This is a genomic window from Wolbachia endosymbiont of Chironomus riparius (assembly GCF_918315375.1).
The window spans coordinates 261,851-316,533 of sequence record NZ_OU906733.1; the positions used below are offsets into that span (position 1 = coordinate 261,851).

The 54,683-nt window shown below is 30.3% G+C and carries 43 protein-coding genes, 1 tRNA gene and 4 pseudogenes; 30 read left to right on the top strand and 18 right to left on the bottom strand.

Annotation, left to right across the window (positions count from 1 at the left end):
* Together NL275_RS01360 and NL275_RS02695 are read left to right on the top strand one after the other, a co-directional pair.
* Positions 1 to 1,386 (top strand): hypothetical protein (locus NL275_RS01360; RefSeq protein ID WP_253300201.1); only part of this gene is annotated, 1,386 nt, incomplete at its 5' end.
* 113 nt (positions 1,387 to 1,499) lie between these two features.
* Positions 1,500 to 1,649 (top strand): annotated as a pseudogene (locus tag NL275_RS02695) (proline dehydrogenase family protein); the annotation flags it as partial.
* Between the two features lie 293 nt (positions 1,650 to 1,942).
* On the opposite strand, the gene terL reads toward NL275_RS02695, so the two are convergent.
* Positions 1,943 to 3,313, bottom strand: coding sequence for a phage terminase large subunit (gene terL, locus NL275_RS01365; protein ID WP_253300202.1), 1,371 nt, complete (start codon positions 3,311 to 3,313; stop codon positions 1,943 to 1,945).
* Positions 3,314 to 3,373: 60 nt separating this feature from the next.
* Here terL and NL275_RS01370 point away from each other — a divergent pair.
* The 9 genes and pseudogenes from NL275_RS01370 to NL275_RS01410 form a co-directional block, all read left to right on the top strand.
* Positions 3,374 to 4,326, top strand: a pseudogene (locus NL275_RS01370) (alpha/beta hydrolase family protein); the annotation flags it as partial.
* A gap of 879 nt (positions 4,327 to 5,205) precedes the next feature.
* Entirely contained in the window at positions 5,206 to 6,138 is a 933-nt protein-coding gene (gene gshB / locus NL275_RS01375) for a glutathione synthase (protein ID WP_253300204.1), read from the top strand.
* Positions 6,139 to 6,243: 105 nt separating this feature from the next.
* Positions 6,244 to 8,139 carry an ankyrin repeat domain-containing protein gene (locus tag NL275_RS01380; protein WP_253300205.1) on the top strand — a complete coding sequence of 632 codons (1,896 nt, stop codon included), beginning with the start codon at positions 6,244 to 6,246 and terminating at the stop codon, positions 8,137 to 8,139.
* Complete coding sequence (locus NL275_RS01385; RefSeq protein ID WP_253300206.1) at positions 8,126 to 9,943, top strand: pentapeptide repeat-containing protein; 1,818 nt, start codon at positions 8,126 to 8,128, stop codon at positions 9,941 to 9,943. The genes NL275_RS01380 and NL275_RS01385 overlap by 14 nt, the downstream gene beginning before the upstream one ends.
* 30 nt (positions 9,944 to 9,973) lie before the next feature.
* The gene (gene gmk, locus NL275_RS01390; RefSeq protein ID WP_253300207.1) at positions 9,974 to 10,603 is read left to right on the top strand and encodes a guanylate kinase; all 630 of its coding nucleotides are present in this window, start codon (positions 9,974 to 9,976) and stop codon (positions 10,601 to 10,603) included.
* A 290-nt stretch (positions 10,604 to 10,893) separates the two neighbouring features.
* Positions 10,894 to 11,499, top strand: coding sequence for a hypothetical protein (locus NL275_RS01395; protein WP_253300208.1), 606 nt, complete (start codon positions 10,894 to 10,896; stop codon positions 11,497 to 11,499).
* 165 nt (positions 11,500 to 11,664) lie between these two features.
* Complete coding sequence (gene fsa, locus NL275_RS01400; RefSeq protein ID WP_253300224.1) at positions 11,665 to 12,309, top strand: fructose-6-phosphate aldolase; 645 nt, start codon at positions 11,665 to 11,667, stop codon at positions 12,307 to 12,309.
* A 456-nt stretch (positions 12,310 to 12,765) separates the two neighbouring features.
* On the top strand, positions 12,766 to 13,200 hold the full coding sequence (locus NL275_RS01405) for a hypothetical protein (RefSeq protein ID WP_253300209.1): 435 nt from the start codon (positions 12,766 to 12,768) through the stop codon (positions 13,198 to 13,200).
* A gap of 252 nt (positions 13,201 to 13,452) precedes the next feature.
* Positions 13,453 to 13,869: a hypothetical protein gene (locus NL275_RS01410; protein ID WP_253300210.1), complete on the top strand. Its 417-nt coding sequence runs from the start codon at positions 13,453 to 13,455 to the stop codon at positions 13,867 to 13,869.
* Between the two features lie 233 nt (positions 13,870 to 14,102).
* Here the strand turns inward: NL275_RS01410 and tkt are convergent, their stop codons facing one another.
* Positions 14,103 to 16,076, bottom strand: coding sequence for a transketolase (tkt, locus tag NL275_RS01415; protein ID WP_253300211.1), 1,974 nt, complete (start codon positions 16,074 to 16,076; stop codon positions 14,103 to 14,105).
* Positions 16,077 to 16,194: 118 nt separating this feature from the next.
* Between tkt and rpsD the strand changes: the two genes are divergently transcribed.
* The 3 genes from rpsD to iscX all read left to right on the top strand — a co-directional run bounded on the left by rpsD (position 16,195) and on the right by iscX (position 17,111).
* The gene (gene rpsD / locus NL275_RS01420) at positions 16,195 to 16,809 is read left to right on the top strand and encodes a 30S ribosomal protein S4 (RefSeq protein WP_253300212.1); all 615 of its coding nucleotides are present in this window, start codon (positions 16,195 to 16,197) and stop codon (positions 16,807 to 16,809) included.
* 8 nt (positions 16,810 to 16,817) lie between these two features.
* A tRNA-Leu gene (locus NL275_RS01425) sits at positions 16,818 to 16,903 on the top strand.
* A gap of 13 nt (positions 16,904 to 16,916) precedes the next feature.
* Positions 16,917 to 17,111 carry a Fe-S cluster assembly protein IscX gene (gene iscX, locus NL275_RS01430; RefSeq protein ID WP_253300213.1) on the top strand — a complete coding sequence of 65 codons (195 nt, stop codon included), beginning with the start codon at positions 16,917 to 16,919 and terminating at the stop codon, positions 17,109 to 17,111.
* Between the two features lie 70 nt (positions 17,112 to 17,181).
* Here iscX and NL275_RS01435 read toward each other — a convergent pair whose 3' ends face one another.
* From NL275_RS01435 to NL275_RS01445, 3 genes are all read right to left on the bottom strand, one after another.
* Positions 17,182 to 18,228 (bottom strand): hypothetical protein, encoded by a 1,047-nt coding sequence (locus NL275_RS01435; RefSeq protein ID WP_253300214.1) that lies wholly within the window; start codon positions 18,226 to 18,228, stop codon positions 17,182 to 17,184.
* Positions 18,229 to 18,378: 150 nt separating this feature from the next.
* Complete coding sequence (locus NL275_RS01440; RefSeq protein ID WP_253299753.1) at positions 18,379 to 18,975, bottom strand: DUF2460 domain-containing protein; 597 nt, start codon at positions 18,973 to 18,975, stop codon at positions 18,379 to 18,381.
* Between the two features lie 104 nt (positions 18,976 to 19,079).
* Entirely contained in the window at positions 19,080 to 19,841 is a 762-nt protein-coding gene (locus tag NL275_RS01445; RefSeq protein WP_253299754.1) for a DsbA family protein, read from the bottom strand.
* A 304-nt stretch (positions 19,842 to 20,145) separates the two neighbouring features.
* Here NL275_RS01445 and NL275_RS01450 point away from each other — a divergent pair, with 304 nt between their 5' ends.
* Complete coding sequence (locus tag NL275_RS01450; RefSeq protein WP_253299755.1) at positions 20,146 to 20,904, top strand: hypothetical protein; 759 nt, start codon at positions 20,146 to 20,148, stop codon at positions 20,902 to 20,904.
* Positions 20,905 to 20,979: 75 nt separating this feature from the next.
* Here NL275_RS01450 and NL275_RS01455 read toward each other — a convergent pair whose 3' ends face one another.
* From NL275_RS01455 to NL275_RS01480, 6 genes are all read right to left on the bottom strand, one after another.
* Positions 20,980 to 21,732, bottom strand: a complete 753-nt coding sequence (locus NL275_RS01455; RefSeq protein ID WP_253299756.1) for a hypothetical protein — start codon at positions 21,730 to 21,732, stop codon at positions 20,980 to 20,982.
* A 60-nt stretch (positions 21,733 to 21,792) separates the two neighbouring features.
* A complete protein-coding gene (locus NL275_RS01460) occupies positions 21,793 to 22,176 on the bottom strand; it encodes a phage tail protein (RefSeq protein ID WP_253299757.1) in 384 nt (127 codons plus the stop codon).
* Complete coding sequence (locus NL275_RS01465; RefSeq protein WP_253299758.1) at positions 22,169 to 22,336, bottom strand: hypothetical protein; 168 nt, start codon at positions 22,334 to 22,336, stop codon at positions 22,169 to 22,171. The genes NL275_RS01460 and NL275_RS01465 overlap by 8 nt, the downstream gene beginning before the upstream one ends.
* 241 nt (positions 22,337 to 22,577) lie before the next feature.
* The gene (locus NL275_RS01470) at positions 22,578 to 23,138 is read right to left on the bottom strand and encodes a phage head-tail connector protein (RefSeq protein WP_253299759.1); all 561 of its coding nucleotides are present in this window, start codon (positions 23,136 to 23,138) and stop codon (positions 22,578 to 22,580) included.
* A 124-nt stretch (positions 23,139 to 23,262) separates the two neighbouring features.
* Positions 23,263 to 23,580, bottom strand: a complete 318-nt coding sequence (locus NL275_RS01475; protein WP_253299760.1) for a hypothetical protein — start codon at positions 23,578 to 23,580, stop codon at positions 23,263 to 23,265.
* A gap of 119 nt (positions 23,581 to 23,699) precedes the next feature.
* The gene (locus tag NL275_RS01480; protein WP_253299761.1) at positions 23,700 to 25,229 is read right to left on the bottom strand and encodes a lysine--tRNA ligase; all 1,530 of its coding nucleotides are present in this window, start codon (positions 25,227 to 25,229) and stop codon (positions 23,700 to 23,702) included.
* Positions 25,230 to 25,344: 115 nt separating this feature from the next.
* Between NL275_RS01480 and NL275_RS01485 the strand changes: the two genes are divergently transcribed.
* The 9 genes and pseudogenes from NL275_RS01485 to NL275_RS01530 all read left to right on the top strand — a co-directional run bounded on the left by NL275_RS01485 (position 25,345) and on the right by NL275_RS01530 (position 39,961).
* Entirely contained in the window at positions 25,345 to 25,641 is a 297-nt protein-coding gene (locus NL275_RS01485) for a type IV secretion system protein VirB3 (protein WP_253299762.1), read from the top strand.
* A 12-nt stretch (positions 25,642 to 25,653) separates the two neighbouring features.
* Positions 25,654 to 28,056, top strand: a complete 2,403-nt coding sequence (locus NL275_RS01490; protein ID WP_253299763.1) for a VirB4 family type IV secretion/conjugal transfer ATPase — start codon at positions 25,654 to 25,656, stop codon at positions 28,054 to 28,056.
* A pseudogene (locus tag NL275_RS02700) lies at positions 28,049 to 30,579 on the top strand (TrbL/VirB6 family protein). The gene NL275_RS01490 and the pseudogene NL275_RS02700 overlap by 8 nt, the downstream one beginning before the upstream one ends.
* A gap of 25 nt (positions 30,580 to 30,604) precedes the next feature.
* Positions 30,605 to 31,675 (top strand): hypothetical protein, encoded by a 1,071-nt coding sequence (locus NL275_RS01510; RefSeq protein ID WP_253299767.1) that lies wholly within the window; start codon positions 30,605 to 30,607, stop codon positions 31,673 to 31,675.
* Positions 31,676 to 31,974: 299 nt separating this feature from the next.
* The gene (locus NL275_RS01515) at positions 31,975 to 33,042 is read left to right on the top strand and encodes a TrbL/VirB6 family protein (RefSeq protein WP_253299768.1); all 1,068 of its coding nucleotides are present in this window, start codon (positions 31,975 to 31,977) and stop codon (positions 33,040 to 33,042) included.
* A complete protein-coding gene (locus NL275_RS02705) occupies positions 33,039 to 33,209 on the top strand; it encodes a hypothetical protein (RefSeq protein ID WP_370107042.1) in 171 nt (56 codons plus the stop codon). The genes NL275_RS01515 and NL275_RS02705 overlap by 4 nt, the downstream gene beginning before the upstream one ends.
* Positions 33,181 to 35,937, top strand: a complete 2,757-nt coding sequence (locus tag NL275_RS01520; protein ID WP_370107044.1) for a TrbL/VirB6 family protein — start codon at positions 33,181 to 33,183, stop codon at positions 35,935 to 35,937. Before NL275_RS02705 ends, NL275_RS01520 begins: the two co-directional genes overlap by 29 nt.
* 174 nt (positions 35,938 to 36,111) lie before the next feature.
* Positions 36,112 to 39,423 carry a TrbL/VirB6 family protein gene (locus NL275_RS01525; protein WP_370107046.1) on the top strand — a complete coding sequence of 1,104 codons (3,312 nt, stop codon included), beginning with the start codon at positions 36,112 to 36,114 and terminating at the stop codon, positions 39,421 to 39,423.
* On the top strand, positions 39,416 to 39,961 hold the full coding sequence (locus NL275_RS01530) for a WD_0853 family protein (protein ID WP_253299769.1): 546 nt from the start codon (positions 39,416 to 39,418) through the stop codon (positions 39,959 to 39,961). Before NL275_RS01525 ends, NL275_RS01530 begins: the two co-directional genes overlap by 8 nt.
* Positions 39,962 to 40,173: 212 nt before the next feature.
* On the opposite strand, the gene gyrA is transcribed toward NL275_RS01530, so the two are convergent.
* Positions 40,174 to 42,852, bottom strand: a complete 2,679-nt coding sequence (gene gyrA, locus NL275_RS01535; RefSeq protein ID WP_253299770.1) for a DNA gyrase subunit A — start codon at positions 42,850 to 42,852, stop codon at positions 40,174 to 40,176.
* A gap of 249 nt (positions 42,853 to 43,101) precedes the next feature.
* Between gyrA and NL275_RS01540 the strand changes: the two genes are divergently transcribed.
* The 3 genes from NL275_RS01540 to NL275_RS01550 all read left to right on the top strand — a co-directional run bounded on the left by NL275_RS01540 (position 43,102) and on the right by NL275_RS01550 (position 44,707).
* Positions 43,102 to 43,368 carry a hypothetical protein gene (locus NL275_RS01540; RefSeq protein ID WP_253299771.1) on the top strand — a complete coding sequence of 89 codons (267 nt, stop codon included), beginning with the start codon at positions 43,102 to 43,104 and terminating at the stop codon, positions 43,366 to 43,368.
* A gap of 65 nt (positions 43,369 to 43,433) precedes the next feature.
* Complete coding sequence (locus NL275_RS01545; protein WP_253299772.1) at positions 43,434 to 43,832, top strand: hypothetical protein; 399 nt, start codon at positions 43,434 to 43,436, stop codon at positions 43,830 to 43,832.
* 512 nt (positions 43,833 to 44,344) lie between these two features.
* Positions 44,345 to 44,707 (top strand): hypothetical protein, encoded by a 363-nt coding sequence (locus NL275_RS01550; protein WP_253299773.1) that lies wholly within the window; start codon positions 44,345 to 44,347, stop codon positions 44,705 to 44,707.
* 557 nt (positions 44,708 to 45,264) lie between these two features.
* Here the strand turns inward: NL275_RS01550 and lepA are convergent.
* Both lepA and dcd read right to left on the bottom strand, forming a co-directional pair.
* A pseudogene (gene lepA / locus NL275_RS01555) lies at positions 45,265 to 47,060 on the bottom strand (translation elongation factor 4).
* Between the two features lie 49 nt (positions 47,061 to 47,109).
* Positions 47,110 to 47,667, bottom strand: coding sequence for a dCTP deaminase (gene dcd, locus NL275_RS01560; protein WP_253299774.1), 558 nt, complete (start codon positions 47,665 to 47,667; stop codon positions 47,110 to 47,112).
* Between the two features lie 234 nt (positions 47,668 to 47,901).
* Between dcd and NL275_RS01565 the strand changes: the two genes are divergently transcribed.
* The 3 genes from NL275_RS01565 (at position 47,902) to NL275_RS01575 (ending at position 50,446) form a co-directional block, all read left to right on the top strand.
* Complete coding sequence (locus NL275_RS01565; protein WP_253299775.1) at positions 47,902 to 48,147, top strand: HU family DNA-binding protein; 246 nt, start codon at positions 47,902 to 47,904, stop codon at positions 48,145 to 48,147.
* A 75-nt stretch (positions 48,148 to 48,222) separates the two neighbouring features.
* Positions 48,223 to 48,567, top strand: a complete 345-nt coding sequence (locus tag NL275_RS01570) for a MerR family transcriptional regulator (RefSeq protein ID WP_253299776.1) — start codon at positions 48,223 to 48,225, stop codon at positions 48,565 to 48,567.
* Positions 48,568 to 48,658: 91 nt separating this feature from the next.
* Positions 48,659 to 50,446, top strand: coding sequence for a SurA N-terminal domain-containing protein (locus tag NL275_RS01575; RefSeq protein WP_253299777.1), 1,788 nt, complete (start codon positions 48,659 to 48,661; stop codon positions 50,444 to 50,446).
* A 450-nt stretch (positions 50,447 to 50,896) separates the two neighbouring features.
* On the opposite strand, the gene NL275_RS01580 is transcribed toward NL275_RS01575, so the two are convergent.
* The 4 genes from NL275_RS01580 to NL275_RS01595 form a co-directional block, all read right to left on the bottom strand.
* The gene (locus NL275_RS01580) at positions 50,897 to 51,622 is read right to left on the bottom strand and encodes a coiled-coil domain-containing protein 22 (RefSeq protein ID WP_253299778.1); all 726 of its coding nucleotides are present in this window, start codon (positions 51,620 to 51,622) and stop codon (positions 50,897 to 50,899) included.
* A 36-nt stretch (positions 51,623 to 51,658) separates the two neighbouring features.
* On the bottom strand, positions 51,659 to 52,660 hold the full coding sequence (locus NL275_RS01585) for a hypothetical protein (protein ID WP_253299779.1): 1,002 nt from the start codon (positions 52,658 to 52,660) through the stop codon (positions 51,659 to 51,661).
* 380 nt (positions 52,661 to 53,040) lie between these two features.
* Positions 53,041 to 54,048 carry an NAD(P)/FAD-dependent oxidoreductase gene (locus NL275_RS01590; RefSeq protein ID WP_253299780.1) on the bottom strand — a complete coding sequence of 336 codons (1,008 nt, stop codon included), beginning with the start codon at positions 54,046 to 54,048 and terminating at the stop codon, positions 53,041 to 53,043.
* Positions 54,049 to 54,111: 63 nt separating this feature from the next.
* Positions 54,112 to 54,683, bottom strand: a 572-nt coding sequence (locus NL275_RS01595) for a rod shape-determining protein (protein WP_253299781.1), incomplete at its 5' end; no start/stop codon positions are given.

Consider the following 54,683-nt stretch of genomic DNA (forward strand, 5'->3'; position numbering starts at 1 on the left):
AATAAAAAAATCTTAAAGTTTACTATAAATTTTTTAAATATGTTAGACAATGTTCTTTCTTATTTTGGGAGAAAAGAATCTTCTCATAGTAAAAAATATCTAGATGATGCTCTTTTTTGCGCTATAGGCAATCTGAATTATGATGCTGTAGAGCTATTGATTAATTCGGGAGCTGATGTTAACTCATTAAATAAAGATAATAAGAACTCCATTAATTATGCTATTAAAGAAATAGTTCTATTTAAAAAGAGAACTCTAAATCCATTAAAAAATTTGTTAGCAGAAATAAATTCTCATCCTATATATCAATTACTATTGAACAAAGGTTCTGAACTTTCTAGTCCAGATCAAATTAGTATATTTGAACTTTCTATTTCAGATTCAATTAGTATTGAAGGTGAGCCAATTTATGCTGAAGTAAGTGACGTACTTAAGAATGAGCCAATTTATGCTGAAGTAAGTGACGTACTTAAGAATGAGCCTATTTATGCTGAACCAAGTTATGCACTTAAAAGTGAGTCAATTTGCCATGAAGTGAGCAATGAATATAATAACGAACCGACTTATGGTAAAATAAGGAATTCACTTGATAAAACGCAGAATAAATCATCAAAAGGCGAACCTATCTATGCTACAGTAAATTATGCTGCAAAAAGAAAAGCGAGAAAAATCAAGGAACAAAATTCAACACAAGAATATGAAATAATAAATAATTCCTTATCTTCTCAGAATAGTGAAGCATATTCTGTAAGTGATGAGCTGATTTATGAAGAAATAAATAACTTTAATGACTCATTTGCAGATATTAGTTTTGTTGATAGTGCATATGGTAGTATCAAAAATTACAAAACACAGATTGATGATAAAGTAGAATATAAACTTAATAATCATCATTATTCTAATGGTGAAGTAAGGAATTCACTTGATAAAACGCAGAATAAAGCATCAAAAAGTGAACCTATATATGCTACAGTAAATTATGCTGAAAAAACCAAGGCAAGAAAAATTTTGAATAAACCTATGGTTATTGGTGCTTCTCTAAAAAATGGTGAATATGTTGAATTTGTTCAACACTCAGATAAAGTTGGACGACATAATTCACTTGAAGATACTGGCTATGTTAGTGAAGAAGAATTCAACCATAAACAAAACTGTACAATATTCGAAAAAGTAAAATTTACAACTCGAAGTACCAGTTGTGCAGATGAATTAGCAAAGGAACAGATAAAGGAATCTGTTAAAAGTGGATCAGTAAAAGACAGGATAAATAAATTTGAAAAAATGATAAAAATGAACAAAGAAGAGCGATCTAAAATGAGTGGAAAAATTCAAGAAGCTAAAATTACTGCTTTATTTTTAAATAACAGGGAAGTTGCTTTTTCATAAAGTAATAGTCTGCCTTGATGTTATATTATTTTTACAAAATAAATTAAAATGTGAAAATAGAGAAAAGATATATTGAAAAAGAGATACAACGTCATTTTATGATGTTGTATCTCTTTCTTGTTTTTACAAGAAAACTCTACACTGATGTATCTTACCTTACATATGCACAGAAATTTTTAAGTAAAATAAATAACTTTTATCCATGTTTTACAACTTACAATGCTTAGACTTTTGCTAGTATCATGGAGATTGCTGATAAAAATTAACCTGGATTTGAGTTTCAGCGATTATATGGAATGGGAAAAGATTTATGCGATTAGAGATTGCAATAATTTGTGCACCAGTTGGTAAAATAGTGATTTATGCTTTCATACTCTGTTATACTCTTTATCAAGAAAGGAGCTAATAAGTAAAACATTAAAGTTATTTGCAAAGCTTTTTCACGGAAAAAACTTCATACTACATTTTTTGATAGTAATACTACTCTTATGTCAGTTGATTAAATTCTTTTCTATAATTTTGGTCTGAAATTTATACAATATTGATTAAAAAAATTCTATAATTTTCTAATTCTCATAATATTATTATTTATTTTCCTGACCCATTGTAAGTATTGTACTGTACTATCTATTTGGTCATCGTAATGAGTTTCTGGGAACATGAGCATTTCATATTCAAAGTCACTTAACCATATTGCATTTTGCGGCACGAAAATTCTACCTGACTCTATTAATGACACAATTTGGTGGAATCTAGAGAGTTTATCACCCTTGGGTATTATGGAAATAATAGGTAAATCACTGTTTAATTTGAGTTCTTGTAATAGTTGCTGTCCACTTGCTTTTGCTTCAATTAAAATAGCATGTGGGTTCCATCTTTGTGCTAAAGATAAAACCTGTTCTTTCAATTTTGGGTACTCGAGTTTTGCTCGATATACATCAATGAGATAAAATTTATTATCTATTTTTGCCCAAGTAGTACAAACACTGAAATCGCTACTGTTGTTTGTTGAAATTGCTGTATCCCAGCTTTGTGTAACATAAAATAAATTATCAGGCAGATTCTTATAACGTTTCAACCATTCCTGTCTAATTATACCACTTGAAAGTGATATAGGATTTTGTTGATATTGAGCAGCAAAAGCATAACTTCCCAATTCTATTTTTATTGTCTCAACTTCTTCTTTATCCAAGGGATATAGCAATTGACCTTCTTTTCTTGAATATGTATTTCCTTCATCTAATGCAATTTTTTGTTCTTTTTCTGCAATCATTGGTAAACAAATATGGTGCCATATATTCTTTGGTTTAGATAGTAAGTGTCCTGTAAGATCTTCTTGATGTAATCTATGCATCACGAGAACAATTACCCCTTTCTTTCGATCATTAAGCCTAGTGACTAGAGTTTGGTCAAACCAGTTTATAGCGCGCTTTCTAAATGTTTCACTCAAGGCTTGCACAGGATTTAATGGATCATCTACAATTATAAAATCACCCCCCTCTCCAGTTAATGTGCCACCAATAGATGTTGCAATTCTAAAGCCTCTTTGCACAGTTTGAAATTTATATTTGGTATTTTGATCTTTAGATAATTTTACTTGCGGAAATAATTCTTGATACCAATCAGATTGCATTACGCATCTTGTATCAAGAGAATGCTTTTCACTGAGTAACCTAGAATAGCTAGCAACTATTATTCTTGCAGTTGGCAGATTTCCGAGTATCCATGCAGGCCATGCAACACTTATGCAGATAGATTTCATAGAGCGTGGTGGCATATTGAAGATTATGCGCCGAATTTCACTCATACCTGCAGCTTCTAGTATGTTGGCTATAACTTTTATGTATTGATAATGATGGTATTCATATCCTGGTACTACTGTTTGAAAGCATAGCTCAATGAATTTTAAAAAATTTATTGCGTTCATAACAATTGATTTTTTATAGAATTTAATGTTTTATTATATAAATATGTTTACTATATTAATATGCAGATCAAAGAAGAATTTATTCAAATTAAAAATGCCACGGAAATTCAAAAGATAGTCATACCTTCTCAGAATACAGTTCCACAAAATCAAAAACACTTAATATGTTTTCTTGGTGGAAATTGGGAATTGCAGGATATGGAGGGTTATATCAAAAATAACTGGAATTGGGCTACTGAATCAGGGATCACGTTACATTTTTTTAATTATCCTAAGCTTGGTTTGGGAAAAGCTAAATCATTAATGCTTAGCAAGAGAGTTGACTACGGAATGTCAATTGTACTTAATTTACTCGAAGATGGAATCAAACCAGACGATATAATATTGTTTGGAAACTGCATGGGTGGACACATAGCTGCGGAAGTTCATAAAAAATTTAAAGATGAAAAAGTACACCTCAGGTGTATAGTTGATAGTGTAGCTAGTTCATTTAAACAAACTTTACTTTCCTATCTTGGGTTTGTAGGTAAGTTAAAAACTTTGCTTGCTCCAGTATTTAAACTAATATTAAAGATTTTTGGTATTCACTGGAAAACACACAAAGTATTAAATTCAATTAATCCTTACACAATGTGCTTCAATCGAGAAGGTGATGAAACAATTAAAAAACAGGCCCAACTAGTAATAAAAATCCAAAAGATAGAACAAAGTGGCAGAAAAAAAGATTACCAGAAAAAAGAACATTTAAAGGCTTTGAAGAATATGCAGAATTTTTTAAGCAGAATTCTATATTAAAAAAAGATGATCAGTTAATTGACTCACAAAGGAGTGATAAAGATATTCATTTCTTATCTATAACAGTTTTAAAATCTAAAAATGGTTATACTTTTCCTGAATTAATTACGTTACATATTCAAGCTTCTGATGCATATTTCGCTAAATACGGTTCATTAAATAGTGAAAACAATGTTGAGTTATTTTTGAAGAGTAAGTTGTACAAAGAATTTTGCTCAACTCACTGCGAAATTGCAAGTACTGAATCTGTGAAATCACAATCTAGAAGTTTAAGAGAATAGTAAAAAAAAAGCTCTTATTTATAATTTTAATAATATGGGCTTGATGATAATGCTGAAGTTAACATCAGGAATTTTTATTATTAAAGTAAGATAGATTATATACTAATCTGTTTTGATCAGGAAGATAATAGACTTCTTTTTCGAAACTCTATCATTCTAATGCATACCGTCATCCCAGTACTTGATACTGGGATCCACTCTACATCCTTTATTATAGATTCCAGTGTCACGCACTGTGGAATGACACAAAGTGGCTTTAACACAGTCCTCTACTGTTATCTCTAATGACACAAAGTGGCTTTACAGCCCTCTACTGTTATCTTTAATAACACAAAGTGGCTTTAACAGTCCTCTACTGTTATCTCTAATGACACAAAGTGGCTTTACAGCCCTCTACTGTTATCTCTAATGACACAAAGTGGCTTTACAGCCCTCTAACTGTTATCTTTAATGACACAAAGTGGCTTTACAGCCCTCTAACTGTTATCTTTAATGACACAAAGTGGCTTTACAGCCCTCTACTGTTATCTTTAATGACACAAAGTGGCTTTACAAGCCCTCTACTGTTATCTCTACCGTCATCCCAGTACTTGATACTGGGATCCACTATTCCTTCTTTAACTTATTTTTTGTTTTATAGGATATGATAGTTTCAAATATACGTTGAGCGTGGAATTAGCTAAAAAACTGATAATATAAAAGTGAAATTGCTGATTTTATATAATTAATTAATAAAAATTTCAAATAGCCATTGCTATAATGTAGATTAAGAAGGTAAGATTCAAGCAAATTATTGATAAGTTTAAGGTGTATAAAATGAGAATAGCTTTTCAGATGGATGAGAATATAAACTTTAAAACAGATACTACATTTTTGTTGATCAAAGAGGCAAATAATAGAAATCATGAAGTTCTTATATATACTCCAGTTAACTTAGCATTGAAATTAAATAAACCAATTGCTTTAGCTCAAAGAGTCATTATTAATGATAGTGGATTTAAATTTAAAGAAAGTATAGAAGTTAATTTGAATGAAGTAGATATTATATTTGTCAGACAGAATCCACCTTTTGATATGCGTTACATTACAACAACCTATATCTTAGAAAAAACTAACGCATTAGTTATTAATAACCCAACAGAAATAAGAAATTGCCCTGAAAAATTGATCACTTTATTATTTCCAGAATTAATTCCACCAACTTTAATTACGGAAAATATATCAATGATCAAAGATTTTTTTTTCAATTACAAAGATATGATTTTAAAACCATTATATAGTTATGGTGGAAACGATGTGGTAAGAATACAAAATGAAGGCATTATTCAGGTAATAGCAGAATTAATGATAGCAAAGCACAATTGCCCTATCATTGCACAATTATTTTCTAAAAACATAGAAAAGGATAAGAGGATATTATTATTAGATGGTGAACCAATAGGAATAATGAAACGAGTTCCACAGAACAATGAAGAAATAAGAACAAATATAAGACTTGGAGCAAGTTTTGAATCTATTAAAATGAGTGAGAAGGATTATGAAATATGTGATAAGATCGGACCTGAGTTAAAAAAAAGGGGATTAACCTTTGTGGGTATCGATATTTTAGGTGATTTCCTACTTGAAATTAATACAACTTCACCAACAGGAGTAATTCAAGTTAATGAATTATACGGTATACAATTAGAAAAAAATCTTTGGTGTGCGTTTGAGGAGAAAGTGTACCAGCATAACAAAGTGAAGTGTTAGGCAGGCATTATTTAGCTGTACTCTGTATTCATTTTTTAATAAATTATAGCTAAAATCATAAGGTATTTTACTATAGGTTAATTATCTGATACTCTTGGAGTAGTTATGAGAAATATTTTATACTTCCTATTATTAATTACTGCATTCAGTATATTTGCAATTGAGGAAAGTGAAAGAGCGCCGAAAAAAGAAAATAATATTAACGAATTACAGAGTCAAGTTGATACCATAGAATCAAAACAAGGACCAGAACAAAATTCACCCGAGCAAATAAAAAATAGTACTGTAGATAATCAAGTACAGAACGTTGAAGAAGATAAGGAAGCAGATTATATGTCTACTTACGATTTTATACTTGATAAATGGCCAGCTTTAAAAGCTTTGGATGAAGAAGATAAAAGCACAGATGGTACTTATGATGAAAAACATCATTTTTTTACAAACGATGAAATAACAGGTGAGAAAACGCATAGTAATATTAAGGTTGAAAAAGTTATAAATCAAGATGATGAAATTAACAAAGCACCTGAAGAGTATAATGGGCCAACAGAAGGTAAGTTACCAGCTTTAAAAGCCTTAGATGAAGAAGATAACAGAATAAATGAGGAAGTGCATAGTAATATTAAGGTTGAAAAAATTATAAATCAAGATGATGAAATTAACAAAGCACCTGAAGAATATAATAGGAAAATAGAAGATAATTTAAAAGCCTTGAATCAAGAAGATAACAGAATAAATGAGGAAATGCATAGTAATATTAAGGTTGAAAAAGTTATAAATCAAGATGATGAAATTAACAAAGCACCTGAAGAGTATAATGGGCCAACAGAAGGTAAGTTACCAGCTTTAAAAGCCTTAGATGAAGAAGATAACAGAATAAATGAGGAAGTGCATAGTAATATTAAGGTTGAAAAAGTTATAAATCAAGATGATGAAATTAACAAAGCACCTGAAGAGTATAATGGGCCAATAGAAGATAAGTTAAAAGCTTTGAATGAAGAAGATAAAAGAACAAATGGTACTTATGATGAGGAGCATAAAGTTTCTACGATTGAGGAAACTTCAAATCAAAATAATAAAGCTACAAAAAAATTCGAAGGGCATTCAGAAGATAAGATATCTGATTTGAGTATCTTGAATAAAAACAATAATGGAATATTTTCCCATTCTAATAAAAACCAATTTTCAACAGAGGTTACTGAAAGTATGCAAGATAATAAAAATTTGGTAGAAGGCGATTTTTCTTTTGATAATATGAAAAATGATAGAAAATATAGTTTGCAGACAGACTCTAAATCTAAAGGAATAAATAAAAATGATCTCTTAGGCAATAAAGAGAATGTTGAAATAACAAATCAGGCTGGAGAAAAAAAGGAAGAGATTACGGAAAGTAAATTTAAGAAGCAAAGACAGGAAAAATATATAGTAAAAAGAGATGAAGATGAGAGTAAAGACGAAAAGAAAAAACAACAGAATTTAACAAGTAAAAAACCAATAATAGAATGGATTCATAAAAGCACGCCAAGCAGATTAATATATAAGAGGCAATACGATAGTCTTAATGAACACCTTCCAACTACTGTATTTATTAATGATTATAGCAAGCAGTTATTTTATTGCATAAAAAAGAACAATTTATCTTGTTTAAGAGGGGTGTTAAGTAAGCTAGAAAAAATTGGATTGAGCATTGAAGAGGCATTAAAATGGAGAAATAAACTTGGAGATACTCCTCTAATTTATGCCTCAAAGTGTGGCAATATTGATATAGTACGTTTTCTTTTATTACAAAATAGCGACTCCAGAGCAGTTAATTATAATTTTCAATCTGCAATGGATGTAGCTATAGAAGGAAAACAAATAGATATAATAAATGCTATTACTGAGATGATACCACGTCTTATAGAACATAAAACTATAGATAATGAAAAAGACTCAATTATGTATAATTGGGCAATAAAAACAAAAGACCGTAATAAGTCAAAGTACGATGCGGCTGATTAAACTTCTTATATTAATTCTTACTTGTTACTCATGCTTAGGGAATGAAGTAAGTGGCAGTAAAGACCCAGTTGGTGATTTTCTTAACATTCTGCAAGAGATAAACTATGTTTCTTTTAGTAAAAAAGATTTTACTAAATTTATTGAAGAGTGCCACAAACAAGATATTGCTGAAGATTTTAGTAAACATTTTGGTCATAATTTAAATGGAGCTGATTTTAGTCAATTGTATTTGAAAGGCTCTATTTTTAAAGGGGTAAGTTTAATAGGTGCAAATTTTTCTAATACTGATTTAGCAGGAGTGTCTTTTGTGGATGCAGATTTACGTGGAGCTAATTTTTCCAACGCAAATTTATATGACACTAATATAGAAAGTACAAATTTGAGTTTTGCAAATTTTTTTTCTGCTAGTTTAACTGATGTTACATTTGATAAATCTAATATCAGTTACGCCGAATTTATCAAATCATATCTAAAAAGAGTAAAAATGTATAATACAGTAAGCTTGCATACTGACTTATCAAACACAAAAATCTATTTATCTAAATTACTAAATTCAAATATTAGTTATTCAAATTTTAGTGATAGTGAAATCATCGATACTGTGATACAGAAAAGTAATCTTGATTATACAAATTTTTTTGGTCTTAACGCATGTAATTTAAGAATACAAGCTTCTTCGTTAAAAGGTACAAACATGTACTCTGCAGAGATTAAAGAATCAGATTTTACAGGTAGTAACCTATCTAATTCTTACCTTGATTCTTCAACAATCACTAACAGTAACTTTAACAGAGTAGATCTCAGTAATGCACAAATGTCTTATGTGAATAGTGATTATTCGAATTTTTCTGAATCTAAGTTAACGAGTGCCTATGTACAACATTCTTATATTTCTGAAGTTGTTTTACAAGATACGGATTTATTCAATACAGATCTTAGTTTTAGCGAGTTAAATGGTGTGAATCTTTCTAATGCTGACATTCGCAAAGGAAAGTTTTACAACACTAAATTAATCAACTCTGATATGAGCAACTCGTTTTTTGACCATGCACTTTTTATTTTTACAAGCATAGAAGGTACAAATCTTTCTTCATCTTTAATGCATAAAGTTACAATTAAAGACTCTCAGATACATGATAGTATACTTTCTGATTACAATATTGGTTCTAGCCAAATAGAAAATTTAACATTTTTTAATGTAATAGCTAATAATTCGGTTTGGTCTAACTTAAACATTGTGAATTCTAATTTTATCAAAAATGATTTTAAATCATCTTTTTTATATAATAATAAATTCAAAAAAACTAGCTTTTTTCTTAGTAAATTTGATAATTCTATCATAAATGATGTACATTTTCTTTCGTCAAGTATATACAAATCTTCAATTCTTGATACTCAAGTGACAGACTGTAAATTCAATAACTCAATCCTAATTGAAAATGAAGGACAAGAAAAATTCATAGATTTTGATACAGCAATAACCTCAGTTCAAGATTTACAAGAGAGAATATCTCAAGGAGAAAAATTTAATGTAAATTACTCTCACTTCAATTTTCATGACATGGATTTAAGCAATTCTGATTTTTCTAACTCAATATTAAATAGAACAAAATTTGAAAATGTTAACTTAGACAAGGCAAATTTTCAAAATACTGATTTAAGTTATTCGATTTTTAAAAATTCTTCTTTAGTGAATACCGATTTATCTGGCTCTAATTTAGACTATGCTAGCTTTTTTAAATCAAATTTTAAAAGTGCTGTATCAAAAAATACTAGGTTGTCTAATACATCGATAATTGATTAAATAGTAATGTATTTGTTGTGCTAATTAAAAATGTATGTGAAAAGTGAAGGTATATTACTGATTTTATCGTCACCCTCTGGAGCTGGAAAAACTACTATATCGGAAAAGTTACTTGCACGATCAAGTGACTTAGTTAGATCTATTTCTATGACTACACGTAAGCCTCGTACTGGGGAAATAGATGGAAAAGATTATTTTTTTGTTACTGAAGAAAAATTTCATGAATTATGTGAGGCGAATTCTATGCTTGAATATGCTAAGGTTTTTAATAATTTTTATGGTATACCAAAGTATTTTATAAATCAAAATCTTGAAAATGGAATTAGTATTTTATTGAGTATAGATTGGCAAGGAGCATTTCACTTATCTAAAATCATTGAGAAAAAGGTTGTTAGTATTTTTATACTGCCACCCTCGATGAAGGAGCTACAGTTACGCTTAAACAAGCGTAATAGTGATAATAGTAGTACTATAGAGCATAGATTAACCATGGCTCAAGATGAAATGAATAAATGTAATCAATACGATTATGTGATAATTAATGATGATATCGATAAAAGTGTAAAAGATGTAAGTTGTATATTAGAAGCAGAAAAACTTAAGGTTCAAAGAAAAATCAACCTGAAGGAGTTTATAGATAAGATAAATTCATCAATGTAACTACTTTATAAAAGCTATATTAAGTAAATGATATTCTATAGTTAGCTAAAATAAGTTTTTTCTTGATTTTTTAAAGCAAGGTTTATAATGTTTAAAATATAGTTATGTTTTTCTAACTAATTGTTTAAAGATAAACATTCTTAGTAGTAAATACAATACAAAAAGAATATTATATATCATAAATTTGAAGAAAAAGTGGTGCTATGAATTGTAAGAAAATTATAAAATGGTCAATATTTTTATTCGTAGTATTAATAATTACCGTTCCATTATGGACTACTATTCATGCTATGATAGATAAACATACCAATCCTTTGGTTATATATCTAGAAGGTAAACTCAAAAGCTCTAGGCGAACATTTATTCAAGAACTTTTTCATGAAATTCCAGAAGCATCTAAAAATCAAATTGCTCTTGTAATAGCAGCAGACATTGCAGAAAAAGATATGATATTGCCACTACAAAAAGGTTATGATTTAATTGCTTTTGATAGTCAATTAGTTTATTACGATTTATTTATCCCTGATCGTGAAAAATATAAAGATAATAAAATAAAAATTTTTAGTGATTGGGATTTTAATAAACTTCCAAAATTAGACATAGTGATGGCAAGTTTTATATTACCACTCTATGATCGTGAAACGTTTCACACTAGATGGAATCAAATCAACAATAAAATAAAAATAGGTGGTTATTTTATTGGGAATTTTTTTGATCCTCAGTGGAATCTTTTTTCTGAGAAAAAAAGAAAAAATATGATTTTTCATACTAAACAAGAAATTCTGGATCTTTTGCAAAATTACGAGGTTATAAAGATACAAGAAGTGAAAGAATATTCATCTAAACTCAAAGGGAATGATTACTATTATGAAGTTTTTGCAAAAAAAATCATATAGCCAGTATTGTTGTTGAAAATACTTTTATAAAGAATGACTGTATTTAAGAAGTTTTGTAACAAATCTTTTAGTTATATTAAGCAATTAAAGAAATACATATTACAAACGTCTTGACTATTATTGCTACAGATTCTATGTTCAAATATAGTGTCCGCAATAATAAATATGGAAATTTTTCTTGATAGTGCTGATTTAAATGAAATTCAAGAACTCAAAGAACTCATTGATGGTGTAACTACTAATCCTTCATTAATTGCAAAATCTGGCTATAAAGATAAATACCAAGACTTAGTAAGTGAAATATGTTCTATTGTGAATGGACCTGTAAGTGTTGAAGTTGTTGCTGACCACTACGAAGACATAATAAAACAGTCTATAAATTTAGCAAAAATTGCTGAAAATATTGTAATAAAGTTACCTCTAACATATGAAGGACTAATTTCTTGTAAAAAATTGTCGAAAGAACATAACATAAATGTTAATGTGACATTATGTTTTTCTCCTGGACAGGCACTGCTTGCTGCTAAGGCTGGTGCTGCGTTTATTTCTCCCTTTGTTGGTCGTCTTGATGATATAAGTTACAATGGTTTATACTTAATAAAGGATATATGTGAAATATATTCTAACTACATGTTTGATACTAAGGTTCTTGTCGCATCCGTAAGAAGTCCAACACATGTAATCGAAGCTGCAAAGCTTGGGGCTGATGTAGTTACTTTACCAGGAAAAATATTAAGGCAATTAATAAACCACCCACTGACAGATTCTGGGCTTGCAACATTTGAAAAGGACTGGAATCATAAAATATAAATTTTAGATTTCTTTTTCGAGTAGAAAAGATAAAAAATAAAAAATTTTAAGATGGTAGATTTTGCTTACTCTTTAGTGTTTATATGATTTTGGCATTTACTATGATGTTAAATATTTATAACGAAAACGATTCTTAAAAAACTAGTACTGTGTTGCTGGTTTTTACTACTTTGCATTTATCTTTTTATGTCTATTTTTTATTGTCTAAATAAGAATTAGAGAAGTTCTTTCAATATTTTATTATTTTTGAATTCCATTGAGGAGCTTGTTTGATTTTTAAAGCTCATGTGAATAATGACTATGCATATACAATACAAAATCCATCTATTCGCTATATTAAATATTTATTTTCTGTTAATACAAGATTTTCTATTTTAAATAGAAATTTATTTAATTACGCACCAAATAATATAAATCTTATAATTTAATTATGTTATTTAATTAATGATAAAAATTATGGAATCTTTTGATAATACTGAAAAAAACATTACACAAGGCATAAACCAGGATATCAAAAAATCTAGTATAGAAGATGATAATGTTATTAATAATGATGATCATAACGCATCAACATCCCCATTATTACAAGAGAAAAAATCTGGAATTTTTAATGGAGTGGTGAATATATTGAAATCTACTAGAGATTCAGTTGTTGATTGTTTTAAATTTTTCTCTAGTATTTTTAGTTTTGAATCTTTATTTGCTACTGGTAATATATCCGGTCAATATAAGCTTAATAATGATAGTAATCGGAAGATTACAGTGCATAGTGTAGAGCTTACTAAGATAACAAAAATTGATCATGGAGAGTTACCACCACAAAACAATCTACACAATGTTGAAGTTAAAAACAAAAAAGAAACTAATATGTTTAGTGGGAAAGTCATATAAAACTACGATCAATAGTCGTGGAGTTTGTGAAACCGATCTGTAATAAACTAAATCTATACAAAAGCCATCATTTTATGATGGCTTGTTTTACAATCTTTTTCTGCTTTTTAAAGCTTGCACGAAGAACCACGACAAATATATGTGAAAAATGTAGAATTATTTATGCATAATGTTTATTAGCAGATAATTTTTTTATTAAAATAGTGTGTTATCTGTTATGCAAATATATTACGCTTATTTAAAAATAAAATCATGAATTCTATCAATAATAATAAAAAAGAATCACAATGTGATAAATATTCTGATTTACTACATTTGCAACCTAAAGAAGATATTACAAGTAAAAAAAATGCTTCAAGCTTATCTTTACATTCATTATCACAAAATAAAAAACCTAAATTAGTTAATAGGGTATATAGTTTTTTTAAAAAAAATGATAAGCATATAAATGAATTTATCACTAATAACCAGAAAGTAGCAGATACAAATTCCAAGCGTTCAAATAAATTGAAAGAAAGTTTTGTATTCTATACTAAAAATGAAACCGAATATGAAAAAGAAAGCACTACACCTAGTAGCGAACTAAGAGACACTACTTTTGCTCCAAATAAAAGTCATCTTTTAGGCGTAACTACTATTGATGATTCTGGGTTCCACACTGACCTCTAAGCATTATACAGGTGTACAAGAAAAAATATCATAGTGGTTTTTAATCTGCTCTCTATATAAACTGCTTGTATTTCTTCAGGTATTGTAATGATTTTCACTATCATCAAAACTTTTCAAATTTATAAGTATGTTTTTTAACTCAATCAATCGTAAAATCTTGATTAGGGAACTTTTTTTAATTTTTCTGCTACATCAAGCCATTTCATAACACAAGTAAAATTAGTTATGATTATTTAAAGATTTTGTAATTTTTCACATACAAGTTTTACTAAATAATCAGAATTAATGTTAAAGTGTTCATACAATGTTTTATAAGGTGCTGATTCTCCAAAATCATTTATACCAATAAACAATCCTTTTGAGCCTATATATTTGTGCCAGCCCATATTACATCCTGCTTCAACGGCAATTTTTATACTACTATTATTTAATATTGATTCTTTATATTCATCATTTTGCTCATCAAAAATTCTCCAGCAAGGCATAGAAATAATCCTTGCTCCTATTCCTATTTTTTGTAATTTTTTTTGTGATTCAATTGCAATATTAACCTCTGATCCTGTTGCAAATATTGTAACATTCAACTCACCAGAATATTCACATAGGATATATGCACCAAATTTTGACAGATTGGTATTCTGGTTAACATTAGGATAAAATTTACGAACGTAGTTAACATCTTGTCTAGAAAGTGCAAAAAGTGCTGGAGATTCTTTTTTTTCTAATGCAATGCTGATACATTCTAAAGTTTCTAGCGCGTCTGCTGGCCTAAAGACATATAAATTGGGTATAGCACGTAGAGAAGATAAATGTTCTACTGGCTGATGGGTTGGGCCATCCTCACCAACGCCGATAGAGTCATGAGTCATAACGTAAATAACCTGCTGCTTCATTAAAGCAGATAAACGTATAGACGGACGACAATAATCAGAAAAAACCAAGAAGGTTCCACCATATGGTAATATTCCTCCGTGTAAAGCCATTCCATTCATGCATGATGCCATAGCGTGCTCTCGTATTCCATAATGGACATATGAACCATTATAGCTATTGCTACTTATTACTTGCATGTGTTTGTACTTTGTACAATTTGAGCTAGTAAGATCTGCAGAACCACCAATAAGCTCAGGCATAAGTTTTGTTAAGAGCTCCATTAATCTGCCAAAAGAAGCGCGAGTAGCTTCATTTGGTGCCAGTTCATGAATTTGTTTCTTTAAGTGATTTAAGGTATTTTCCAATCCATCTGGCAAACATTTAGCAATTCTTCTTTGTAACTCTGCATTGTTTTTTAATAAATCCTGAGTTGTATTATAGTGTTTTTTCGCTCTCTCAATAGTTTTTTCCCATTCTTTCTTTATATCCTCTGGAATATAAAAAGGTTTATAATTCCAATTTAAATTTTCTCTAATTGTTTTTATATCTTCTTCTGTAAAAGCTCCACTATGTGCAGCAGAAGTTCCAGCACGACTTGAAAATTTCCCTATTGTAGTCTTGCAGCAGATCAGAGACGGTTTGTCAGATTTTTGTGCTTGCTCCATTGCAAGAAAGATAGCATCGAAATCGTGTCCGTCAATTTTTTGTACATTCCACCCGTATGCCAAAAAACGTTTTTCGATATCATCAGAACATGAAAGGTTAGTGTTACCATCTATGGAAATATTATTGTCATCAAAAAGAGCTATGAGCTTGTTTAGTTTTAGATGTCCGGCAAAAGATGATGCTTCATGGCTTATTCCTTCCATAAGACATCCGTCACCTAGCATTACATATGTATAATGATCAACCAGATCTTTGGTGAAATATGTTCTAAGTATTGCTTCGGCAAGTGCCATACCAACAGCACAAGCAAGACCTTGACCCAATGGACCAGTAGTAGCTTCCACTCCAGCAGTAATTTCGTACTCTGGGTGACCCGGAGTTTTGGATTTCAACTGTCTAAAATTTTTTAATTCATCAATGCTAATATAACCTGTTAGATATAAAATTGAGTACAATAAAATAGATCCGTGACCGTTAGATAAAACAAAACGATCCCTATTAAACCACTTTGAATCTGAAGGGTTGTGATTCAAAAAATTTGCAAATAAAACAGTTGCAACATCTGCCATTCCAAGAGGCATACCTGGGTGTCCTGAATTAGCGTTTTGTACTGCATCAATTGATAAAAACCTTATAGCATTTGCCATAGAGTGGTATAGATTGTTCATTATTTTCAGAATTTTTAGATTTTAAAGCTTTAGTATAAGAGATTACTTTAGTAAAAACAAGTTGACATATATTGTTAAAGTACTTAATAATTTGAAGTTAAGTTATGAGATTTTTTATATGACGACCATTATCAGTAGAAAATATAGGGTCAGCCGTAGGCTTGGAATAAATTTATGGGGCAGAGCTAAAGATCCAGTAAATAAAAGAAAATATCCCCCAGGTCAGCATGGTATGCTTGGGTTTAAAAGATTATCTGACTTTGGTAAACAATTTGCTGCACAGAAAAAATTCAAGTTTTATTATGCAATTTCAAGTAAGCAATTAAGACGTACGTTTATGGATGCTTACAATAGAAAAGGTTATACAGCTGATAATTTTATTGGATTACTTGAATCAAGGTTAAGTTCTGTTTTATATCACTCTGGATTAGTACCAACGATTTATTCAGCAAAACAACTTATATCACATAAGCATGTCATGGTTAACGATAAGATTGTTAATATATCAAGTTATAGACTTCGTTCAGGTGATGTGGTAAAAATAAGAGAAAGGGTTTCAAAAATTCCTATAATTGAAGAAGCTATAAAGAAACAAGAACGTAAATTGCCAGATTATTTGGAAGTTAATAGTGAAGAACGTTCAGTTAAGTATTTAAGAGTGCCACAATATTCTGAGGTTCCGTATTCAGTAGATATGGAAGTTAACTTAGTAGTGGAATTTTATTCTCGATAATTAAAAAAGCCCATGTGATGGAATGGTAGACATAACGGACTTAAAATCCGTGGGCCTCACGGCCTTGAGGGTTCAAGTCCCTCTGTGGGCACCAGTTTTATATTGTTATGAAATGGATTGATATAGAAGATATAGTAGAAGACTTAGAAAGGAATTTTCCTAATCAAGATATAATAAATATTAGATTTACTGATCTCAAAAAAAAAGTTCTAAGCTTGGAAGATTTTGACGATGATGAAAATCGTTGCAATGAAAGAATCCTTGAAGCTATACAAGCAGCCTGGATAGAGGAAAAATCGTAAAAGAAACGAAGCCACCATAAATGATGGCTTGTTATTAGTTTTTATACAGATATAGATTCACCTTGTGTTTTTAGCTTTTGTAGGTTGTGATAGATTCACCTTGTGTTTCTGGGTTCTGTGTTTTGTGATTGTCCAGTGTTAGGTCTTTTTTCAAAGAACTACTTGGACTATCTACTTGCTTGCTTGATTCACCATTAAATCTTCCTGTAAAACTAGTTGTTGATTGTGTATCATTGTCAAAGTCACTATCACGCACTCTTTCTGTTTCATACTCACTAGTAGTATAGGATTGTATGCTGGTTTGTGATGATAATCCGTTTGAGCATGCTTCCGCATTTGCTGGTTTTTGACTGTTAACGATGCGTTCATTTACATCTTTATAAGTGACATCCTGAGCGTTATTAAACTTATCTTGAGCAAATCCCATAGAATCAACAAAAAAGTTCTTAATGCCTGTGAGCATATTTACTACTGTATTAAAAATTCCAGATTTTTTCTCTTGTGATGATGTTGTTGTTGATATGCTAAAATTATCTTCTTCAGTTGGTAAAGGATCTAATGTAAAATGTGTATCTTGATCCCCATCCCCATCCATTGAAATTACTTCTTTTGAGTGTTCAGTATTCAAATTTTCGTTAACTTTTTGTTCGGATATGGAGGGTTTTAAGTGTTCATCTTTGTCATAAATATGATTTGAAGAGGTTGAACTCAAATTTTCACTATTATCTTGCTTTTTATCTTTATTTGTAATAAACACGCTCTTAAGTCTTATCCACGACCTTTGAAACCAATTAAGTTTTGATGGTTCATCAGAATTAATAATATTATCATTTTGTTGTTGTGTTAGTTCCTCGATGCCTTTTTGGTGATTATCACCGAATGGTGAAGTACGTTGCACTGGACTAGGTTGAGCAAAATTTACTACATCCTTTTTTCTAAACACTCTATTACTCATTTTTACTAGTGGTATAATAAAAGCTTTTGATATAAAATTTGGCTTAAGATCATCCTCTGTAGAAGCAATAGGTGTTTTAATACCTTGATTAATTGTTTTCTTTTTTATAATAATCTTATTAATTGTATCAATAATCTTATTAATTGTATCAATAATTTTCATAATTTTACCATTAATTAAATAACATGATTAAATTATAAGATTTATATTATTTGGTGTTTAATTAAATAAATTTCCATCTAAGGTAGAAGATCGCGTATTAATAGAAAATTAATATAGAAGATAATTTTAATTGTATAGTACTGAAAGAAGTTATAATTTTATCTCCACTAGAGAAATATTATTACAACTATTACTTCCATAGTTATCAATAGAAGTGCTTAAATAATCTGTATCAAAACGGACAGGTACGTCAAATTCAAAATTTGCAGTAATTATTGTATCTTTTTTCGGTGGGTTCATAAACATTATCTTTCCATTAGAATAATCTACTGAATATTCGCTATATTCTTTACTATTCAAGTAAATCTTGACAGTGTCGTATACTGGTTTTTTGATTGTACGTATATATTTATCCTGACTGTTTACGTAAATTTTTATTAACTGAAAAGTTGTTTGCTTTCCATTACCTGTTCCTATTTCTTGATCAATAGTTGTAAAATCCAACCAATCTTTTAAACGAAATCCTATAGCTCTGCCCTTTCGAGCACGAAAAAATGTTATTAATTCTAATAATTGTTCGTTGGATTTTACTCCATAAGATATATTATATCTAGCACGTGCATTAGACCAATTAATGTTCCGTTGTTCATATCCATTGTGAGTTTTTACAATCTCAGTAGAGAATTCAGGTCCTCCTGTAGAACCGTAGGATATGTTTTCTGGAAACCTTACTTCTGTAAATGACATATAATCTCCTTATAAAATGGAATAAAATTTTTTGCTATTATAGTTGATTGAGGTAATAAAAATTTTTTCTATTAGGCTTGTGAATGATATTTATAGTAAATAGACTATGAGTTGCTATTCATTAATTGATTCACTTTTTCACGTAAAATACTTAAGTCAGTTGCTCCTACAAAGATGCTATCACCAATTATTAAAAAAGGTGTACCACCAATACCTAAATCCCTAACTAAGGCCTTACTGCTGTTTATCATGTGTTCAATTTTGTTCATATTATTTTGCATTGAATTATTGAATTCACTTTCTTCAATGCCTATATTTTGTAGTATATTTAAAATATCATTATCTGAAAATTCTCCTGTATGACTTAAAGCCGCGTAGTTAAAGTCAAAGTATTTTTCTTTTTTAATAAAATAAACAGCTAGTGCACTTTTCGCCATTTTTAGAGAGTTATTACCGAGTATCGGAGAATCCCTGAATATGTAATTAATTTTACCGTCGTTAATGAGTTGTTTTATATCATCCTTTATTACTTTACAATATCCACACGAATAATCAAAGAAACCGACGGCTATAACTTTACTATCTATATTGCCTGTAGAAGGATAGCTTGTATCAAATATTTCATCTTTATATTGTAAAATTTTATTTTTTATCAATTTATCTTGAGCAGCATATTTACTCTTGTCTTGAATATTTTTTATGATTTTTTCAATGTTATTGTTAATGTAATCGTCTAATTTTTGACCTATATAATCATCGCTCAAAGCTATATTTTTTGGCTGTTTTAGGTTTGCAAGAAAATCGCCTATAAAAGGTAAACTTGCTATAAATATTATAAAAGTCAAAAAAAATGATATTTTAATCATAAAATTACTTAATAAACGTTATAATTCTAGATTAATTTTCTGTTCCAATCAACCTAAAATAAATTCTAGCTGTCATTAAAAAAAAATATTGAACTTTAATTTTTATTGCTTACTATAGTTTAACTAATATTGTAAATAGATTTTTTATGACTGATGCTACATCTAAAACTTTACTTTCGGAATCCAAGGAACAAAGTACTCAAGGTAAAGTACTCAAGGTTCTCAGGCTGGTAATCTAATAAAGAGGGATTATAATAAAAAAATTACTTATCGGCAAGCATTAAATAATTCAGAGGAAACATCTTTGGAAAATCAGAATACGTCATGTTTTTTGGATGAAGAAGATGAGGAAATAAATAGGTTTATTGATTCTCTTAGAAGAGAGATTATTTATAAATGTGTAAATAGTGATGATATAGAAACTATAAGAGTTAGAGAAAGAAAAAAAACAGGAGAATTTACTGTTTTGGTAGGTCTAAAGAATAACAAAGGGAACATAAAATTTGATGATTCATTTTTAAGTGTCACTTGTGCTTGTCAGGGAATTAAAGTGACAGCTTTAACAATAGTGGAAACACCAAGTCTAAGGAGACTTTTACGTGTCTCAAGGAATGAGGATGGAAGTAGGTTTTATGAAATTATCACAGGTCCTCGTAGTATTCAGTGCAATTGGAGTGTGGATGGTAAAGATTATAATCTGACTGTTAATGTTAGTGATGAAGGCAAGGTAACTTTTACTAATCCAAGTGATGAATTAATGCTTGAAGATTTGACAAAAAATCAATTTTTTACATTTAAAATTGGCAAAGGCGAAAAAATGACTTTGCATGAATTATTTACAAAACAAAAAGAATGTAAATCTAGTGAAATTATAACCCCAAATCCACAAGGTACAACTGATGCTTCAAAAAACGAAGCTTCTGGCATAACAGTTACAGAAACAAAAACTCAAGAACTTGCAGAAAACCAAGAGGGTAAACCTGATGTTTCAAAAGGTGAAGCTCCTATTACAACATTTGCAGAAACAAAAACTCAAGGAGTTGTACCGCAAGTACAAAAATAAGGAACGAAAGGTTAAGTAAGTTTAATAAGCTGCTATATTTAGCAGCTTATGTGGCTTGGTAAACTTATAGGTTTATTACATATGCCGACCTTTTTTTGAATCCATATTTCTACTTTCTTCAACTTGCTTTGCAAAAGATGCTTCTTGCTTATCAGTGTGCTTAAGTGGCTTTACAATTTCATGTATAGCAGCACTAACTGCGGTTAAAAATGTTTTTAATAACGCTCCTAAAATTCCACCCTTGGCTTCTCTGCCATATATATGAGCTTGTTTTTCATTACTATCGGCAGTTTCTCCAGCTCTTTTTTTAGGATCCATTCTATGAGCAATTACTGAAAATAGTACTGACTTAATTGAAGATTTAATTTCTTCTTTAGCTTCGTGTACATCTGCTGTTGCACGTTTAACATTACCCATATCTTTTTGTTGTTGAGCAAAAATGTTGCTTAATATCTCTTCAGTTGTACGATTTTTTCTCTTTTCTTTAATTCTTTTTATAGAGTTTAATTTATCGCTAGTATGTTTTGTAGTTTCAAGCTCAATATCAATATCCTCAGATGCTGCTTGGCTATATAAAGTTTCTATTAGCCTATCTATACTGCGTTTTATCTCCATAGTTCTTCCATAACTATCCAGTTCATCAATTTCTTCGTCTATCTTGTTTAAAAGATCCTCAAAATTCTTCAGGTAATTTTTTATATATTCTTCTTCTGTACAAGGCGTTACTTCCTCTTGGCACTGTTCTTTTTGATCATCGTTTTTTACTAAGTATTTTTCTCTGGCACTATCATCGTTATCATTTTTCTTGAGTGGGTCTTCTGTATTCATGATTTTTATAAATTTAAGATTTTTATCATTACCATTATATAAGGAAAGATTAAATTAGCATTAATGAAATGAATTTACGGTTCCAGTGCTGGTTAAAATTATAGTAAAACTGTCAAAAGTAGTAGGATCGTAATACCTTTCATATAATTCAATTGCACACTGTAAATTAATTTTTGTACCATAATCTATTTCATAGTTGTTAATAGAATTTAGCATGGCTGAATTATGCAGCAATTTATCTGCTAGCATACAATCTAAAATACCGTTTATTTTTATTGTTATATATCTACTTCCAGCACAGTCTAATATTCCCCTCCATCCGAAAGAAGAGATGTCTTTTGTTTCTTCCCTATTGTTGCGTAAAATAAACCTTAAGTTCTTTATATTATTTAATATAACATATTCATTATGATCATTTTTGATCTTTAGCTGTAACTTACTCATTATCTGTCTCCTTAATTAAAATATCAAAATTAATGGTTGAATGTAGCACTTCATCGAATTGATTCATTATGCAATCATTTTCTACAACGAATTCATTTTTATTATCAGAGTATTCAGCTTCATTAAGTATCAAATGAATATGTTTTATAATATTAAACATACTATCTCTATGATAGGTATATATATCACATGAAAATTTAGCTTTGATAGCAAAATTAGAAAGCATATGTAGGATTTTGTAATTTTTGATATTCACCTTTAAGTAAGGAATTGTGACTTGTTTGGGTGAGTAATTGTAGACATTAGTAACATACTTTTTCAGATCAATATTTTTCCTTATCATATAAAAAATTTTGTTATGCATATCTTGAATTTTTTTCATAGATTGTCCTCTGTAAAAATTACAATAAAACTTTCAAATCACGGAATGGTGAGTATACTTTTTTTATCTCGGATAAGTGACTACCTACTTCCAATTCACGGTTTTTATAAAGAGCAGTAACATGCTGTATAATTCCTAACTTAATCTGATTTGGAACATTATCGTATCCAGCCTCATATATAACATCTACTTTTTGTACATTTAAACAATTATAGAACTCGATATAATTTCCCACATTGCTAAAGTAATACTCAAGCTTTCTTTCTTCTTTATTGTGAAATACTGTTGTAGCTACTGAGATTATTTCCCTAATAGGACCATAGTTTAAGTAGATTCTACGCGGTATATAGCCTTCACATGAAGCTTGCCATTTTTGTTTAACTAGAGATTTTTCCATATACCACTTAGCATAATCTGTAGCCATAGCTATCAAGTATAAAATTATCTCATCATCTTGAGTATTCTCAATACGTAAAAAAGATTTTACCTCTTTCAAAGTTATGGGAAGTAATTTAGGTGTGGATTTCAATTCTACGAATACAATAGTAGGATTTACTGGTACGATAAACCTTTCTAACATTATAGCCCCCTTTTTTTATATTATTTCTATAAGTAATAACATTGCTTAATTTAATATTAAGTACAAATTAGTATGACAGTGCTTATACTAGTGCAAGTATTTGAAAATGATGACTTTTTTAATATTATAGATTTTTTATTGTATGTTTTATCATATGAAGAATAGACTGAAATAATTCTAATTCTTCTTTTTTAGTGATGAAATGTGAATTTGCAGCATACTCATGCAAGCTATGATTTAGTAGATTGGCGCTTCTGGAATTAATATTTTTAAAGATAGAATCTAACTCTCTAGCGAGTAAATTACGAAATTTTTTCATACCTTCATATGTTAAATCTTCAATTTCATTTATAAACTTATCTTGAGTTGTAGAAGCTATATTTTCAACTTTATTATAAAATTCTTCTAGCGTTTTTTCACTATTTTTGAAATTTTTTTTCATATCTATTAAAATTGACTTTCTTTGTAATTGTAATAGCAATGCAAAAACTACCGAAGTAAAAAATAACTATTTTTAATAAATATCACTGTACTTATGTTGTTATTGAACAAGTAGTTTCGTTACTTTACAAAAATTGCCTTTTCTATAAGAGATATAGTATTATTTATACCGTAAAGTTTAATGAAAGATCCCATTCTAGGTCCTGTTTTTTGACCAAGTAATGTTTCATATAATAGTTGAAACCAATCACGCAAATTGACATAACCATATTTTTTTCCAACAGAAAACACCTGAGTTTGAATTTCTTCAGCTGTCACGGTATCGGTTAGTGAGTGTAAGGCTTGTTTTAAATCGAAGAGAGAATCTATTTCTTTTGCATTTGGAGTTTTATATGATTTGTTGGGTTTAATAAAATCATGATAATATCTTACTGCAAAATCTGAAAGCTTGTTAAGCATTGTATTATTTTCTGATGTTACATCTTTAGTGTAAGTAGAAATAAATCCCCAAAGAATTTCCTTGTTTTCAGCGTTACAAGCTGCTGCAAGATTGAGAAGAAGAGAGAAATTTATACCTGAAGTTTCTATTTTAGGAACATTGCCTTGGTGAATATGCCATGCAGGATTATTTATGTCTTCTTCTTTATTACTATGGTATTGTTTTACAAATTCTAAATATTCATCAGTTGATTTTGGTATTACATCAAAATATAAACGTTTAGCTTTTTGGGGATTTTGAAAAATATAAAGAGCTAAGCTTTCTGTTGGTGCATAAGCTAACCATTCTTCGATTGAGATACCATTTCCTTTTGATTTTGATATTTTTTTACCATCTTTATCAAGGAAAAACTCGTAACAAAATAGAATGGGTGGTTTTTCTCCAAGTATTTTACAGATTTGACTTGAAAGCAAAGCAGATGGAGTTAAGTCTTTTCCGTGAGCTTCATAATTAACACCGAATGCAGCCCATCTCATTCCCCAATCTGGTTTCCACTGTAATTTACATCTTCCATCTGTAACTGGAATTGTGACCTTGTCTCCATTTGTATCTTTGTATGTTATAGTTCCTTTTTCTGTATTTATTTCAGTAAGTGGGACTTGTAAAACTTGAGAAGTTTCTAGACATATAGGCAAAAAAGGACTGTAGGTTTGTTGTCTTTCTTCTCTAAATGAAGGAAGCATTACATTCATAACTTTATCGTAGTTTTTTAGCAGCAGCAGAAGTTTTTCATTGTATAAGCCAGATCTATAGCATTCCGTAGCGCTTTTGAATTCATACTCAAATTCAAATAAATCTAGAAATTTACACAATCTTGAATTCATATGGTGACCATAACTTTCATAAACACCAAAAGGATCAGGTATCATGGTTAGTGGTTTGTTCAAATGTTGCCTTAACATTTCTTGATTTGGTACGTTATCTGGTATTTTTCGCAAACCATCCATATCATCTGAAACTGCAATAATTTTGGTTTTTATATTAGGAGCTATTTTCTTCAATGCATTTACTACAATGGTGGTACGCAAAACTTCCCCAAAAGTACCAATGTGAGGTAACCCTGATGGACCATATCCAGTCTCAAATATTATTTCTTTTTTATGCGAAAATGCTTTTAATATTTTTTCTGCTTCTTGAAAGGGCCAACTCATTACAGACAACTAAATTGTTAATTAGCATATGTTACTGAAAATGCTATTAACTTCAATAAATTTTTAATATAATTCACAGTATTAATTTTAGAGATTGTATTTGAAAGGTTAGTGTATGTCTACAGGTAGTATAGAAACAGATCAATTGTTTAAAGGTTTAACAAGACCAGCTATGCTTTTTGGTGTAAGTTATATGTTTGCTATATTAAACGTTATGATTTGCATGGTCATTTTTATTAACTCTAGTGATCTAAGAATAATCCTTTTACTTTTACCGACAATACATGGAATGGGTTACATAGCTTCTGCAAAAGAACCTTTATTCATAGAATTATTTATGGTAAAAATGCAAAAATGTTCAAAATGTTTAAACCGGTTCTATTATGGTGCTAATTCTTATGACATTACTTAAGTTTTTTGAACGATGAATTTTAAAGGTATTGAATCCAAAAACAGGTCTATTTTAAAGAAAGAAGTACATGAAGCTCAATTCATACCTTATTCCTGCTACTGGAATAGTACTACTTTAATGACAAAAGACAATTGTTTAGTTAAGGTTATAAAATTAAATGGTTTTGCATTTGAAACTGCTGATGATGAGGATTTAGCAATACAAAATAATATCAGAAATCAATTATTAAGGAATATTTCATCACCGGCATTTAGTTTGTATTTTCATACTATTAGAAGCAAAAAAAACATTTTTGCTGATGAATTCGCAAGTCAAGATTTACCCAATTTTTTTGCTAATCAAGTAAACCTAAAGTGGAAACAAAAAAATGCAGTGAGAAAATCATTTATTAATGACTTATATTTTACGATTATTCGTAAAGTAGATAAAAAAGGAGTAGAATTTCTTTCATATTTATTAAAAAAGTTTGGACATGTGACTTCAAAGCATGCATGGGCAAGTGATATGCGTGCTGTTTATGAGGATTTAGAAGAAACAACAAATCGTATAGTAACAAGCTTGAGAAATTATGGACCTAAAATTCTTAAAGTAAAAGAAACTCCAAATGGTCTATTCTGTGAAATAATGTCATTTATGTCCAGAATTGTAAATTGTGGCTTGATTACAAACACATTATTTCCACTCAGTACAGAAATATCAAGATATTTGCCAGTACACAGGCTTTTTTTTGGTCGCAAAATGATACAGATTTTAACTCATAACGAAAGTAAATATGCTGGTATAGTAAGTATCAAAGAATATGGAAATAATACTTCAGCAGGAATGCTTGATTCGTTTTTGCAACTTCCTTATGAATTTATCATTACACAATCTTTTCAATTTATAAATAGGCAATTGGCAATTGCAAAAATGCAAATACAACAAAATAGAATGATACAATCCGAAGATAAGGCTATTTCTCAGATAGCAGAAATTTCTCAAGCACTTGATGATGCAATGAGTGGTAAAATTGCATTTGGTCAGCATCACTTAACAATTTTATGTATAGAAAAAAGCCCTAAAGCACTAGATAATGCATTATCGTTAGTAGAGTCGGAACTTTCTAACTGTGGGATTTATCCTGTAAGAGAAAAGGTTAATCTTGAACCAGCATTTTGGGCTCAGCTTCCCTGTAATTTCGATTATATAGTAAGAAAGTCTACAATAAGTAGTCTTAATGTGTCAGGATTTGCGTCTCAGCATAATTATCCTATAGGTAGTAAATTTAATAACCATTGGGGAGATGCTGTGACAGTTTTTGATACCACATCTGGTACTCCGTTTTTTTTTAATTTTCACATAAGAGATGTTGGTCATACAATGATAATTGGTCCAACAGGTGCAGGAAAAACTGTTTTGATGAATTTTCTCTGCGCTCAAGCAATGAAATTTTCTCCAAGAATATTCTTTTTTGATAAAGATCGTGGTGCAGAAATTTTTCTTAGAGCGCTTGGAGGTGTTTATACTGTGATTGAACCAAGAACGAGAACAAATTTCAATCCATTACAACTTGATGATACTCCAGATAATAGAACATTTTTAATGGAGTGGATCAAGTCTTTAATTTTAGTATACAACGATAAGTTTACCTCTGAGGATATTACGCGAATCAACGATGCGATTGAGGGGAATTTTAAATTAAAAAAAGATGATAGAACATTAAGTAATCTTGTACCTTTTTTAGGACTTTCAGGGCCTGATACTTTAGCAGGATCTATATCTATGTGGCATGGTAATGGTTCTCATGCCTCAATATTTGACAACAAAGAAGACCTGTTGGATTTTTCAAAGGCAAGGGTTTTTGGATTTGAAATGGCTAGTTTATTAAAGGATCCAGTTGCTCTTGGTCCGGTACTAATTTATTTATTTCATAGAATTAACATATCTCTTGATGGCACTCCTTCTATGATAGTGTTAGATGAAGCATGGGCGTTAATAGATAATCCAATTTTTGCTCCTAAAATAAAAGATTGGTTAAAAGTACTAAGAAAACTAAATGCTATTGTTATTTTTGCTACTCAGAGTGTTGAAGATGCAAGTAAAAGTTCTATTAGTGATACACTTGTACAGCAAACTGCAACTCAGATCTTTTTACCAAATTTGAAGGCCACTAATATTTACCGAGATGTCTTTATGTTAAGTGAACGGGAGTATATATTAATTAAACATACAGATCCTAGTACTAGGTTCTTTTTGGTAAAGCAAGGGGTTAATGCTGTAGTAGCTAGAATAGATCTAAAAGATTTGGATGATATAGTGAATGTATTATCTGGGCGTGCAGAAAGTGTTTTATTATTATATGATATACTAAAAGAGGTAGGTGACGATCCAAAATTATGGTTACCTGTATTTTATCAGAAGGTAAAAAATGTTTAAGATTAAACTTTCATTATTGCTAATTGCGATACTTTTATTAAGTATGGATTTTTCACTTTCATATTCGGCTTTTGCACAAACAGTAGATTCTGCGAGTGGTACTGAAGGTACTAAATTTACCAGCAGGTTTAACGGCGGGGGTAGGTTTAGTCGTGCTTCTAATCCTGAATGTGGGGTGTTCAAAACAGGTGCGGCTCTTGCCGGGATTGCTATTGCAATAGGTGTAGCATGGACAGCAATTATTTTAATTGTTTCTTCCGTTGGTCTTTTTACTGCTTTTGTTATTATAGGAGTTATAGCTGCAATTGTTGGGGTTTGGAAAGCTATAGGTGGACTTGTTGTTTGTCAGCATAGTTTTGTAAAGCATCCAGTCATACGTGGAAGTGATGGAAAGAAGAAAGATTTTTCATTACAAAGTGGAAAAGAAGATCATGAAGAATGTACGAATAAAATTTATAAAACGGAAGAGGAATATTTTCAGTGTTTTAGTCAGTCAGAAGAAAATGGTAAAAAAATAGAAAAAGATGTGTTGGGTGTAGATACTACTGACAATGATAAAGATTACTGGTGGCCAAAAAACGCTGTACAATATAGTGATTATATAGAGGTTTGCCATAGAAACCCCCTTACTTTTGGTAGCATTCTTAATCCACTTGAAGATTTCGAGATAAGAGAAAAAGAACTTAACTATATCACTACAGGTGTATGGCCACATCTTGATGGTGCATTAAAATGTGAAGTTCTTAAAGCTGGAGAGAGCAAAACAATACATGGATCAACTTTTAAAGCGGTGAAGAGAGCAGGAAAATTATGTGTTGAATTAGCTAAAATTAGTTGGATAGGAATTGAGATGAATCCTTGGCCGCAAGGAGTTAATATAGGTTGCACTGATTTGCCATCTGAACCTTCAGCTCCAATGTGTGAGAAATCTGTGATGAAATTCAAAAATAAAAATGGCCAAGGTGGTATAAAAGAAATTCGACTTAGTGATTATAAAGATAGAGATTACAAAGCTTTGATAATGGAGAAGGAAAAAAGCGGAGAAATTTTTGTAGAATATGATAACAAAGAGTGCTTTAGCTCATATATGTCAAGTGCTTGTTATGACCAGGCAGGAAGTAAGGCACTATCTCCCATTCCTATCACTTCCATGTTAGTACAGTGTATTAAGGAATCGCTGGATAATTTAATCAAGGGGTGTTGACTCAAAAGGTGTCACGCTAGTGGATAAAAATGGAACACAGAAAGGCGGTTTTTTATCTATTGCTCAAAAAAAACTAAAAAACACTGTAACTGCTGTTCTTGTTTTAGCTCTGATGTTATTTGCCATTAAAGTAATGTCTGGTGGAGTACGTAGTCCACAAGAGATATATATGTTAATTATTAAATTTGCTTTGGTAATATATTTTACCACAGGTGATACTATGTCTCATTACTATGGAGAGCTTACTCGTCTTTCAAATGGTTTATCAGAAATAGTATTAAAAGCATCAACTGAAAGTAAGGGTATATGTAATTATGCAGCAGAAGATTACATTCACTCGGGAGTTAACTATAGTTATCTTGCTCCTTGGGATAAGCTTGACTGTAGGTTATTGTTTTATTTAGGTGCTCCTTTAAATGGAATTTCTGGAAAGATAGGTGCTGGAGGTGTAGCAACTTTAACTGTTTTACTTGGGGCAGCTCCAATATTATTAGTTTCAGGCTCAATAATAGGAATCATTATCGCTGGTGGACAGATTTTAGTAGCTCTTGTTGCCATGTTTATGGGTATTTTAATGGTAATGGTAATCTTATGGGCATCTTATGTATTTATTTTATCTTTGATTGCGTTATCCGTTATTGTTATTTTATCTCCATTATTTATTCCTATGGTACTATTTCAACATACAAAGGGATATTTTGATGGATGGTTTAAAAGAACTAATTACTTATAGCTTATATCCTGTAATGCTTTTTGCATTTATGAGTTTTATGTTTATAGCATGTGATAAAATTTTTTATAAAGGTTTGAGTTTTGAACAAGAAGAACTAGAGATATTTGGTATAAAAGAGATATTTGGTGAAAAAAAGTGGTTTAAGATAAAGGATAATGGATGTGAAAGAAATGAAAATACACTTGCATGTATGTTGCAGAATTATCAATGGAAGAAAAGTAGCATTGTTGGCTTATTTGATTTTTCATATTTGGAATTTGAAGATTCTTTAATTGGGGAATTGCTTAAATTGGTTTTGATACTGTTCTTGTTCTATCATTTTTTGAATATTCTTCCTGGCATGGCTGCTGAACTTGCAGGTAATTACAGAGCAACATTGGGTTCAGGTAGTACTCCTGGGCAAATGGTAGGTAAAGCTTTATCTTTTGCCAAATTTGCTGCTGGGGGTGCTGCTGAGATTGCTCGTGCTATGACTAAAAAAGAACCAAGTTCAAAATCTGAGGGAGGGGAATCAGCATCTAGGTCTTCTGGTCCACAAAGTAGTTCTTCAGGGGGGGGATCTTCTGAGAGCATTAAATCCACGTGAATTTATGATGTTAAGATTTTTTCTTATGATCTCACTTTTCTTTCTATCAGGGTGTATAGAAGAGAATAAATGTATTCAGCCAAATGAAATTGGAATACATAGAAAATCAGATGTAGTGTCGGCAGGACAAAAACATTGGATTGATTCTGGAATTGAGATCTCTGATTCAGTAAGGGTTGCGGAAATTAGTGTAATACCAAATAAACTTAATTTTTGCACCAATCAAAATATAGCGGATGAGTATTTTGTGATTCTTCCAGGAAGCAATAATAGCAAATTACCTTTTGAAATAAAAAAAGGTGACAGAATAAGCTTCAGTATTGTTGGAAGCAAAATGTGTAAAAATATAGATGATAAAAAAGAGAGGTATATAAAAATTCATGAAGATTGCAGTGAAAAAGAAAAAGAATATTTTGCAAAGATCTTAAACCGAGAAGCATGTGAGAATGATATATGTCCTAATAAGTATAAATTAAATGGTGCAGAGTGGTTAAGTGGTAGAGAGTATTGGACTCTAGATTCAACGCCACCACAAAGATATGAAAAAGATGGTAGTAATTGCGAAGCAATAAAAGGCATAGTAAATGAATTAGACACATATTTTGTGAATTTCATGTGTGGAAGTGTATGTAAAGGGGGGGGGAAAAGAAATTGTGTGCAAATTGAATCTCTTGCCAAAAATGAAGAATTAAAAGCACATATTGAAAGTTTTTTAAATGGAGATAAAAACAAAGTTCAGGGTGATACTATAGCTAAATCAATAGAGAAATTTATAGCAAAAGGAGAAGCAAAAACTTATATTCCTTCATTAAAGGTAAGCATGCAAAATGAAAGTTTTGAAGACTTAGAAGGTGGTATGCTAACTAATTATGATTATGAAATGAAGGAAGATCATTCTCGAGGTGAGAGTTTAACCTTTCAATTTGGGGATAGTAGTGGTATCGGGGGTTACAATATTAAAATTACAAAAAATATTAATGCAAGCATTGAAAATTTATATATACATGTAGGTAATAGTCTTCCTAGTCATAAACCTGGTGCAACAGATGATATACCTGTGAATATTAGTGATATGGAAAATTTAAGAGAAAATTAAAAGATAAAAAGGGAACCATATATTACGGTGTAAGAGATCATGGCTGCAATTATGCAAATGAAGGTAAATTTACTATTAATATAACAACTAAAAGGCCACCTGTAAAAAACTTTAGTATAATATACAATTTTTTTGATAAAGAAGTAAAAGGAGCATTTTTTGGTTCTAGTTATAAAAATATAAAAACTAGCAACAATGATCTGATTAACAGCGATAGCTCTACAAAGTCTCTTTATCAAAGTTTTATAGCATCTAATAAAACAACCAATATCAGATCAACAATAGTAGCACTTTTGTTATTGTACATAATTTTTTATACTTTATATTATTTTTTTGGACTTTCTCACATTTCTATATATGAGTTTTTAATCATATGCGTAAAAGTAGGAATAATAGCTCAATTATTGCGAGATAATAGCTGGAATTTTTTCTACAATAATGCATTTTCTTTATTTGTTAATGCTCCAAATCAATTGATAGGAATAGCAAATTTTAGAGGAACTGATTCAAATGTTTTTGAGTTTTTAGATCTACCATTAAATAGATTTTTATCACGTGATTCATTAGTATTAATGATATCTCTTATATTTTCTGGTCCTTTAGGTATTGTAGCTTTTTGTTTATTATTGTTTGGATTTCTAATGGTAGTCTATGCTATTTTTAATGCTTTATTTTCTTTTGTTACATCTATAGCAATAATTGCTTTATTACTTTCTTTAGCTCCTGTGTTTATAATTTGTGTTTTATTTACATATACTAGACAGATGTTTTATCGATGGGTAGCGTACTTAGCAAGATTTACAATGCATCCTGTAATACTTTTGATTTTTATATCACTAATAAGTCAGATGATGGATTATGTTTTATATTCAATTTTTAATTTTGAAGTATGTTCTAAGTGTGTATTTGGATTTAATATACCGATACCGATACCTACTGTGCTCCTACCGGGTAAATTATTCATACCAGAAAATGATTCGTTAGTATGGACATATGATTTAGTGACACCGGTAAGTGGTTCATCACTAGGGATAGTTAGTTCAGTAATAGCACCTATGACCTATCTTTATCATGTTTGTATATTTTTTGGTTTTGCTACAAAAAGTACACCTAATATTGCTTCTATTATGGTTTTTATTATTTTAGCTCATGCTATGAAAGCTATGGTTAATGCTTCTTCCGTAATATCTGACTCATTGTTTAGTAGCTACATACCAAATGAACCAGGTAAAAAATATCAACAAAATTTACTAGGTATTGTAGGTTTAGATGAAGAAAGTGTTCAAAAAAGAGGTGGTGGTACTTCAAGTGCTCCTCAAAATCCAAGACCTCAAATACCTCAACAGACACAGGTTCCGAGAAAATGAATAAGAGTATGGAAAGTAGAAGAGTATTGTTACTGATATTATGTTTTATAATCACTAACTGTACAATGGATTGTGTTGAGCCTGGATTACAAAGTAGAAGCAGTAGTGTTACTGTAGACATTCCGGTACGTAAAGATGATGAAAATCTTAAAATTCATTGGGGTTGATTCAGGTCAAGTGATTGGTGAGAATGAAAAAATAAAACTTAGAGTTGATGGCTCTATAAATTTTTGTCCTTATAAAAATGGTAAAAATCCTGTTAAAGTATTAGTTCCTGCTGTATTTTGCACTGATGATTCAATCCCTAAATTTGATAAGGATGGAAAGGAAATGCATTGTGAGAAGAAAGGTTTTATTCAATCCTCTAAGTATGGAAATTCCATCAGTCAAAAACGTTATGTAGATACTAATGTTAAGGTAAACTCTGGGGATAGATTAATCTTTAGCTTAGTACCCAAAAAGATAAAAATGGATTGTGATAAATTAGAAAACATATCTTTAGATAGTAATTGCTATAGAACCAAAGTTGTTAATGAAGAAAATAGAGCTACTAAAAGTGAAATATGTAAAGGTGGTACGTTCTTCTTTAAAAGTAACGATAATAAAATACAGGAGATAAAATTTCAATCATTAGGTGTAGATGAAAAGGAAACAAAACGAAAACATGAAGTTTTAGTTGGTAATGGTTATACACCATATGATAATAAGGTCATATTTGACATTAATAAAGAAAAAGACTCGTGGAGTATTGGTTCCTTATTAGATTTACGTCGAAATAAAGTAGGGTTAAATGATTTATGTGCCACAGGAGGAAAAAATCATTGTAGTGATGATGAGAAAAAAAACTACCCTCCTTATGAATTGAACTGTTACTTGCAAAATATATGTTATAATAAAAAAGGTATAGCAGATCAATTCGGCAAACCTTGTACTTCTTCAATAAGATATAAAAAGTATGATGTAGACAACAAATGTAACATGTACTCTTATTTGAAGAAAATAAATGATAATTTAAATGAAGGTTCATTTACTCAAACACATGAAGATAATATTTCCTGGGCTGAAGCTCTTGTTGCAAAAATAGGTGATGATAATGGTATAAATACAGCTAAGGGGGATCAATGTTTTCCACAAGATAAGGGTCCAAAATACGATGGGGTTTGTTCAAAAGTAGGTGAAAATTTTGATGAATTTTCTTTAAAGTTGAATCACGAATATGTAGTAGGTAGTAGTAATAACCTTGGTCATCATAGCAGTGTTATGCTAGCAATAGCAAGTGAAGGTAATTATCATCTTCATAGAGGTGGCTATAATGTTAAAGTAAGTAGGTTATGTGACTTTAATGAAGGAAAAAAATTGTATGTGTATCTAGGTGATAGTCCACCACAAGATACATCTAAGTCAGGAGAAAATGGCAATTTTTTAGAAGTTAGAAATTTGGAGAAAGGAGAAGATCCAGAGTATTATGTGATAAATGGAAGTACCTTAAAGGAGACTAAAAAGATATATTTTGGAATTGATGTAAAGGATGTAACAAAAGATGAGTTAATAGATAACGCAGATACTTACTATAAGGATAATAAATATACTGTTAATTTATTCATAAATAAAAAAATTAATGACTTTATTTCGTCAAATGTTAATAGAGTATTTGCTTATATAAAAGATGATAGCAAAAATACTGTTCGACAGTCATATGAAGGATATAGAAGAGGTTTTCTTCAAGCAGTAAGGGCTCTACTTACCTTATATGTAATATTCTCTGTAGTTGGTTACATGTTAGGAACACTACAATTAAGTAAATATGATTTTATTGTAAGAATTGTAAAAATAGCATTTATAGCTTTTGTTTTTAGTGATAAAAGTTGGGAACTTTTGGGTACACAGTTATCTAAATTTTTTATTGATGGAAGTAATTATTTAGTTAACAGTTTTTCTGGTTACATAGGTTCAGAGAGCAATAACTTTACATTTTTGGATTTTACAGCAGGAGTATTGTTTACAGGGGAAACTTGGCTGAAATTTTTATCGTTAATATTTTCAGGGCCATTTGGTTTGATAGCATTTTTAATGATAGGGCGTTCTACTTTTGTGTTCTTGAGATGTATTATTAGCGCGTTAATGAGGTATATTATAGCTATTGTTTTAGGTGGATTTTTGCTTTCGTTAACGCCTTTATTTATTGTATTTATTCTATTTCAAAAAACTAAGCCTCTGTTTGATAATTGGATAAAAGCATTAGCGCACATGTCTATACAGCCAGTCATTCTGTTTAGCTCTTTATCTCTTTTAAATCAATTGATGTATTCAATTTTGTATAATCTGACAAATTTTTCCGCATGTTATCAATGTTTGATTAGTATAAATTTCTTGGAAAGTGATTTTTGCATTATGAAATCAATGTTACCTATTGGATATAACCCTAGTATGAACGTTGATGATGCATTAAGTAATGGAACAAGAGTGGGTGGATATTTTGCAGCATTACCTATAGATTTAATTCAAGCATTTATGTACTTGATTGTTGCTAGCGCAATGGAGACTTTCGTTGTTGCTTCAGAAAATATTGCTCATGCAATATTTCAATCTGGTTATGGAGTGGTTGGTAGTGTGGGAGCAGTTGCTAATACTGCATCACAAGCACTATTGTCAACTGTTGGCCTTGATCGTGGAACACAGAGTATGATTCAAAGAGTTAAGGAAATGTCACAAAAACACCCTAATGCAATTGAAGTTACAAACAAACCTTCTTCACAAAATAATCAGGGAGATTCTCAATCAGATACAACAAAAAATCAGAATACTTCTGGTGAAATAGTACAAGGGGAAAAAAGAGCCAGTGAGGTAATTACAGAATTTAACGGTGGTAGTAAAAAAACAAATGAAGAAAATTAAGAAGAGTATGTAATATAATGAGTAACTAATTTGCAAGGTATTTAAAGTAAAATTTTGGAAGCTTATTTTCTATATTGAAAAAATTGTAGCTATGCAATCGTATTTGAATAAATTTGGTTTAATGTATTACTTTTCACAGCTTATGTACTATTAATAGGTTGTAACAAAGATGATATGCCTTTTCCTAGGTGTATATCTGCTGATTATTTTGGTCCAGATCCTGTTACAGTAAGCGCTCGTTTTGCAAGTGAAAATATAGATGCATTTATTCCGGACAATAAGGAAGTAATTGATCCTAAAACTGGAGAAGTTAATTATGGGTTTCATTCTAATCAAGTAGTAAAATGGGAAGATACAAAATTAGAAACTAATGGGGATAATTTAGTAATTAGAATAAATGGCGCATGGACATCATGGAGTCATATTAACCCTAAGGAATCAGAAAGGGATAGTTTGGATTTAAAAAAATTAGAACGATTGAAATATGCAGATAAATTGGAAGGTTCATCAGAAGCTAACAGCTTGCCTGATTTTAAATTAATCTGTAATGATTATAAATCTAGTGCGGGAAAGGTTTCAACTAATTCCAGTATAAGTTGCAGTGTGAGTTGCAAGTACTTCGATCAGAAAGATGATAACACTCCATGTTGGTTTACCAATGGTAATGGTGCATATCTTTTATTCAAAAGAAGTAATGATGGTAACCCAAATGAGGAGCTAGAGATTATGCGCTACCCTACATCACCTACAGTGCACTTAGGTTATAACTCTGTTTCAGAAAGTGGAGATGGTGTTTTTATCTTGAAAAAAAATAGTAGCAACATAAAAGATAGTCAATGTAACCCTATTAAATTAGAAAAAGGATGGAAAATATATATAAAAATACTGGACAGATATTACTTTGATAATGCAGGAGGTTATTCATTAGAATTTTTAAGTGGAGTAAGAAAATCACATAATGGAAACTTTTTTGACTATGTTTATAATTATCTAAAATGTACTTTATTAATCAACAAAACAAATTGTTCTAATCATGACAACAATAATAACCTTGCAGCTGCACAAGAAATGTTCAAGTATATTGCTGAGAAGAGTACAAGTTTTCATAATTTTGTAACTTCATTACTCGTTTTATTTATAGTAATTTCATCTCTCCTTTACCTATTTGGGATGATTCAGGAAACTAAGCATGATTTGTTAATTAGGATGATGAAAATCACACTAGTAGTAGTTCTGATATCTCCTGAAAGCTTCAACTTTTTTTATAACAATTTTCTTGTTTTGTTTGTTGATGGTCTTGAATACTTGATAAAAGTAATTACTAATTTTGCTCCTAATGCAAATACTGAAACGCTGTTCAGCTTCATGTATAATATGTGGAATAAGTTCTTTGCTGATTCAGTTTTTAAGAAATTTGCAGCATTTTTTCATTATCAAGTGTGGGCAAGCATTTTGATGACACCAGTAATTTTGATAGGAATAGTCTTATATTTTTTGTTATGTTTATACGCTTTTATTATATTTCTGACAGGTTTTATGGGAATAGCTTTTCTTATAGCTATAATGCCACTGTTTCTTATTTCTATTTTATTTTCGCAATTGAAAAAACTATTTGAGGGTTGGATAAAATTATGTATTAGTTTTTGCTTACAATCAGTAATGATATTTACTCTGTTGTCATTATTAGGATCAATGATAATGACAACCTTTTATAGACAGTTGGGTTTTACTGTATGTTATAATAAATGGTTAGAAGTAAGATTGTGTCTTCCAAAGTGGGTGTTTGGAGGTTTTTGCATTATAGATAAAGAATTTTTTCACTGGACTCCAGGGCAAGTTTTTGTGCCATACACTATTGGCGAGGCTTCTGATCTTAAGTTGGATCAAAGTATAGAAGGCATAGACAACATAAGCAGAGCAGGAGGAACAGTGAAATTCACTGGTGGTGTAGGATACATACCTATTCCTCCAGATTATATTAGCAATGGTTTTAGGTATATAGATTACCCATTCTTTGATCCACTATCTAGCTCTGATCATTATATAAAAGAAGATGACATAGTTCTTGATAAGGAGTGTAGAGATGAAGATTTAAAGAATTTGGTACGATTGACAAACACTCTATCACATTCTTTAGAAAAATTTGATATTTTGTTACTTATTAATAATATAGAAAAAAAGGTAGAAGAGCTGTATTGTAAAAATGGTAATAAAGGAAATTGCAATAATTATAAGAAAATAGTAGATGATTATAAAAAAGGAATCTTAAAGCCAAGTTTAAAAAGCGAGATAAAACTTATGACGGAGAATATCATTAAATATAAAGGATGTTCTTTAGGAGGTTTTTATAGCTTAAATAGTAAATACCAAGACAATAGTGATTATCAAAGAGTACAAGATATAAAAGAGGGTTATTTACTTAACGTAAAAGAGATACTGATATTATTCTTACTTTCATTTTTGATATTTTCTTTACGTAAATTAGCACAAGAAATGGGTTCAAATTTTGCTGAGGGTGGATATAGTGTTTATAGTATATCAAGTATGTACCAAGCAGATCCTAACTCTTCTTCAAGATCTCCTTTAGCTAGCTTAGCTGAAAAGGGAAAGGATATGTACCAGGGTATTATAGGTGGCTCATTACAATCTCTGGGTAGATGGACTACTAGATTACCTAATAGATTATTAGGAGGAGCTGCTAACGCTTTAGGAAGAATACCAGGAATCGGAGGAGTATTAAAACATACTATTAATGTACCACGCAAGCTTATTAATACTAGCATTGAAGCAACAAAATTCATCACATCTCCTAAAAATGATGTTAATAAATTTGAGGATAAAATTTATAAAGCATTTGGAGTTGACCCACAAGATATAGCTCATAGGAAGATAGATAGATATTTAGATTACTATAAAGGATACATGGGGTCACATTTGGGTTATAGTCTGAAAGATGCTATGGAATTTTGTTGGGAACATGGTCTTAACTCACTAGAAAAGAAATCTGATAGTAAAAAACTTAACCTTTATACAGGAGAAATTTCTCATAAGGATAATTTGCTCTATATGTCAAAAGTATATAGAAAAGACTTTTTACAAAAGCTTCATGATTATACTATAGGTACGAAAAAGAGCCCACCGATCGATAAAGAAGTGCAAAGAAAGTTAGGGTCAGAAGAACTGGTTGAAAAAATAAAAGGTATGGATTCAAATGAAATTATAGAGAAAAAACGTGCTGAAAGAGAAGTAAAAAAAAATCAAGAAGATGAAATTTATAACCTGGAATCATTTTTTGGTGGGATAGAAAAACGTACTGAAAGAAAAGAAAAAAATCAAAAAGACGAAGATGTTGACCTTTCGTTGCTGTTTAATGAAGAAAAGCCAATAGAAAGGAAAGATGCAAGTGAAATCATGCAAGAGAGGCAAAAGCAAGATGAATTAAATGATAAAAATAATAAAAAAAATAATGAAGGTAGCGATGAATAATAATAAAAAATATTTTAAAGGATTTGGTTTTTATGAATTGCATCAAGACGAAACAGGTAATATAAAATTGAATAACTATAATGATGTTATAAATGCACGTAGAGCGAAAGTGGATATGTTATTGGATAACATTCAACCAGATAATGTTGATTTTATTAATCTTGATAAAGCTTTGAGTGAAAAATTTATAGATAATCAAGTGTTATATAAAGTCAATGAAGAAGATCAAGAAATTGCACAAGAAAAAATTAAGTTATTTAGTGTATTAAATCATCTTGATGACCTTTCAAGTATCGAAAGTCAAGATTTATTACAAGTTAGCTTACTACTATCGAATCTGAGCTATGTAGAAAGAAATATTGTTCTGAATTCTGACCAAGATTCTAAGCTATATGGGTTAAAAGAATTATTTTTTGAAAAAAAAGTTTCAGGCGAAGATTATACAAATGATGAATATCAAGACTTAGCTGATTATGTTGATAGAGTTAACAATATAATTAAATTAGAGTTGGAAAGTAGAATTGAAGGTGAAAAATAGCAATTAAGTAGCTATAGTTCATTCAAATAAGATGTTGTAGCAGGAAAGTCGACAATATTTAATTGATATCAGGTTAAAAAGAGCTAATCAAAATAGTCCATTAAAAAAAACAAGGGAATAACATATTATAAAATAGCGTTAGGCTTATCAGGATTGAAAACAAATTTTTCAAGAGCAGTTATTATAAATCAAATAAAAAATTTTCTAATATTTTACTCAACATTTTCTTCTGTAGAATCATGGTCCTCAATTTTTGCAACTGAAACTACTTTTTCACCCTTTTCTGTTTTAAAGAGAGTTACTCCTTGAGTGCTACGCCCTGCAATCCTAATATCATTTATTGAAATTCTAATTAATTTCCCTTTATCCGTGATAAGCATAATATTATCATCCTGTTTTACTGGAAAGCTTGCAACAACGTTGCCATTTCTACTAGTAGTAAGGATATTTGTAATACCAACACCACCTCTACCAGTTGTTCTGTATTCATATGCAGAACTTCTTTTACCAAAACCATTTTCAGTAATTGTGAGTAAAAATTCTTCATTTCTTGCCAAATTTAAGAATAATTCACTCTCTATTTCTAGGTGACTTAAAGTTTTTTCCAATTTAGGATTTATAGTACTGCTAATTGCAGCCTCTAACCTTCTGTCAACTGGTATTTTAAAGTATAATTCCTTCTCTTCTGTATTTATTTCTATGCCATTTAAAATTGTCATTGAGATTACACTATCATCTTTTGCAAGCCTAATTCCTCGCACACCATCTGAACTTCTACTCTTAAATTGACGTACGTCACTTGCAATAAATCTAATACTTTTTCCATATCGTGTTGAGATTAATACATGATCTTTTTCAGTACATACTTTGACTGATATTAATTTATCTTCTCCATCTAACTTTATTGCTATTTTTCCATTACTTGGAATATAGTGAAAATCTGATAAAGCATTACGCCTTATATTTCCGTAAGAAGTAGAAAAAACTATATCTAAATTTTCATCATGCTCACTTGGTAATGGCATGATATTAGTAATTGTTTCACCTTCAATAAGAGGGAAAATGTTAACAAGAGCTCTTCCACGTGCGCTTGGCTCTGCAAGTGGTAGCTTATACACTTTTAATTTATAAACTCTACCAATATTCGAGAAAAATAAAAGGCTAGTGTGAGTATTTCCAACAAATAATTTCGTAATTACATCTTCCTCTTTTAATCCTTGCCCCAATTTTCCTTTTCCACCGCGACGTTGAGTTTTGTAATTGGAAAGTTTTACTCGTTTGATGTAACCATTCATAGTAACAGTAACAACCATGTCTTCTTGTGGAATTAAGTCTTCAGCTTCAATATCTAAGTCTGACTCCTCTATTGATGTTTTTCGTGGGATAGCAAATCTATTTTTAATTTCTTGTAAATTTATCTTGATTTCTTTCATTAATTTTTCTTCTGAGCTAAGAAAATCAACATATTCTTTTATTAAATTTACCATTGAACTTAACTCAGCTTCTAATTTTTCCTTCTCAAGTCCTGTTAGACGTTGCAATTTCATGTCAAGAATAGCCTTTACCTGCAACTCAGTAAATTGATACATTGCTTCTTGTAAAAAGCTCTTGCTATCTGAAATTAATTCTATAAGTGTTTGTATTTCGGATGAAGCTCTCCACTCTTTATTTAAAAGATTTTTACAAGCCTCAGCAGGATCTCTTGCATTGCGAATTATTTTTATTACTTCATCTATGCTTAAGACTGCTATATAGAGCCCTATATATATATGAGCTTTTTCTCTTGTTTTTCTTAACCGAAATTCCGTTCTTCTGACTAATACTTCTTTTCTAAAGTCAATAAAAGCGGATATGATTTCCTTTAATGACATTAGGAGTGGCCTATTTTTATTTAGTACCAATGTGTTAACACTAAAACTGCTTCTTAGTGGGGTTAATCCTAATATTTGATTTAGTATAAAATCTGCTGCAGAATTTTTTCTTAATTCAATTACTACTCTAATACCTGATTTATCAGACTCATCTCTAATCTCTGTGATTCCGTCAATTCTTTTTTCTTTAACAAGTTCACTTATTTTTTCTATTAACCTAACCTTATTTACTTGATAAGGTATTTCATCAATAATTATTGCTTGTCTATCTTGAGGTAAATCTTCTATATGTGTCTTACCTTGTACAATAATTGAACCCCTACCTGTTGCAAAAGCCGACCTTATTCCTGACCTACCAAGAATTTTTCCTCCTGTAGGAAAGTCTGGTCCTGGTATTACTTCCAGTAATTCATCTAAAGTAACTTCATTATTCTCTATGTATAAAATACAAGCATCAATCAATTCACCAAGATTATGAGAAGGTATATTAGTTGCCATACCAACTGCAACACCACTTGCACCATTTACCAATAAATTTGGAAACTCTGCAGGTAGTACAACTGGTTCAGATTCACTTCCATCATAATTTGGTCTAAAATCAACAGTATCTTCATCAATATCATTAAGCAAGAAGTGTGATACTCTCTGTAACCTTGCTTCTGTGTATCGCATTGAAGCAGGAGGATCACCATCTATTGATCCAAAATTTCCTTGTCCATCGATCAGTGGAAGAAGAAGAGAAAATTCTTGAGCCATTCTTACTAAGGAGTCGTATATTGCTGCATCACCATGTGGATGATATCTACCCATTACATCACCGACAATTCTAGCTGCTTTCTTATATGGCTTACCGGCATCATAACCAGCTCTAGACATGGCATACAGTATACGTCTATGAACTGGCTTAAACCCATCACGCACATCTGGTATAGCGCGACTTATAATTACGCTCATTGCGTATGAGAGATAAGATTCTTCTAACTCTTTGACTATCGATATTGGTACTATGTTGTCTTGCATTTTAGTTATGACTTTTAGCCTAAGCTTAACATTGAACTCAATAACTAGTCAATGTTAAGTTGAGGAAAGGCTACAACTTAGATATATAACAAAATTATATTTGTTTATATATTAACATTAATCTTGGCGATAATAAGTATATATCTTAATATTATAAGATTATTTTAGTAAGGAGATTTTATATGTTAAATATTTGTCAAGACAGTTGTGTTGAAGCGGAAAGTAAGAGCTTTAATCAAAAGGTTGAGGATGTTTATTAATAAATATAATTATTGTGAAATAACAAAATTAATTTCAAATAATAGATTATTATCCATTGAAGATGAAACATATCGTTTACTTTTTATAAATTCACATCCCCTATCTTCTCATTTTATAAATATGCTAAGTAGAGATGATATACCAGAAGATACGCTTTGTTTCTTTTTAAAACGCGTTCCTTTTAGTATTTTGACAAAAGAAGGCTGTCATGCAAAAAATATTATCAGCTTAATTTTTCGTGCTTACATAATTTAGTACCTAAGTTTCTAAGGCTTTTATCACAATCAGAAAGATGTGATATTGTTTTTGATGGATCATGTATGGAGTTTCTTAAACAAAAACAACAAGAAGCGGAATGTAATAGAGACCTTGATACGAAAACTTGTCACCCATCTATTTATTTACAGTATTACTCTGATGCAATTAATGCTATGGAAAAATATTGCAGTCAAGATACCGATGGTAAATTTAGAATAGAGCCGTATTACCTATGTATAAATGATGCTCTTGATGAGATACAAACCAACTTAAATCAAATCAAAGAGACTTTTGATAAAAGGAGAAACGTTAATACCAATGACATTACGCATGGTTATTTAGTAAAGAAAGCTAAGTTAAATGAAGAAATAGATTTTTCTATTTGTAGTGATTTACCCGAATTAACTTTAGAAGGTTGTATAGCTGGGCCTTCAATCACTGAAGCAAACTCTAAAATTTAACTTTCTTGAGGCTAGGAGGTTTTTTTGGAAAAAATTTGTTTAAAATAATTTAAGGAAAGAAAAAAATATTTATTGTATAATTTTTCAATTTTCGTCCATCGCTAATTATTATGTCTAAATTTCCAACTTTAGTAGTATTTTTTTTCCTGGCCATATCATTAAGTTAACAGCAAGTGAGTGTTATTATCATCCCAAAAGATACAGAGATAAAAGAGTAACGGAGTTATTACGAGATGGAAGAGTAATAAATATTCTTTCCATGAGAGATTTTTTGCTTGAGAAGGATAGGAAAGCAGATTTTGATGGAGATGTTTATTTAGTAAATCTAGATAATGGTCTAAAAGGTGTATTTAAAATGTTCAACCCGATGATTTTGGAAATACTCAAGCTGAGGTGCAGCTTATCAAGCCTCATTATACTTAGGTTTTCCTTACATTCCTCCAACAGTAATACGTACAATTAATGGTATGAGAGGATCGTTATAGCTATTCACTGAGACAAAAGATGATTTATTGATACCTGAAGAGTATGATAGGGTATTGAAAGAAGTCAGTATTGATGATCTAGCAAATTTGAAAATTTTTTATTTTGTATTTTGTCAATGGGATTTCGGTCCTCACAACTTGTTAGGTTTTAAGGATCAAGAAAAAACTTATATGATTGCAATTGATAATGCTGGAATTCGTAATCATCAATATGTAAAGCATGGTGATTTACCATTTGTTAGAGTTTTATATAGTGACAAACTTAGCACAGATGATTTTCATTTGGACTTTCCTTTTTCTAAAGTAGAAACCAAAAATAAACCAATCGTTGATAACTTCAAAAAGAAATTTGGAAGCAAATTACCTGATTCGTTCTATAAATCATTTTAACCTTGTGGTGACTTTTTGCGTTATGTAATGTATAAAAATAGCTTGTGGAGGCAGTGCCATGCTTTTGATGAATCTTTCATAAAATCATATTCTAGGTATTTACCTGAAGAAATAAAAAATGCTCTAAAAAAGCTTGATTTAAAAACTTTAAAGGAAATTTTTCTGTTGCAGAAGGATCGGATTTTTTAACAGACGCTTACCTAAAGGCTATTTTAGAACGACGTGATCAAGTTATAAATAATAGCGTGTAAAATTTTAGAAATGAAGATTAAAAGACAGTAATTCAGATAATAAATGTATTATAAGAGAGAACTAATTTGTTGAGTCAAGGGTAATAGGACACCTATTTTTCTCATTTAAAAACAAAGGTTATCCATGAATCCTGTTTAAGAATTCACTTTAAAAAACAAACGAAATTTGAAAATCTTAATCCCTTTAAAAGGCGTTTATTTCTTTAAGTCACCTATTTTTTAATCACCACAACGACTAAGCTTGTTACTCTACTTACTTTATGAAAATCATTTGGTTATCTTTATAGTTTTTCAATCTCCAAATTCTTAATCAATGAGCTTCAAAGCTTGAATGTAAACATTCTGTGGAATATTTACATTTCCTATAGAATGGAGTCTTTTTTTACCTTTTTTCTGTTTCTCTAAAAGCTTCATCCTTCGTGTCACATCTCCCCATAAAGTTTAGCTGTTACATCTTTTCTATATGGAGCAATTGTTTCTCTGGCAATTATTTTGCCACCAACAGCTGATTGAATTGCTATTTTATATTGTTGACGTGGTATCAAATCTTTTAAACGTGTACATATTTCACGACCCCTTTTTTCTGCTCTACTTTTATGTACTATACAAGCTAAAGCATCTACTGATTCCCCATTAATCAAAAAGCTCAATTTATCTATCTGACTTTCACGATAATCGGAAACTTCCCAATCTAAACTTGCGTATCCTTTAGAGAGGGATTTTAATCGATCATAAAAATCAAACACAACTTCAGAAAGAGGTAGTTTGTATTTTAGAAGTGCTGTTGTTGTATGACCAACGTATGATAAATCTTCCTGTTCACCTCTTCTCTCTTCACATAAAGAAATAACCTCCCCTAAATATTGATCCGGAACCATTATAGTTGCACTAATCCATGGCTCTTTCACTACTTCTATTTTAGTTGGATCCGGCATATCGCTAGGATTGTGAATGTTTAAAATTTGGCCGTTTCGTGTGGTAATTCTATATATAACGCTTGGTGCAGTTGCTGTAAGATCTAAATTAAATTCTCGTTCAAGCCTTTCTTGTACCACCTCAAGATGTAACATTCCTAGGAAACCACAACGAAATCCATAACCAAGTGCATTTGAAGTTTCAGCCTCAAAGGTAAAACTAGAATCATTTAAGTGAAGTTTTTCTAGCGCTTCTCTTAAATATTTAAAATCATCTGTTTTGTGCGGAAAAATACTACAAAAAACAACAGGATGTGTTTCTTTAAAACCTGGTAATACTTCACTGCAAGGCCTTTTTTCTTCGGTGATAGTGTCACCGATTCTACAATCTGCAACTTCTCTCATTGAAGCGGTAATAAAGCCAACTTCTCCAGCAGAAAGTTTCTCTGTCATAACTTTTTTAGGAGTAAAAATACCTATATTTTCCACTTGATATGTAGCATTATTAGACATCATAACAATTCTCATGCCTTTTTTTAGTAACCCATTTTTAATTCGTACTAAAATCACTACTCCTAGGTAAGTATCATACCAACTATCAACCAAAATTGCTTGCAATGGAGACTCTGCATTACCTTGTGGTGCTGGAAGTTTGTTTACTATAGCTTCTAATACATTTCTTATTCCAAGACCAGTTTTGGCTGATATCAAAACTGCCTCGCTTGCGTCAATACCAATTACCTCTTCAATTTGAAGTTTAACTTTTTCTGGATCTGAAGCAGGTAGATCTATTTTATTAAGTACAACGACTATTTCATGATTGTTATCAATGGCTTTATATACATTTGCAAGGGTTTGCGCTTCAACGCCTTGACTGCTATCAACTACTAAAAGCGAACCCTCACATGCAGCTAAACTCCGACTTACTTCATAAGAAAAATCAACATGTCCTGGGGTATCCATAAGATTTAAGCAATAATGATTACCATCATTAGCTACATAGTTTAGTCTTACAGTTTGTGCTTTTATTGTGATACCACGTTCACGCTCTATTTCCATGGAATCAAGTATCTGATTTACCATTTCTCTTGCCTCAAGACCATTGCATTCCTCTATTAAACGGTCAGCAAGTGTTGATTTACCATGGTCTATATGTGCTACTATTGCAAAATTTCTTATGTTCTTCATTGATAATAATTGTATTTAAAGTTATAAAGTACTAACTCTACGATATCAATCATTTCACAAGTGGTAAAGTAATACCACGCTGATTCATATATTTTCCTTTCATATCATCATATGATTTTTCACATTCGCCTTCACCACTTAAGAAAATAAATTGGCATGCCCCTTCATTTGCATAAATTTTTGCAGGAAGGGGTGTAGTATTTGAAAACTCTAGAGTAACGTGACCTTCCCATCCAGGTTCCAATGGTGTAACATTTACTATAATTCCACATCTTGCATAAGTCGATTTGCCAACACAGATAACTAAAATATTTCTTGGTATACGAAAATATTCAACTGTACTTGCAAGCATAAAACTATTCGGTGGAATAATACATACATCAGTTTCTTTATCTATGAAACTATTTTCAGAAAAATTCTTAGGATCTACTATGGCTGAATTCACATTGGTAAAAATCTTGAATTTATTATTCACCCTTGCATCATATCCATAAGATGATAGACCAAAAGATATCACACCTTTACTGTTTTTATTGCCAACAAAAGGTTCTATCATTCCTAATTTTTCAGCTTTTTCTCTTATCCATTTATCAGGCATAACTGCCATAAGTATCCTTTTAAGCTATTAAATATAGTAATGATATTATATAAAATCTAAATGTAAACTAGGAGTTACACAAAAAACTCAATTTTAATTGAGATATATTTGTTTTTTTAGAGATTTTATGCATTGAGATTAATAGAAATTTGATGTAGGAAATGATCAAAAATATAATAAAAGTATTACAATAAAAGTTATGTCAACTATTATACTTATATCGTACAATGTAATATGTCAAATATGAGTTATACTATAGTAAGTGAAAAATTAAAAACAACCTTAACTAAGTCAAAAATAGTGGAGATGATCAATCAAGAAATAGGGTTACCAAAAGAAGGCGTTTCTTTAATAATAGATGATATAATGGATGAAATAAAATCTTCTTTAATGAAACAAGGGAAAGTAAAGATATCATCTTTTGGAACATTTATAGTAAAGAAAAAAAAAGAAAGACCTGGAAATATTCCTCATACATCGAAAAGGTGATGATAAAAGCAAAAAAATCAATTTCTTTTAGACCTTCAAGGAGTATAAAAAAATTAATAAATAGTAATAAAATTGATGAGTAGAGAAAAATTGCTTCATTCTATTGGAGAAGTAGCTGAAAAACTTAACTTGCAGCAACACGTTTTAAGATTTTGGGAGAGTAAATTTCATCAGATTAAGCCTATAAAATGTAAAGGAAGGAGGCTATATGATCATAAATGCATAGAAACTATAAAAAAAATAAAACATATGCTGTATGATAAAGGATATACAATAAAAGGTGTACAAAAAGAATTTCGTAGTGATATAAAAATCAATCTTAATAATGATCATTTTGAGGGCTTGCTCAAAGAAATGATAGATCTTAGAAACTATTTAACTGAGAAAATGAATGATGAACAAAATAATAACCGTTCATAATAAGTTGTATTCCTGTAGACAGTAAGGTCTCAGTTTACAACGGTCAAATTATCACTATCCTATAATTAACTGTTTATTGATCTTATACGATATGAGTACTAAAAACCTTTTCACAAAAGCTATTGCTGTTTTTTTAGCTTTCTCGCTAATCTTTGTGGGAATTAGCAGTATTTTATCAGATAGTGATAAAGAGGAAATTATAGCTAAAGTTGGAAAGGAGATTATATCATTAAACGAATATAAATCTTTATATCAAAATTATATAAATAATACCAGTTCTGGAGAAGTACAAAAAAAATTGAAGTATGATTTACTAAATGCGCTAATAGAACAAAAACTATTGCTTAATGTAACAAGGGATTTAGGGTTGGAGATTGGTGAAGAGTCAATTAAAGATCATATTAAAAACACAAAATACTTTCAAAGCGATAAGGGTGAGTTTGATAAGGAAAGGTTTAATGAAATGTTGAAAGGCCTTCACATGACAGAAAAGCAATATGTATCAAAATTAAAAAAAACATTACCAGCAATAATGTTTATGAATTCTCTTTTTAAAGATGATTATCCAATAACTTTTGGTGAAAAAATTGATGATCAAATATACAAAAATCGTTATCAGACTAGAGTAGTTGATATCATAAAAATAACTAAGGATGCAGTTACAGGTATACCCGAAGCGGATAACCAATCCTTGCTTGATTTATATGAAAAGAATCAATCTAATTTTCATTATCCCGAATATCGAACTGCACAATATATATATTTAGACTCAAAATATTTTGCAGGACAGATCGAGGTTCTTGATGAAGAGATTGATAAAATAATTGAACAGAAAGCTCTTATGGATCAAATAGATATATTTAACTTGATATTTTCTACAAAAGAAGAAGCTGAAAAGATAAAAAAAGCACTTATGGAAAATACAGTAAGCTTTGAACAAGTAATATCAGGTAAAAAACTTGAAGAAATTAAGATCAATAACATAAGTAAAGATTTTCTACCAAAAGGCATGAAAGAAGAAGTATTTAACTTAAAGGAAGGCGAAATTAGTGAAGTTTTAGCAAGTAATTTTGGTTGGCACCTAATTAGAGTAGAGAGTATACATAAAATTTTAGATAGTGATTTAAGGAAATTAAGAGATGATGTTAAATCGCTATTAATTAATCAAAAAATTTTTGAAAGAGCTAGTGATTTTATAAATCAAGCAAATTATAAGATATATAATGGTATGGATATTGAAGAAATATCAAAAGAATACAATTTGCCAATACAGAATATAGGCCCAGTAAATTCTCATGGAAAAGACAAAGATGACAATAAGATAAAAGATTCTGATGATCTTGTTTCTCTAATGTTTTCTTGGAAAAAAGAGCAAAAAAGTTATTTTAAGAGCATCAATAACTCTATTGTAAGTGTAAAAGTCATTGATATTATTCCTTCTAAATTACAAAGTTTCGAGGAAAGTAAGTTATCAGTATTAGAAGTTTGGCGTGATAAGTTTATAGCAAAAAAAATGCTTGAGATTGGAAATAACATTGCGGAACAATTAAAAGATACTCAAAATATAGAGAAACCTAAAGGTGTAGAGTTAATTGCACAACAAAAAATACATCGAAGTGCAATTGATCAACAAGATTACCCTTTTTCTTTTATTGAGGAAGTTTTTAATTTCAAAACAATTGGTGAAGTAACAACTCCCATTGAACATAATAGCGAGGTTATTATCGGAACATTAAAAGAGATGTATTCATCTGATGGAAAGTTAAATAACCTTGAAATAGGAAAGCGTACTATGATTGCTCTAAAGGAACAGTTAATTCAGTACTTGGAGTCAAAATATAAAGTAGAAATAAACCATTATATCATTGATGATATCTAAAATAAATACGATTATAAATTTAGATCTTTTAAGGTTAGAGTTTAATTTTTAATTTATTGGAAAATAAGATATAAATCTTAATCTGAAGCTTTTTCTTGTCTTCAACTCAACAAATTCTGCTTATACCATTTACACAAAAAAGAGTATCATTTATACTATATTATACATTTAAAAGATAGTAATTTAGATTTCTAAACTACTATCTTTTAGTGTAATATTCAGCACCAGAAAATAAGTTATAAAAAGTCTAGAAAATGACTTGTACAGGTCCTTGTGCCTCAGTATGACGCATATTGCATACCCTCGTAAGTTCATTTTTTGGCTGTACTGCAATACTAGAAACTTGAGAACGTACTTGAATATTAGAAGCTTGATTCATTAAGCTTATTTGGCGGCTACTAGAAGCTCTAGTCATTACATTTTGAGAAAGTCGTAAATGATTCGAAGTTATCAATTTATCTTTTTTTTTGCATGTGTTTTTTCTATATCACGTTCTTTTTCTCTTGTTATCTCATTATCTTGAGTTTCTTTTACAGTTTTTCTTCTAATCAAATATTGATCGTTTCTATTACTACAATTTTTACTAAAATCTCCAAGAAACTCTGCAAATGTACCATGTTTTTTGATAACAGGTGGGGGTAAATAAGTTTCTTGATGGCACTCTTCAGGAATATCTTTTTGGTAGATATCATCTATGTCTTTAATCAGATCACCACAGATGTTAGGAATAATTTTTGTGTATCTATCTTTTAGGGTATCAGTAAACTTACGCAACTCTTTACGTGACTCTTCAACGCGAGATAATTTCTGACCATATAGGTTGTTATAATGTACATTAAATTCATGAGTGTCGTTAATAATTTTATCCAGTTCCTTTTTTCTCTTTTTTATATTACTAATATCTATTGTATTAATAGTCTTATCTTTTTCGAGTTTATCTTTTAGCTTCCAATATTCTTGGCGTAATTTGATCCGTTCCTGATCCTTTGTTGGAATATTCTTCTCATAATTATCAATTTTTTCTTTTATCAGTTGTAGAGTTTTTTCTTTTCTTTCCTGTTTAGCTAATTCCTCTATTTCACTTCTGCTAGCAACTGTTAATGATTCATACATATTATCCAAAAGATGTTTAGGTATTGTGTCTGTACTATGACTATAATAATTTTTTATCGACATAAATACATCATTAAGGTCCTTAGCTTCAAGAATTACTTAATATTTTTTATCATTCCTTATACTCCTAGATGACCAAGAACAAGTCCGTATTCCTTCCTGATAGTCAATTTTGTCTCTTGATATTAGCATTTCTGATGAGTTATTATATAATTCTAGCGCAGCAGATTGACTTATTTTTGGATTGTTTTCATAAATTTCATTTACTATTAATTGTGATGCATAACTTACAGTGTGAACTAGAGCATAATTCATTTCATTTGCTTGTGTAATACTAAAAATTTCAGTATAAAGAAGCATAGACACGTCCTCTTTATTGGCGTTGTCAAAAATTCTTCTTAACTGCAGACCACTTAGTCTAAATAAGGGCCGACCAAGATCTGAAACAAAACCATCATCTTGAATACTTTCTTTTATTTTACTTACCATTTTTTCTTGAGTTAGCAATTTTTCTTTGTAGCACGCCATTATCTTATTTGCTACACTCGAATTAGTTACTACTATTAAATCATTATTATATTTCTCTCCTAGTGCAATCTCATAATGTGTTTCTATATCTCTTCCTGTAGGCTTTTTCATTGTTCCGAGAATATCAAAATCAATATATATTGCACCTATGTCTTGCCCCGTGATCTGATCAGAAAGCGCAAGAGCAATTACTCTAAAAGTGTCGATTTCAACTGGAAAACAGGTTCTCTTCTTATCACTCATATTATAGAAATCTCGATAATATTCCTTTATATTAATATCTTCCGAATCTATTTTCCATCCTGCGTCTATTTTACTCCAGTCATAATCGTGTAAGTTTATCACGTCTACTTTTGATATGTGCTGTTTCTGCAGGTATTGATTTATCTCTTCTATTTGAGCATTCTCAAATCCAGGGCCATTCAAAACTAAGTATATTTTTCTTTCATCATCTTTTTCACATAGCTTCACATACTTCTTAATTATATTCAGATTTTCTTGTGATACAGTTGCTCCCTTTACTTTTGGGACCCATGTTAATATTATTGGTGCCTCATTTGATAGTTTAGACACTCTACCTTCTACTATAAAGCTTTATTATCAATCTATTAAAATAATGCATGAATAAATCGATAAGTAAAATAAAAATTTTAATGAAAGATCTGGTATAATTTATAAAAATAATATAAAAAACAAAATTAAACCGGGCTGAAAGGTAGCTAAATGATTTTTAAAAATCAAGTAAATTAGCAAACTTAATCATGATAGTAATGTGAAAAAAAGATTGCTTTGACAAATAAATGCCTTTTAAAGCGATTAAGATTTTTAACTTGCGTTTGTTTTTTAATTTTGTTCAAGAGGGTATTTATATTTTCTGTATAGAAAACCTTTATCTTAAAATAAGGAAAATAAGTGTTTTCTTACTTCAAGAATCAATTTTAAAAGTAAGGTTTTTATTTTTTCTCATTGATTCCCTTGGAAGTTGAATATTGAAAATTTACAGGAGAGTTATAAATTACTCTGTATATATCGTGGCAAGCCATAGCACTTTCAGCAAAGCCATTTAATATCAATTTCAATTTACCTGGGTATGTTGCTATATCACCAATTGCGTATATTTTATTTCGATTAGTTCTAAGTGTTGTAGGATCGACGATTATGCGGTTATGTTGTAAATGTATACCCCAGTCTTTTATTGGACCAAGGTTCATTGCTAAACCAAAAAATGGTAATAGAAAATTAGTAGGTATTTCTTTTTCTTCTTTGTTAATAATATGTTTCACTATAACGGAATTTAATTTTTCATTATCCCCCACCACATTACTTAACTGATATGGAACTATCAATTCTATTTTTTCAGAATGTACTAATTGTTCTAGTTTGTTTCTAGTTTCTGGAGCGCAACGAAACTCCTTTCTTCTGTGTATAACATAGATTTTTTTTGCAACTTTAGAAAGCTCTATCGTCCAATCAGCTGCAGAATCACCACCTCCTGCAATCACTATAGTTTTGTCTTTAAAATGAGAGATTTTACTTATATTATAAAATACTGATTTATTTTCATATTCTATTATACCGTTTATAGGAGGACGATTAGGTTCGAATATTCCATTACCTGTTGCAATGATAACAGCCTTACATTTTATCTCTGCTCCTGTAGTAGTGATTAAAATGAAACCTCCATCCTTATCATCCAAAATTTTTTCCACTTTTTGATTGAAATGATAAGTTGGGTTAAATGGTGAAGCTTGTACTATAAGTTTTTCAATTAATTTTTGAGCTGTGATAACAGGATAACCTGGAATATCGTATATTGGTTTTTCTGGATAAAGGGTAATACACTGACCTCCAGCCTGAGGTAAAGTATCTATTATGTTGCATTTCATGTCTAGCATTCCTGCCTGAAAAGCAGTAAATATTCCTATAGGTCCCGCACCTATTACTACTATATCTGTTTTCATATTATTAAGATTTACTGATAAGGTATAATTTAAGATTTTTCAAAGCTTTTTTTACTGCTGTTTTTAATCTTGTTTAAATAAAATATGGCCAAAATCATCCATGTTTTCAAGCACTTTACCACTTCCTAGAGCGACGCAGCATAATGGATGTTCTGCAACACGTATTGGCAATTTTGTTACTTCATTAATAACTTTGTCTAAATTGCACAATAGCCCACCACCACCAGATAATACAATTCCTTTGTCGACGATATCAGAAGAAAGCTCGGGAGGAGTGCTTTCTAAAGCCATCTTAATTGCAGAAATAATCTGATTAACCGAGTCCTCTAAACTTTTCGTAACTTCATGCTCAGATAACAGCATTTCTTTTGGCATACCACTTACTAAATCTCTGCCTTTAATGATCATGGTTTTCTTATTACTTTCTTCCGAAATTTGAGCTGAGCCTATGCTTTTCTTAATCTTTTCAGCCGTTGTCTCACCTATTAGCAATTTGTGATTTTCACGAATATATGATTTTATTGCTTCATCCATAACGTCACCTCCTACTCTCGCAGAACGTGAATACACAATTCCTCCCAAAGAAATAATTGCAACTTCAGTTGTACCGCCTCCTATGTCAACAATCATAGACC

Excerpts from the sequence above, each read along its gene's own strand:
- terL (WP_253300202.1), bottom strand. The coding sequence starts at position 3,313 with ATGAACGCAATAAATTTTTTAAAATTCATTGAGCTATGCTTTCAAACA.
- gshB (WP_253300204.1), top strand. The coding sequence starts at position 5,206 with ATGAGAATAGCTTTTCAGATGGATGAGAATATAAACTTTAAAACAGAT.
- NL275_RS01380 (WP_253300205.1), top strand. The coding sequence starts at position 6,244 with ATGAGAAATATTTTATACTTCCTATTATTAATTACTGCATTCAGTATA.
- NL275_RS01385 (WP_253300206.1), top strand. The coding sequence starts at position 8,126 with ATGCGGCTGATTAAACTTCTTATATTAATTCTTACTTGTTACTCATGC.
- gmk (WP_253300207.1), top strand. The coding sequence starts at position 9,974 with ATGTATGTGAAAAGTGAAGGTATATTACTGATTTTATCGTCACCCTCT.
- NL275_RS01395 (WP_253300208.1), top strand. The coding sequence starts at position 10,894 with ATGATAGATAAACATACCAATCCTTTGGTTATATATCTAGAAGGTAAA.
- fsa (WP_253300224.1), top strand. The coding sequence starts at position 11,665 with ATGGAAATTTTTCTTGATAGTGCTGATTTAAATGAAATTCAAGAACTC.
- NL275_RS01405 (WP_253300209.1), top strand. The coding sequence starts at position 12,766 with ATGGAATCTTTTGATAATACTGAAAAAAACATTACACAAGGCATAAAC.
- NL275_RS01410 (WP_253300210.1), top strand. The coding sequence starts at position 13,453 with ATGAATTCTATCAATAATAATAAAAAAGAATCACAATGTGATAAATAT.
- tkt (WP_253300211.1), bottom strand. The coding sequence starts at position 16,076 with ATGAACAATCTATACCACTCTATGGCAAATGCTATAAGGTTTTTATCA.
- rpsD (WP_253300212.1), top strand. The coding sequence starts at position 16,195 with ATGACGACCATTATCAGTAGAAAATATAGGGTCAGCCGTAGGCTTGGA.
- iscX (WP_253300213.1), top strand. The coding sequence starts at position 16,917 with ATGAAATGGATTGATATAGAAGATATAGTAGAAGACTTAGAAAGGAAT.
- NL275_RS01435 (WP_253300214.1), bottom strand. The coding sequence starts at position 18,228 with ATGAAAATTATTGATACAATTAATAAGATTATTGATACAATTAATAAG.
- NL275_RS01440 (WP_253299753.1), bottom strand. The coding sequence starts at position 18,975 with ATGTCATTTACAGAAGTAAGGTTTCCAGAAAACATATCCTACGGTTCT.
- NL275_RS01445 (WP_253299754.1), bottom strand. The coding sequence starts at position 19,841 with ATGATTAAAATATCATTTTTTTTGACTTTTATAATATTTATAGCAAGT.
- NL275_RS01455 (WP_253299756.1), bottom strand. The coding sequence starts at position 21,732 with ATGAATACAGAAGACCCACTCAAGAAAAATGATAACGATGATAGTGCC.
- NL275_RS01460 (WP_253299757.1), bottom strand. The coding sequence starts at position 22,176 with ATGAGTAAGTTACAGCTAAAGATCAAAAATGATCATAATGAATATGTT.
- NL275_RS01465 (WP_253299758.1), bottom strand. The coding sequence starts at position 22,336 with ATGTTTAATATTATAAAACATATTCATTTGATACTTAATGAAGCTGAA.
- NL275_RS01470 (WP_253299759.1), bottom strand. The coding sequence starts at position 23,138 with ATGTTAGAAAGGTTTATCGTACCAGTAAATCCTACTATTGTATTCGTA.
- NL275_RS01475 (WP_253299760.1), bottom strand. The coding sequence starts at position 23,580 with ATGAAAAAAAATTTCAAAAATAGTGAAAAAACGCTAGAAGAATTTTAT.
- NL275_RS01480 (WP_253299761.1), bottom strand. The coding sequence starts at position 25,229 with ATGAGTTGGCCCTTTCAAGAAGCAGAAAAAATATTAAAAGCATTTTCG.
- NL275_RS01485 (WP_253299762.1), top strand. The coding sequence starts at position 25,345 with ATGTCTACAGGTAGTATAGAAACAGATCAATTGTTTAAAGGTTTAACA.
- NL275_RS01490 (WP_253299763.1), top strand. The coding sequence starts at position 25,654 with ATGAATTTTAAAGGTATTGAATCCAAAAACAGGTCTATTTTAAAGAAA.
- NL275_RS01510 (WP_253299767.1), top strand. The coding sequence starts at position 30,605 with ATGATCTCACTTTTCTTTCTATCAGGGTGTATAGAAGAGAATAAATGT.
- NL275_RS02705 (WP_370107042.1), top strand. The coding sequence starts at position 33,039 with ATGAATAAGAGTATGGAAAGTAGAAGAGTATTGTTACTGATATTATGT.
- NL275_RS01520 (WP_370107044.1), top strand. The coding sequence starts at position 33,181 with ATGAAAATCTTAAAATTCATTGGGGTTGATTCAGGTCAAGTGATTGGT.
- NL275_RS01525 (WP_370107046.1), top strand. The coding sequence starts at position 36,112 with ATGCCTTTTCCTAGGTGTATATCTGCTGATTATTTTGGTCCAGATCCT.
- NL275_RS01530 (WP_253299769.1), top strand. The coding sequence starts at position 39,416 with ATGAATAATAATAAAAAATATTTTAAAGGATTTGGTTTTTATGAATTG.
- gyrA (WP_253299770.1), bottom strand. The coding sequence starts at position 42,852 with ATGCAAGACAACATAGTACCAATATCGATAGTCAAAGAGTTAGAAGAA.
- NL275_RS01540 (WP_253299771.1), top strand. The coding sequence starts at position 43,102 with ATGTTTATTAATAAATATAATTATTGTGAAATAACAAAATTAATTTCA.
- NL275_RS01545 (WP_253299772.1), top strand. The coding sequence starts at position 43,434 with ATGGAGTTTCTTAAACAAAAACAACAAGAAGCGGAATGTAATAGAGAC.
- dcd (WP_253299774.1), bottom strand. The coding sequence starts at position 47,667 with ATGGCAGTTATGCCTGATAAATGGATAAGAGAAAAAGCTGAAAAATTA.
- NL275_RS01565 (WP_253299775.1), top strand. The coding sequence starts at position 47,902 with ATGAGTTATACTATAGTAAGTGAAAAATTAAAAACAACCTTAACTAAG.
- NL275_RS01570 (WP_253299776.1), top strand. The coding sequence starts at position 48,223 with ATGAGTAGAGAAAAATTGCTTCATTCTATTGGAGAAGTAGCTGAAAAA.
- NL275_RS01575 (WP_253299777.1), top strand. The coding sequence starts at position 48,659 with ATGAGTACTAAAAACCTTTTCACAAAAGCTATTGCTGTTTTTTTAGCT.
- NL275_RS01580 (WP_253299778.1), bottom strand. The coding sequence starts at position 51,622 with ATGTCGATAAAAAATTATTATAGTCATAGTACAGACACAATACCTAAA.
- NL275_RS01590 (WP_253299780.1), bottom strand. The coding sequence starts at position 54,048 with ATGAAAACAGATATAGTAGTAATAGGTGCGGGACCTATAGGAATATTT.